A 57671-nucleotide genomic window follows, 5' to 3' on the forward strand; every position below is an offset into this window, starting at 1 on the left:
AACAATTTTTTAAAAGTGTAAATCAGGGGTTTCAATCCCTCATAGGTAGGCTGGAAACGGTAACATCCGGCGTTCCAGCCGCTTTTCTTTTCTAGTTTCAATCCCTCATAGGTAGGCTGGAAACGCAGTCACCGCCTTTGCCTTTTCAACAAAAAATCCCGGGTTTCAATCCCTCATAGGTAGGCTGGAAACGCAAGAGGCACAAAACAGGATTGAATCATTTCAAAACGTTTCAATCCCTCATAGGTAGGCTGGAAACCCGTTCTTGGCGCATAAATTAAGAGTTATCCTTCGTACCGCCCACTACTTTATGCTTACACCCGGCTGGGCCGAAAACCGTCTACGCCGCGCCGCGCGCCAATTTCCGCTCTTCGGCAGGTTGTCGTCGTTCCCCGGTGCTTTTTGCATTATTGGACATCGACGACAAAAATCCTGCTAAAAGATCCACTCCTCCCCACCTTTCTTTATCCCTATCAGCTCTCTTTTAGCATATTTCTGGTTTCCCAGGACATAAAAGAGGAGCGAATCCTCTTCCGGATCGATAATTCGCTCCATGTCGGCCTTCAACGCACGAAAGGTTGCTTCGGTCAGCTCGCCCTCCAGGACCGAGTTTTGAACCCAGTTCAGGTATTTCCGCGCAATTTTCAGCACCTTGCCCACACGGGCAACATTTACATCGTATACAAGGATGACGTACATTCCGACACCTCCCGGGCCAGGAGCCTACTAATGAGCTCCTGAAGTACGTATACATGTCCATTGAAGAGATCACGGGCCAGGGCCTGCCAAGGAGATAGCAGCTCCCCGGTGATATGAAGAAGAACACCTCATTACCAGCGGCTTACAAAGGGCTCATAGGTTTCCTCCCCGATCAGGTGTTTCTCCAGCTTGTACAATTCCAGCCGTATCAGGGTTTGGTAACTGACATTGCGCTTGAGGCGCCGGTGATAGAAGGTGGTCTGAAGCTTATCCTCCAGTTCTTTCACGTAAAGGCGGCGGCCTGACTCCTTGAGCAGGACAGCCGTACCGTGGCGTTCAAAATCACCCGATCCGATCATCTTTTTGCCCACCAGGGTAAAAAGCACGCGGTCGGCAAAAATGGGCTTGAAGATTTCCGCCACATCCAGGTTCAAGGTAAAACGGCGGAAGTTCGTGGCGTGCAGATAGCCGATGCGCGGGTCCAGGTGAGTCTTGTAGATTTCGGTGAGAACCTTGGTATAAATCAGCGAATTACCGAAACTGATAAGCGCATTGAGGGGATCTGCAGGGGGCCGTTTGCTGCGCCCTTTGATGACAAACGGAGCCCCTTCCAGAATAATGTTAAAACTGTCGTAATAATAGGCCCGGGCGTTGCCTTCAATGGCCATGAGCTCTTCAATATTGCCGCAGAGGGGCAATCTGTCCCCGGCCAGGCAGGCAATGGGTTCGATGTATGGAGCCAGATCCTTCCCCCTGTTCTGGTAGTAGCGCAGCACCTGCAGGATGTTGGCCAGCGCACCCTCCACGAACTTTCGTGCCAGGTTAAGACGACGGCCGGGATCCAGGTAGTGTTCGGCCTGGCGGAGGATCACATACCCGGAATTATAATGTTCCCGGGGATAAAAGCTCCCTACATAATTCCCATAGTGGCCGAAAAAGTGCAATATAACTTCATTCTCCTGCATGAACTCCAGCAGCTTTTTGTTCAGATCCACCTCGCCAAAAACGACAATGTCCCGCAGGCTGGTTACAGGGAAATATTTCGTCCCCTCCTCGCTTTCCACGCAGACGGTATTATCCTTGCGCTTCAGCCGGCCACTGGCAAATAGATACAGGGTTTTTTGCATGGGACCACCTCTTATGCACCAGTACCATTTCAGCGGTATAACCCTGGAAGGCGATTATTTCACCAGGGAAAGGCGAAAAATGTGCGGGCGGGCGCTTCTATGCCCAGCATAACTCAGCGTAAGCACATTTGGAGCAAAATGATATTTTCTGTGGCGGCGGGGGTTTATCCCGGTAAATAACGGCAATAATGCGCCTTTTCAAATCCTCCACCTGTTGCGTCAACCCCACATCCAGCACCACCCGCTCCCGCCGGCGCTCCTCGGGAAACAGCAGTTCCCCCTCGGCCTCAATTCCCATTTCCCGCAGTTCGTAAAGATAAAAGGCCAGCTGCATCCGGGCCGCTTCCCGGGCCCGGGAGGACTTCTTGACCTCACCCACCACAAATTCACGCCCACCGCGGCGCACCAGGTCCAGGCACAGGTGCCCCAGGTGTACCTCCTTGCGCTCGCGTCCATAGGCGTGAGATCCTATCAGGCGCCCCAGTTCCAGGAACACGTTGTCCTCATCGGGGCAGATCTGCCGCGACATAAGCCAGACCTGCCGCGGGCAGATCATCATGGCCTGAACGAAACTTCCGATCACCCGGATATCCGTTGCCACAGCCTTTTCACCACCTTGACCGGCTCCAGAACTACCGGCCTTTGCCGGACATTCCACCACTCCCGGCTCAATAGATCAGCGCACCCTCATCTTTAACCCGCTTGAAACCGGTCTGCGCATCGTAGAACTCCTCGAGCAGGTGGGGAGGTATCACCGGTGGTCGTGATTCGCTGCCCAGCCGGTGCAGCAGGAGAGCTGCCGGCACGGAAACCAGGTAGCGCAGGAAATCCCGTTTGAGGATGAGGAAGGCCTCCCTCCGGCGCTTCAGGTCCCGCTCCCCGGCCACGGTAGCTTGATAGCGGTTCCATACGTCTTCCGCAGCAGCGTCCGTACAGACGAAAACCTGCACATAGTGCGGCAGGTCCCGGATCAGGGCGAAGTCCTGTACAGCCGGGCCCTCCTCGCCCACCGTCTCCATGGTAAAGCGCAACTTTGCCATGGCCTCCAGCAGCCCCTCGCTTTCGGCCATGGATTTGCCCTGGCGCACGGTGCGGAAGTAATCGTCCACGGCATCAAAAAAGTCCGGTTCCTCAAGGTACGGCCGGGCCGCAAAGAGCCGGCGGGCGGCCAGGGTATGAATTTTGCCGTAGACAAAGGAAGCCAGGGACCGGCCCCCATCACCTGCCTGATCAACCAGGTGCAGCAGGCGGACATTCCCCTGCGGCCGCTGAAAGTGACGGTTGCAGCGCCCGGCCACCTGAACCACTGAATCCACCGGTCCCAGGTCCCGCCATACTTCGTCAAAATCCAGGTCCACACCGGCCTCCACCACCTGGGTGGACACCAGGACCGGCTTCTCCCCCCGCTCCAGCCGGGCGCGTATTTCCTTCAGGCGCCGCTCCCGCTCGGCCGGAATGATATTCGTGGAAAGGTAGTAAAGGGGCGGCCCTTTCCCGCCCCATTCCTCCCGCAGCGCCGCGTAAAAGGCTATGGAGCTTTTGATGGTGTTCAATACCACCAGGTAAGAGCGGCCGGGACGGTAGCAGCGCAGAAAATCTGCCGCCGCTAAGTCCACCGTCAGCGGGGTAATATCCGTGGAAACAATGACCCGGTTCACCGCCTGGAACTGCTGCCGAACGGTATCCGGATCCCCGGCCAGTTCCATGATTTCATGATCACTGAACCATTCCGGGCGGGTGGCAGTCATGAGAATGACCCGCAGGTCCAGCTGCCCGCATGCCCGGCGCAGGGTCTCTTCCACCAGGGGCCAGTATTCCACCGGAATGTTCTGCACCTCATCCAGGATGAGGATAGCGCCCCCCAGCCGGCAGAACTTCTTCAGCATCCTGTTTTCATAACCAATTAAAGTATGAAAAAGCTGAACGAAGGTGGTAATCACCATCTCGCTCTGCCAGCTTTCGATAAGCATGAGCGCCTCGTCAAGAGACCTCCCGTCGTCGTCACCCCTTTCCTGGTAGCGAATTTCTGCCAGGTGGTGGTGTTTTAAAAGCCAGGAGGTTGGAACGCAGGCACCGGGAGCAGCAAGGGCCGCCCGCAATACATCTTCCCCCACGCCAAATGTCTGATCAATGATACTGGTAAAGGGAAGGGCGTAAATAATGCGGGGCGGCAGGCCACTGGCGGCGGTTAACCGGCCGCGCAGGTAAAGGGCGGCTTGCATTCCGGCCAGTGTCTTCCCGGAGCCGGTAGGGGCAGTGATGGTAAAAATTCTCTGCCCCGGTGGGGCCTCCTTTATCCGGGCAGTGACATTCCGGTAGAGATTTTCCCGCAGCATTTCCATGGTAGTCCGGGGCGTACTGAACCGGACGGCACGGTACCGTTCCACCAGTTCTCCTTCTGCGGGAAAGATGGCCCGCTTTCCTTCTTCCACACCCGCGGCATGAATTTTATCCGCATCGATAAGGGCGGAAAAAAGACTTAATGTATCGAAATAGTTTTTCAGGTCCTTTTCGGCCCGGCGCTTCAGCCTTCGCCATTGACCGTACAGCTCTCCATAGGCAGCCGTCCACTGGTCCAGAAACTCCTGCAGAATCCGGGACCAGTTCAGCCCCAGCCAGTCCGGTACTGCCAGGCCCTGCCCGTCCAGGAACAGCGCGGCCCGCCTGGCGGCCCAAAAGAGGGATCTGGCCACCGTACCGGCCTGATTGCGCAGGTCGGCCACCTGGTCTTTTACCACGCGCAACCGCCCGCTGACCGTCGGGTCGAGAGTATCCCAGGAAGGCAGGGATAGATCCCGCTCAGGTACCAGGAACTCATCCGGGGTGGCCAGTCCTTGATGATGCCGGATCACGGCCAGGAAAACCGCCAGCCGCAGCGAAACGGGAAGATCAAGCCGGGCGGCCAGGTGGGCCGCCCAGAGGCCCGAAATGAAGGCGTGCTGTTTGGCCGACCCACCCCGGCCCTGCCGCAGGTAGCGCTGAAAGTAAGTGGTGTACTTGCCGAAATCATGGGCCAGGCCGGCCAGCACTGCTGCCGGGATAAGTTCCCGGCGGCCCGGCAGGGACTGCAGCCGGGCGGCGGCCCCTGCCGCCACCCGGGCCAGGTGAATGCTTAAAAGATGATACCGCCGTCCATCCTTATGGGCGTAGTAAAGCACTTCTACCCCTCCAGAAAAGCCACCGTTTCTTCCTCTCCATTGGGAAAAAGGAAGCGGTAGGCCGACACATGCAAACGGGCCGTAAAAGGTTGGCCCCGGTCTTCGTAAATAATGGACACCGGTGGACGCAGGGTGCGCCCCGAACCGAAGCTGTGGGGCGCCTTTTCCCGGATCAGCCGACAGGCACCTTTGTTTTTTGCCAGCAGCACTTCCTGCAGCAGGGCGGCATTCAAAACGGAGTTCAGGCTAACCTGGCTCCCCGGCGGAACGACCTGGTAATCACCCCGGCCGGCCAGCAGCACATACTCCCCCCGGGCAATGCACTCGGTCAACCCCAGGTAAAGGGGGTAGTAAGACCGGTTTTCCCTCAACCGGTAGACGGCCTCCTCCACCAGGCCGGTATCGGGGTGGGTGAAAAAAATACGGAAGCATAAATTGTGGTTTCCGCGGGCCGGCAACAAAAACTCCAGGGGTACCTGGGTGCCCCGCGCCCGGCCCAGGCGCCTTAACTCGGTCAGGTCTTCCTTTTTGGTCCGCACGTAGTTCACGGTCTGGATCAGGCGGCGCCCCGGCACCTTGATCACCACCGAAAACCGCCCCCGGTCCAGTTCCTCATAGTACGAATCCCGCTCATATCCCAGGACAGCGGCCACCACACCCATCAATACGGTGCGCGGCGGAAAACCGTAGGTCAGGGAGGAGGAGTTGGTATAGTACTTGCGGAAGTGGGCCATGGGCCCCAGCAGGTCGAAAATCAGCACCTGTTTCAAAATATCAAGTCCTTCCCAGGGTTTTCACTCTATCGGGACCCAGTATATAGCCCAGCCACCCGGCCATGCTGACCTCCTGCCCGTCCACCACCGTACGCAGCTCGGCGTCCTGCCAGATGTATACCCGGTCCAGGCGCTCCCGCACCCGTGACAGCCGCCTGGCCAAGCCCTTTAATTCCAGGGTGAAATCCTGCACGGCCCTGAGGCCTTTCGCCGGATTCAGCTGAAGGTCTTCCCGGGGATCGCCCATGAAGGTTTCGGCATCAGTAAAAACAAAGCGGGCATACAGGCGTGGGTACTGGCCGATTTTGGAGCGGGTGGCCAGCAGGGGAATGGCTTTCAGCATGGCTTCATCCAGGAGGGCCACATCGGCCTCGCTCGTGGCAGCATTCACGTCTCCCCCGGCCCGGGCCAGCATGGCCGCCGCCCGCCGGGCGCTGATTACCCCGTGGAAACCAATGAGGGCGTAATACAGCCGGTAGTCCTTGCCAAAGGTCCCCTGCCGCGCCGTTGCGCGGGTGGAAAATTGCGAGGATATGGTCACCGAATCCACCAGCTGCACCTTGTTCAGGGAATATCCCCAGGTAAACTGCACCGGCCCGGTGAGGTTGACGGCCTCCCCCGCCCCCCGCCGCTCACCCCTAATGGGCATGGTGGCGCCAAAGAGACGCACATCCACCAGTTTGGTCAGCAGAACGGGCAGGTCGGCACCGGTGGGTTCATGCCCCAGAACCTGCTTTAAGCGGTCAGCGGCTTCCCCCAGGCCTTCCGACTTGGTGACGTAAATGGTATGGTTCATCTCTTCCAGATAGTCCCGGATATAGCGTTTAAGCCTGACATCGGATACCAGGCAGCGCTCCCGGTCGGTATCCATGCGCGGGCGGTTCTCATCGTCTGGATCGCCGTTGGGGTTGCACATTTTGGCGTCGTACAGGAACAAAATCTCACTGTTTTGCCGGATCACTTCATTCACTGGCCGGTTCCTCCTCCTTCGTTACTATTTTCCCGGTCGGCTTTGGCCTTCATGGCCGCCCGGGTGGCGTAGGCATAGCCGGATAAGATATAAAACACGTTTTCCTCCGGTGAAAAAGGCCATTGTTCCCGGTGGGCGTCAAACAACTTTTTCATAATGGCAAAGAGTCCTTCGTTGTAACGCAGGATGTCGTACTGGCGCAGCTGGTCAAAAACCATATTGGACAGCCGCATCACCTTTGACCAGAGCATGCCCGCGTAATTTAACTTCTCCAGCACAGGTTTTTGTTTGTACCCGGCTTCGGCCTGTTCCCGGCCCACCTGGTTCATCAAGTAACCCAGCAGGAACAGGGCGGTGGCCGGCCCGTTGTAATCCATTTCCCGCAGGTAATCCTGCATGGCCCCGTTCAGGCCCTCCAGTTCGCAAACGCCAGGCAAAGGCCATCCTCCCTCCAAAAGATTTTCTTCCCGCAAAAGCTTCAGCAGCAGGTTGGCCTGCAATACCCGCCGCCCCATCTCCAGTTCCTCGTATCCCGCCTGGGGTGGCAGGATGTTGGTGCCGGCAAAGCGGCCGGTCTGGAAAATGGCGGCCAGGGCCACGAACTGCCGGATGAGAAAATGATAATTAACCGGTTGTTCCCCGAGCAAGGCTTCGTATGTGTAGAGAAGCTTTTTATGCTCGGCCCCCCGCTGGCCTTCGCTGATGGGAATCAAGCGATAGATGCAGGTCAGATCCAGCCACCAGGATCGGTGGTCAGCCCCTAAAAGGGCCTCCCCCTTTACCGCCAGCCGGTAACTGTGACGTAAAAGGTGAGATATCCGGCCGGGGGCCACATCCTTCACCAGCCCCAGCACCCGGAACTCGCTCTGGTTCTCCTGGTACTGGTAGAAAAGAAAGTTCAGCAGCGCCAGGTTGTCCTGGGGCTGTTCCTCCAGGAAATACGCCAGTTCGGTTTCCAGCCCGCCCCTGCCGGCAATCTTCTCCAGCCAGACCGCCGCACTGGACAGGGTGCCCACCCGCGCCCGCAGTCTTCCCGCCCATGCCTCCAGATCTTCCCGGCCCATGTCCGGTTCAATAAGAAAGACGGGCAGGACCAGGAACTTGATCTGCTGCCCGATGCGCAGGCCCAGATGCTGGCGGATGTACTCTTCGGCCAGGAGCAGGGACCGGAAGCAAGCGGAGCAGACCAGGAAAGTTTTCTTGAAACCCTCATCGCTCACTCCCGAGGCAAAACCTTTTTTGTCATTGATGTAATATTTCAGGAAAACTAGCTGCGAAAGGTCATAGGTCACCGGCCGGTTCTCCCCGCCACAGACGGAACATATTCCCCGCAGGCTCTTCTGACCGCCCTCGGCCACGGCACCCTCCCTGCTCCGGACCACCACTGCCGCATAGGCGGGATCCGTAGCCAGGGGCTCCCCATTAAAAAGGACCGTCCAGAGGGCCGCTTCGGAGGATTTAATACCCAGCTCGGCCAGCGCAAACTTTTTGACCTGGTCCGCCACCTTCCCGATTACACCCCGTGCCCTTTCCCGGGGCTTGCCCGTCGTTCCCTCCCAGGCAATGGCCAGAAAATCCTCCCCGGCAAGGCCGGGTTTCTCTGGGTCCAGCACCGGGCTGCCGTCGGGCAGTTTTTGAAAGAAATGTTCCGTAATCTGGAGCAGCCCCTGATAAAGGCGGGTATCCTGCCGGCCCATTTCTTCCATGGCCGCCCGCAGGTTGGGCAATGCCTGTCCCACCAGATAATCCAGATTATCCGTGGTCAGGTACAACTGGGGTCGGCTGCCCTTTCTATTGCCAACCCAGCGGTAGCGGTACAGCACGGACGAATCGATCTCCTCCATATCCGCATCCAGGCGCGGGCCATTTTCGCTAATCTGAAAGTTCAGCTTCACCAGGTAGATTCTTTCCACCCGGGGCGGTTTGGCCACCGGTCTGATCAAATCAGCGATGGGATCCTCACCGCCCAGGGCCAGGGTTCTTCCCACCAGGGATACAGCTTCTAACAGAATTAATCACCCCCTTGAAAATTTTTGCGGCCCCTGTTGGTTTATTCTAACATAGCAGTCCGTCAAATTTTTGGCAGTCCAATTTAGCAGCAAGGAGATTTTTTTCCCGTTCCGCCACAAACCTGGACTACCCCAACAGAAAACCCAACTGGACCACAATCCATAAATTATCAGATCTTTACCCCGACGACCAGAGAACCGGCTACTGTTATATTTGGTAGCCCAATACCATACAGCGGTCATCTGGATGGTCAACACCTGCTGTCAAGGTGCTGGAGAAAGGTTTACCCATCCAGGAGCATACAGCAGCCGTAACCCTGGGAGTTTTTCGCTCCCAGGCCGGCATCCAGGGCCACTTGGAGAAGATGCGGATCCCCCTGCAACAGGTAGTCGCCCATCCAGCCCTTAATAATGATATCTTTGTAGCGGGTGATTTTCAGATCCCTCTCCTCCAGGGCCGCCGGCAGGATGCTGAAGCCATCCAGGAGGGCCGGACGCCCATGAATGAGCAAATGCTTTTTGACCAGGTTGGCGCCTACCAGTTCGGTAAAGCGGGGTTCAAAAGGTGCGTAGTAATAGGTGTAGGAGCGCCCGTCCTGCGACTCCATGGTGCTGTAAACCACCACCGGAGAAAGCATCCGCACCCGTACCGGTTGTGTTTGTACCCGGGGGCTGGCGGCGGACATTTCCTTCACTTCCAGCCGGACATCACCCAGGCGGACCTGACCTTGCCGCAAAAAACCGGTGCCCAACTCCTGCAGGATAAAAGGAATGGGTGAACAGATGACCAGCTTGAGCGGCGGCGTATAAATCAAACGCCCGCTATCCCGGTCATACCTCACTGCCCGGCCCATCAGCCGGGAAAAGGTAAAAAGCTTGAAGCGGCGCTTTTCCAGGACAAAGCCCTGCTCATGCAGGTAGGTGCGCAAAACCGGGTTTTGCATCTGGTGATAGATGAGCCCCTGGAGCAGGGTGCCGTAGTGCACCGGAATGGCCAACGGGCCGGGGGCATGGAAATAGATGGTCAGCTGCATATTTCTACCTTCCTCTCTGACAACTGCCTGTATAACCGGGGGCAGGAAAGGCCGGAATCCACCGGCCATAGGGCTTTATTTATGGATTGTCATTAACATCATGTGGACCGACATGGCGCAAACGCAGGATATTACCTTCAGGACGGCAGGAAACCCGCCAGTCCTGGTTAAGACGGAAATGCCCGATGTTTCCCGGCCTGCCCTTATAAGTTTCGTAAAGCAGACCACTATCCTTACGCAAACCCGCAAGGCCCTGCTCGCGAAAAAGCAGGGACACTTTAGCCAGGGTTGTCTGGATATCCGCCCGCCTGGCTTTGTCCGTGATGTCCATGAAATCTTTCTCGAAGCTTCGCTCATAAGCCAGGGCCGGGAACGGTAAAAGATGATCGCTGCCCAGAATCTTTTGCTTATGCCGTTCCCACATCAACAGTCCCCAGGTACTCAGGGTATAGCTTCCCTCTCCGTCGGAGTCCAGGTAAATCTCCGGGATACCTTTTACCTCTTCCTCCCGCGCAAAGTAACCGTTCTCCATAAGGGCGAAAAGAACCGCTTTTTCCTGTAAAACCGGTATTTCGTCCAAAACCACCGGCAGGCGGGGAATGCGAATGAGATCCGCCGATGGCGCTTCGAAAATATAAATTATTTCATCGGCGTAAAACATCCCCAGGGTATTCATATACCCCTGCAAACTTTTAAAACCGCCCACCAGATTAAAAACAATATGATAACGGTGCTGCCGGTAACCGGCCAGAGTCTGCTCGCACCACCTGACAACCTCATTTACCCCGGCGGTAAAACTTCTGCAGTCCCTGGTGCTTAGTCCCGGTGGTACCAGAATCTCAACTGAATTAAATCCCAGCCTTTTTAAATGCTCCTCAAGTAAACGGGCCGCTTCACGGCCCTGATAGGTATCGGTGGCCACAAGGACATGGTGATCCATGCCGGTGTTTCGGGAATGAAATTCGCGACCATAATAACCCAGGAGCCCCCTTAACTCGGCACTCAACCGTGGCAATTCTTTAAAAGCGGCGTTCCGCAGTTCGGCATCCACTTTCTGAATAATTTCATCGATCATATCCCTCTGGTGGGATGTTAGCTCTTTTTCTACAGCATTGGCCGTGTCTCTGAAGATCAGGCTTAAATCCTGGTCTTTTTGCCTGTTGACATAATTAGTTAACAGGCTGGTACCCACTGTAGAAACAATCAGGTAAGGCATTTTATTTCTCCTCTCTGGGGAAAGAATCAGTTTATTGCCGCCAGTACATAACCTGGATTGCCGTCTTTTATAATCGTCGGGTCTTTTAGCACTGTTTTGAAGTATACCGGTAAGACATTTATATATCCATCGTTCTCTTGATCGCTTCGATCTTGGCGGTGTTCTTCTTATTGGGTTTTTTCCACTGGTCGGGTTTTTACCAGCAAAATTCTTTCCACAATGAAATTAGAAACCAAATCTATATCAAAAAGCTTTATCAGAAACCCTAGCCCTCGTTTTTTGTATCTTTAAAGCCGGTCCAGTTTTTAAGCACGGCCAGCCTCGGGTCGATATCATCAGCATCACTCCGGCGGTTCCTTTCTCCCGAGGACGTTCTGCCGGAGACTTTGCCGGATTTTCCGGTGCTGCCAGTTTCCGGCCGGCTTTGCCTGCCGGCAGGCACGTCTTTCCACGGGTCACGCTCCGGCGTCACACCTTCCGGTAGATCTGTAACCGGACCGGCAAATGCCCGGTGCAACCGGGCGACCCACCCGATCACGTAGGCCAGTTCTTCAAAAGAAAGGTCCTTGAGTACCGGATGCTTGACCTGACCATTATGCACGCCGAGGGCTTGAACAATCCCACGGTATTGATCACGCATACTGTGGCGCGCCAGCGGGCATTCCGGCAGTTTTTCGATAATAGACAGCGCCTGGCGCAGGCGGTCTTCCTTCGCCGGCCTGCGGCTAAATTCTCGAAAGATCTCAGCCACCGTTCCAATGGCACTGCCGCCTGGTTTCTGGTCACCGCCCGGCCAACCCGGCTCCCTGACGAGCTGGTAAGCCAGCTCCAAAAGACGTTCTTTATCCAGAGCCATTTGGGGACGAACCTCCTTTTGCCCTTCTGCTAATACCCCTCCATACCCCACGCCGGACCGCGGCGCTTGCCGGAGAGAATCTCCCGCAACAGGGCGACGTTCCTGGCAACGTCCGGGTCGTTGCGGCCGTAGTTGCGCGCCAGTTCTACGGGGTCCAACTCCACCGCTTTCGCCGGGAGATATTCCCGTGTATACCAGCGCACCTCTCGTAAGCCGAGCCGAACCGTCCCGAAGTAAGCAGGTTTGCCGTAGCCGAGGCCCAGGCGGATCTCACCGTCCAGGCCGAGGGCAAAGCAAAGAAGAGCCAGCTCTTCCCGGTCGAGGTTATGAAAGGTTACCTCGCCCTGAAAGCGGCCGCCGGGCGGGACAAACTCGTGGGGCTGGTTTCCCTGGCGGGGATCCCCTTGAAGGTAAAACTTGCGCCCGCGAAAAGCCGGGGCTGGCAACCGGCCTTTTAAACCGTTCCGCCAGCGCAGCCACTCCTCCTTGGTACAATCGGGACAGTGCGCCGGTCCGCCGCAGCCGACGACCCTGTAAAACTGGCAGTAGTAGAGGCGTTCGTTGCCACAACCCCGGTTTTCCCGCGTGCGGGGGTAGTCTTTAAACGGTTGTTCCAGTGGAGGCAGCTCTGCAACAACCCATTTCGTCTCGTCGCAGGGCGTGAATTCACCGAAAACCACCCGTCCCCGGTAACCCTTTTTCCCTTGTACAAAACCGAAAAGACGGCAGGTGATGCAGGCGGCCTTTTCGCTGCACGGCTGGCGGTTTCCCGGCGGGGTGGCGGCATGCAATCTCTGGCAGGGCTTGCCAGGAGGTTGAGCCAGGCAGCTCCGAGATGCTGCCTCGGCCAGGCTCCTTACCACACCTTTCAAAGAAGAACCTGGAATGACCGGGACCTGGTCTCGACGCATAAAGGCACGTACTATCTGTCCTTCATTGAGCCGGTAGGATCCGCTGCCAATATGCAACGGGGTGACAACCTCCAGCTCCAGAACCAGCCGTCCGGTCAGCCGGTAGATGTCGATCCGGTTGTGGGGCACAACTTCCCGCCGGTCTTCCGGGCGTACCGGCAGGAGGGGTACAAAAGCGTAAGGCTTGTCTCGCAACATGGTTCCGGTTCCTTTAGCCACCGTGATTCACCCACTTTTGTTGCACTTCCATTTGTTTACGGTGCAATCTCTCTAAGGTTTCTGCCAAGTCAACTTTAAGGGTCAGGAGCCACTCAAAACCTTCGCGGGCAGCCTCCCAGCAGTAGCCTTTGTTGGTGTAACGGCAACCGGCTACCGGTACAGTATCGTCGTGCTCATACCCGCGCAGTACTTCCGCGGGTGGATCGCGGCGGTAATCCCGCACCAGCACCTGCGCGTTTTCTACACGCACCCGGCCGTAACCCCGGGTGGTGCTGCCCCCGAGCAGGAGGAAACCATCGTCCAGGTCCTGCAGCAGTACGCCCAACAGCTTAAGCTGCCAAACCGCAAAATTGGTCAGGCTGATCTCGGCGGCAAAGGTTCCCTCTTCGACCACCTCCGGGTTGAAGAGTGCCTTTCCCTGCGTAGCGCCGGTGATCCGGTTGATAGCCACGTGGTTCCGTTCGTTCAAAACTAGAGGCCTGTCCTCTACCGGAAAGGCGTCGGCACAGCGCAGGCGTCCCGCCAGATAGGTCTGCCCGAAAAGCTGGGTTACAGGGTCCGAAGCATAGTAGCGGTAATCGCCCGGTTTATCCTTCATTTCGTCATCGCGCCCTCGCTGGAAGGGGTCGGGAATAGCCATTCTGTCTGGTGCCAGCGCCCGGATGATCTGTTCCGCCCGGCTGCGCAGAACACCCTTGAGGCTGGAACCAGGGATGTAGGGCACTTCCCTGCCGTTCCGCCAGGCCCGGACAAAACTCATATCAGGCTGCAGGGGATCAAGTCCCGGCTGATCCGGCCCTTTGATTAAAAGCGGCCCGGCGGTATGTAACCAGAAAAAGATGCGCGCCTCGTTACGAAAGTTCTTAAACACCCGCCGCACCCCCCATAGCCAACCCCGCTTCGCGACAGGCGCTTCCCAGGTCCTGAGGAGAAAGCCCGTTCCAGCCGCGGGCCAGGAATTCGCGCAGGTTGGCTGCGGTGACCGAAGCCACCTGCGTACTCTCCAGGCGCACCCGGCCCAGGCCGCGCCCGGTGCAACCACCCAGGGGAAGTTCCCCCCGGGTAAAGGGCAGCAGCGTCAGAAGTATATCCCGCCATTCTTCATCGCTGGCGTTTTCTACAACGGCTTCGAAAGTAAAAGCCGTTCCGGCCGGTACTGCCTCAATCTCGTACTTGCGTTTCGTGTGAGCGGTACGCGTATCCCGGTCAATGGCGACGCCGGGGCGGACCTCGCAAAAGCCCGGCCAGGTGGACTCATCCAGGAGCAAATCCCTGACCCGTAACCGGCCGGCAAAGTGGGGGCTGCCGAAGATGCGACACGCCGGGCATAGCCTGGTGTAAATTTCGCCGGCCAGCCGCCGGAGGTCATTATGCTCTCTCTTGAGTTTTTTCACCTCTTCTGCAGGCAGGCACGGGGCGCTCAGCGGATCGCAGCACCCGCGGTCGCCGTTATCGCGTTGCCCCAAAACCTGCTCGGCAAAGCTCCGCCACACCCCCTTGAAAGATGACCCCGGGATGAAAGGACGCCCGTAAGCATCGCGGATGACCGGGTTGTCGATGGCAGTGGGGTCGGGCACGGCCTCCCCGCTCCCGATGCGCAACGGGGTTAAGGTCACCAAACGCCCGGTAATGCGCCGCCGGTTATAGAAGGTGTCGTAGAGGAATCTAACGGCTGCCGCCATCACGATCACCTCCAGGATGCCGCTTTTTGCTTTGCGCTTTTTCTTTTTTGAGGTAATCCAGATACTTGACCCGCCAGCTTAAATACCCGAAGAAATGAGCCAGGCAGAGGAGGACAAAACGCTTGTCGTTGGTACGGTTACTATCTTTTAGTTTGTCTGTTGCTAATTTCTCTATTTCTTCAATCTCCTTAAGAAGTGCCCTGCCAAAAGGCTCTCCGTTGATCTCTGCCGTCCAGCCCTGCCCGCCGGAGTCACGTCCCATCTGGTATTCGATAAAGGCTTTGATTTCCAGGGGTATGGCGGCCATTTGGGCCATTACGACCAGGTTTTTGATCTGCTTGTCCCCGATGCCTTCGGGTTTGGGCCTACCTTCCCTCAAAAAGTCTGCTGCCCTTCTCGCCAGTTCTTCCTTCAGTTCATCGAGATCTTTCTTCCTGGCCCGCTCGAGCTCAAAATCCGATACCTGCGTTTCACTAACCTTCATCGCTCACCCCTCCATTATTCAGGTGAAATTCATCGCAGACGCACAGCGCACCGTAGCCGTCTTCGGTCTTCAAACCCACGCCCTGATTTTCGAGATGGAAAAGGGCCTGCAGGAGCCCATCATTTAACTCGCCGCGCACCCGGCAAAGGAAAACACTTCCGGCGGCAATGTACAGTCTCGCCTCTTGCCGTCCATCACCTTTTACCTCTGTGCAGTACCCGCCGTAAATTTTAAAGTCGGCAACGGCTTTGGTAATTTCCACCGCGGGGCCGGCCGACCGCAGCGGGGGCGGAAGAACGGCCTGCGCCACTTCCTGCCGCAGCTCCGGTGTGGAAACCCATCCGGTTTTCGGCGTCAGCTCCGTATCCGGCAGAGCGTCGGAAAGCAGGGTGAGGGAAAAATAGGTGTATTCCGGTTGAGTTTCGGTTAATTGCTTGATTGCTTCTTGGAACCGTTCGATACGTTGTTTCGTGGCTTCCGGGCCGGGCCCGGCCTTCCGTTCAAAGCGGACGGCAGCCCGCCCCAGTCCCACGGTTGTTTTCGCCCCCAGGCGGAGTTCGACTGTTTCAGGAATTGTATCAGCATCGGGAACATCCAGCCAGCCAAGGAAGGTTTGGCCTGCGTCCAAAACGCGGAGGGCGTAAAGCTGACGGTCCTGGGCCACGCCACGGTAAGGATCGACGGCTAGGCGCATTATCAGGCGCCGGTTTACCGCTACATCACGGTATTCGTCATCCAGATAGCCCGAAACGCGCTCGACGCGCTCCTTGCACTCAGGGCAGCGGAGCCGCCCGGGCGCGAGCAGGGTGTCGAAGGTGGAATGGCTGGAATCAAATTTGCAGTGGTAAGCCGTGAGCGGTGCCACCCGTGCACCGTCCTTGTATAAATGGCTGAACCGCACGCGTTCAAATGAAGCACAAAGACCGCACCACATGCAGTCGGCGCATTCTGACCCGGCGGCAAAGCGCACCCAGTGGTATCCCCTTGCCTCCGAATAATAGGGACAGCCCTCGGTAATTACCCGTGCCAGGGCAGCCCGCAGCACCCCGCCGGGAATGAAGTCGCGGGAAGGGAGGAAATAAGCCGAAGGCTCACGCCGGTCACCGACCAGGGCGGGCGACTTCAGCTCCAGGGTTACGGCGTACCGCATTTTCCGCTTCCCTCCTCCACGACCTGGACCCGGAACCAGCCCAAGCCCCTGCTCTTACCGAATCCCAGGGCATAGTTAAAAGCAAAGGCATCTTTGAGTGCCGCCACGACTGTTTGCCGTTTTTCCTCCGGAACCCATCCCCATATCTGGCCCTGAAAAACCACGTTTTTACCTCCAACTGTTTCCACGGTATAAAGGGCGTTGTCACGGGCCACCCGCCGGTAGCGGTCCATGGCGATGCCGGGACGTACACCGACCAACCGGTCGATATCGTTATAGGTGGGCCGGGCGTCCTCAAAGTAGAGGTGCCCCCGGCGATTACCCTTTTGACCGAAAATCAGACAAACCAGACAGGGGCAGTCCTCGGTTTCCCGGCAAGCTTCCTCCGGACCGTAGACCTGGGCCCGGGCCAGAGCGGTGACCGCGGCCCGGAGGCGTCCCTTGATGGTCGATCCGGGAATGATTGGATAATCCTTCTTCTGGTGATAATCCCGTTCACGGTAAAGATATTTGTCCAGGAAGCCGCGACCGCCCGTTCCTGCTCCCACATGCACCGGTGTAAAGAACTCGAGCCGGTAGGTAATGCATACTTTAGCCAGGCTCACCGGTCATCACCTTCCGTGCCGACATAGTTCCAGAGTTCCACCACGTCCAGCCATGGGCAGTAGTACCGCTCTTCTCCGCGTTCTTTGCTGGGAAAAAACATCTCGGGTTCATAAGTTGCCCCTGTTATAATCTCCCAGGATTTTTTCAGTGTCTCGCGCTGGGCTTCGGTTAGGCGGGCGTATTGATAGCGGAAAAAGAGCTCCGCCACCTGCCTGCCGTACTGCTCTGCCGCCACCCGCAACCCGTAAAACCAGCTCCGGCCCGGTGCCCGGGAAGCTGGAGTCGCTTGAAGCTGGTTGACCGCCTCCATAAAGCGCCGTGCTTCAGTGAAGGTATAAGGACGCAGTGTCAGTATGGTTTTAACCGCCCCTGCCTTCGCGTTTTGCTTACGGTTATCCGGCTCAAAACGCATGCCGTCTTTCCTCACCAGGGTGCTTTGGCGGTAAGAAACGATATGGTCCTGATAGGAGGCGTAGGAGGCCAGCACGGCTATGTCCAGGGTACCCTCCCGGGCCTCTTTTCCGGCCTTGTAGATACGCTTTTTCGCTTCTTTGAGAAGCGCCTGAGCCATCTCGAAAAGGTACCGCACCGGCGTCTTGGCCCCGGCAATAACCACTCCCAAAGAAAGGGTGGGGCCGGCCTCGCAGGTCGAGAGATTTTTGAACAAACGGTCAAAATATTCTCCGGCGGTAACGGCCAGGGGTAGTGCCGCCCGGGCCGGAACGAGCAGAAAGATATCATCTCCACCCAGGGCAATGATTTCCACTGCCCGTCCTTCCAGAAGCGCCTGGTTTTCCTTAAGGGCCGTAAAAACAGCCGTATAGGCCGCGTTTTCACTGAACTGGCTCAACAGGCGCAGTCCCGCCAGGGATTCGCACCGGCCAAAAAGGGACCCGAAGTTGTTGCCATCTGCATAAATTACAGCAATTTCGTTGTTGTTGTCGGCAATATCAGCAATCTCGCCAGCAACCTTTAGAGAAACATTTTCTCCCCGTGCTTGCCAGAATTGCCGGTATTCTTCAACGAAAACAGACTTTTTGGCATCCTGTCCCACAAGGTGTTTCCGCAAACAAGAGGCGCAGAGATTGCGGCTTTCATCTTCGTACCGCCACTGCTTGAAGGCTGGACGAATGCCGCACGAGTCGCACAAATCTTTTGTTTTCTCCGGCAGCAGGTGTGGCTCCGCTGCCAGGTGGAATTCTTTCTCGTAGAGGTCGATTGCCCCTTCGGTTGTTTCCCATGCCGGCACCAGTACGCTGCGACGATCGGCCATTTCTTCAACCAAACGGCCCCGCAAGTCGCTAAATTTTTGAGCGAGATCTGAAACCGTTGCCGCGTGCGATACCCCGACGGCGCGGGCCGTAAGACACACCTCCCGGTGCAGGCGCTCAATCTCCTCCGCTACGGTTTTACCTTTTCCTGCCCGCACTACCGCCATCAAGCGCCCGCCGCCGGCGTAGATGATTGACTCCGTGGTTCGCCCGGGCAGTTCGCGAAACATCTGGATATAACGGCGGCGGTTGATGCCATCGAGGAGCACACTGGCGCCGCGGATTTCGCTGATGCGGTTTGTTTCCAGATAATATTCCTTAATTTTGAAGGCCCCGCCCTCAACTACGTCTACTTTCAATTGCCCCAGTTCTCGCCCTATCTCAACCTCATCTGAATACCCGGCCAGCCATGATGCTGTTTCATAGATTGACCGGAGGGTGTCCGGAATCGACTTTAAATTAATCAACTCGTTTTCCGGTGCAAAAACATTGCTTCCCTCCAGGAGGCTGGTCAGGCGAAGAACCCGCCATTCTTCCGGGGAAATCCGGTCAGCCGACATGGCATAAAACAAGCCCGTTCTTAATAACAAAAAATCAGCCAGGCGCACGCACGGTTTTCCTTCACCACGCAGCCAACCGGTCGGCGGTCTGTTCCTGTCTGACCTTGCAGCGATTCGGCCGGGGAAGGGTAACTCGGGCCAGAGGGCCGCCAGTGGGACGTGGTTTATAGCCGCATCATCCTTATCTTTCGGCTCAGTGTTTAGAAAGCCATTTTCCTTAAGCCACCGTTTCCTTTCAAAAATATCGCGCTGGGCGAAAAAGTCCGACAGTTTTTCGGCGGCATAGTCAGACCCTTTCTCTTTCAGCAGAACCATTACCAGGGCCAACCCCTGGCGGGTGATCTCGCTAGCCCGGCTGGCTTCAAGATAATACTGCGTACCCGTCACCGGGTGCTTCCAGAGAATCGCCTTCGAGGGTATGTCCTCTTCTTGTAGCGGTCTACCTAAGGGTTCACAAACATCTTTTAGCCAGTTGATAAACGACAAACTCCTACCACCTCCGTCTCTTAAGTTTTTCAACCACAACATCGCTTTTCACCGCTTCCCCCGGGCCCGCTCGCGGATGGCCTGGAGGTTTAAAATTTCCATCACTTTAAAACGGGTTACCACACTCCCGGTCTCCGGCACCAGGCGCAAAACGGGCGGAAAGTGGCCCATGCGACCGTGTACCAGAGCCAGGACCACAGCGGCACTGTAGTTCAAAGATGGCAGGTTGATTAATAATGGTTCGGTTTGCCATTCCCGGGAACTAAGGCCCAAATCATCCAGCCGGGAGGCGATCTGGGGTTCCAGGGGGCTTTGCAGATCGATCTGGCTGGGCACTTCGATTACCTCTGAAACTGCACACCCGGCCAGGGTTTCAATTTCCCGCAAGTTCTGTTCTGTCAAAGGACGAGAAAAATTAATAATCCTCACCTTGTTTCACTTCCTCCACCAGAGCAAAGTATGGAGCAAACTCGGCGATCAGTTTACTGCGATCCACATTGCCGGCAGGATAACCCAGCCAGTCCCGCAGTTTCTCGTAAACCCCCCGGAGCTGGTTGGCCACCGTCTGCTCCTGCTTGAAAAGGGCAGCAGCAATGGCAGCGTTATCCAGCCCCCGGCAGGCCAGGCGGACCACCTCTCTTTCGGCGCGGGTCAACCAGCGTTCAATGAACTCCCGCTGTCGTTTTATCCGGGTAGCACGGCTGATCTTTTCATGCCAGGCCACCACTTCGGCGGGGTCATTCATCTCGGCTACGGTCTGCATCAGTACCCCGGCTTCACTCCAGCGCAGGACGGGCACAGGTACCAGCCAGACCTTTTCCCCGGGAGGAAGGTGCAGCCGGCGGCCGGCACCAGGCTGCCATCCTTCGGTAATCAGGTGCCAGACACGATCCTCCGGCCCGAAAAGGAGCTGGGCAACCACCATGCCCAGTATCCCCATGACCTTGCGACCGCCCGATATACAAAGATGCACAATGTCTCCCGCCTGGCGGGCACGGCGAATTTCCACATACAGGGTGCGCAGAAGAGCCCGCAGGTCCTTATCGGTACAGAAATCCCCCACTGGTCCATCCGTAGAAGTAACGGGAACGGTCCGCAGTTGAATACCCGGGTAGACCGCCCCTTGAAACTCCCCCTCAATGATTCTCAAGGCTTCCTGCACCCTGGGGGTTTCCGTGTAGATTACCACTACCTCACTGATTGCTTCACCACCGGATAACAAATGGTCCAGCGTGATGGTCACCACCTGGGGTTCCACACCCAGGGTGGCGATCAATATACCGGCACGGCGGTTGCTCTTACCCGGAGGACCGGAGGGAGGGCTCATATAATCACCTTCCCGCTCTAAAAATCCGATTCCCGGCCGTTACGGGTATTCACAGAATTCCGGGGACCCGCCCCCAGCACCCAACACCCATCGTAACACTCAGTTTTCTGAGTATTAACTTAACCTCGGTGTTGAATGCAGGGTTCTATCTTTCACCCTACTCCGAAACGGCCGGTACAGCTAGAGCTGCGGACTACTAATTTAGATGGTAATCTTCTACCATATATGCCTGTCATCTCTGGTGCATGTTACCAGAATTTATCACCTGTTATTCGACATATGCCCGTATAGTCCTGCCAGAAAAATGAAAAATACCCCATCAATTTGCACAACCTGGTACTTTTTACCATTAAAGGGCACCAAAAAAACCCGTAACAGTTTAAGCCGCTACGGGTTCTCGATACAAGTGCTATGGCATGTTCTTCCAGAAAGCCGAAATTCTTTGATTAATCCGTACTATAAAAGTCCTTTTTAGCTAAATTTCCCGGCCAATCTGCTAGCCTTCCACCACAAGCCCCACCGCTTCAGCGGCTTCCCGGGGGTTGAGGGGACGGGGGTAGTTGTAGGGGGTCTTCCCGGGCCGCTCGTTGTAGTAGGGCCGGTTGCAGTCCGGGCAGCCGGTGGTGCGGAAGGCTTCACCGTCCGCCAGGTATAGGACCAGTTCCTCCCGGGAGATGCCCCAGTCCACGAGCCTGCCGTCCTTAAATTTCATCCCGTCCGGCTGCATCAGGCCCCGCTTCAAAAGGTAATGGGCCGCCTGGACCCGCCGGTAGGTCCTCAGGTCGGGAGGCCGGTGGTGCTCCAGCCTGGTGCCGGGCAGCGGGGTAAAGGCAAAGAGGGCCACCCCTATCCCGCAGGCCGCCAGTTCTCCGATTAACCGTATGGCCTCCTCCTCGCTCTCGCCCAGGCCGATGATTAAGTGGGTTCCCACCCGGCCCGGAAACTGTGCCGCCGCTTCCTGCAACAAACGAAGGTGCCGCTCCCAACTGCCTCCCTTTACGTCCCGGTAGAGCTGCGGGGTAACCGCGTCCAGGGGCAGGCCCACCACATCCACCCCCGCTTCCAGCAGCTCCCGTACCTGCTCCACCGTACGCAGGCCGATGGAAACGCACAGGGGGATGTCCACCTCCCGGCGCACTTCTGCAATGACCTGCCGGACCCGCTGGAGGTAATCCCCCGAGTGCACCACCTGAAAGCAGGCCCGGCGTATCCGCCCGGCGCGGCAGGCATCACCCAGGCGGGGCAGGACCTCCCCGGCGGGAAAGGGGGGCCAGATCACCCGGGAAAGGCGGTGGGCCCGCCCCCGGCTGGAGCGGGCCTGGGCACAGAAGGCGCAGTCCCGGGCGCAATGTTCCCCGGTCATCAGATAGGCGGTGGTGGGTGCCGCGTCCAGCCGCACGGGGAGAAGGCCCAGCACCGCCGCCGTTCCTTCGGAAACATACCAGTGCAAACTTCATCACCCCAAAGCAAGGAGGGGCCGGCCGGCCCCGTAGATCACAAAACGCAGCATTCCCGGCGCCAGGCCACCTCCAGGCCCAGTTCCCGGGCCAGTTCCCGGGCCGGCGGGGCGGGCAGCACCAGCCGGTTCACCCCCGCCTTCACCGCCAGGGCATCCAGCCGGGCCCGGTAGCTCCCCGCCGGGCGCATGCATCCCAGGTATATGGGCATCCGGGGGAGCATGATCCGGGCGGTAGCCAGAAGGCGTGCCACCTCCTCCAGGGCGAGAGGGCGACATTCACCGTAGGCGGTGCCGGGCACCGGGAAAAACACAATCACCACCAGGGCCTCCGCCCCCAGTTCACCCAGCGCTTCCAGCACCCGGTACTCCCCGGAGAGCCGGCCGCCCCTTAGCCCCACCACCAGGTGGGGAAAAACCCGGTTATAACGCCTGAGGTGGCGGTAGACCCGCAGGTAGTCCCTGGGGCCGCAGGAGAGCCCCAGTACCTCTGCAATGGTATCCTCGTCCAGGATTAAATCGAAAGAAACCGCGCTGGCCACCTGGCCGATGAGCCGGGCCGTTTCCCCGTTCACCAGGCCCGGGTGCAGGTTCAGTTTAAAGCGGGCCGCCAGTTCCCGCAGCTGGTCCAGGTGGCAGGCCACGGGTACCACCCCTTCAGGGTCGCAGCCGCCCGAAATGAGCAAACTGCTCCAGGGCAGCTCTTCGCCATTTTGCCAGCGCTCCATGAGCCGGGGGAGGGGCAGCATCCCCTGTAAAAAGTGGCCCCCGCAATGGGCGCAATTCAGGGCACAGGCGGTGCCGGTAACACTCACCGGCCGGGTGGCGGTGGGCCGCACGAACTCCACCCGGTGGGCAAAGTTCCGGCGGCGCACCTGCCAGGCCTCTTCCAGCAAACGCTCCAGGGGAAGACCGCCGCCCCCGGTCACGAACATCACCCCGGCTTTCCTTCTAATCCTCCTGTACTATTCTTGCATATTCTGCCGCGTCCAGCAACTGTTCAATCTCCGCACTGCTGGACATCTGGACCAGGATCAACCATCCCTCGCCATAAGGGTCCTGGTTGACCAGGTCCGGGCGATCCACCACGCGCTCGTTAACCTCCAGCACTGTACCGCTCACCGGGGCAATGACATCGGAAACCGATTTTACCGATTCCAGCCGGCCGAAAGACTCCCCGGCAACAATCTCGTCGCCCTTTTGCGGCAGATCGGCGAACAAAATGTCCCCCAGCTGTTCCTGGGCGTAGTGCGTCACGCCAATGCGTGCTTTTTCACCTTCCACCCTTACCCAGGCGTGCTCCCGGTGGTACTTTAATTCCTGCGGATACATGTCAGGCCCCCTTTTGTACTTCTTGTACTTCCCGGGCGGGATATTCATACCTGGTGCCGTTTAACTCGAAGGCATAGGATATGGCAGCCGCCCTTGCCACCATATTGGACACGGAGCAGTATTTTTCATCGGTAAGCTTCAGGGCGTGGGACACCTTTTCCGGCGGCAGGTCGGGTCCGGTGAACTTGTAAACCATGCGGATGGTTTTGAAAACTTTAGGGTGATCTTCCGCCCGCTCCCCTTCCACTTCTATGATCAGGCTGTCAAACTGCACCCGCATTTTCTTCAAAATGTGGGCCAGTTCAATTCCGGAACAGCCGCCCAGGGCCATCAGCAATAATTCCATGGGCCTTACACCCTGATTCATGCCGCCGTAAATCTGGCTGGCATCCATGGCCACCTGCCGCCCGGCTTCGTCCATACCAACGAACTTCATGTTTCCTTCCCATTTCACGGTCACTTCCGGCATATTCCATGTCTCCTTCCTAAAAATGTTGGTATATTACTTCAAGGTCAAGGAATTACGCCGTGGCGGGATCCGTCTCCATCCTGGCCACCATTTCCTCCCTAGGCACCACCACGGACAGGATCAGGACGTAGAGACCAACGACCACCAGGAAGAAGGACAGGCCAAACAACCCCATCTTATACAGCCAGCCGAAGTTGGTCAGGATCAGAAGCAGGACCGCTACGGTAGCGGTACCGGAAAACAGGGCCAGGGACCGGCGCACAGCTGTCAGATTGGGACCGCCTATGCGCCATTTTCCGGCCTGCTCCACCAGGGTTACCAGAACCATACCCAGGATGTTGGCCGACATGCCCACGAATACCGGGTGGATATTCAGGTAGAATTTGCTGGGGTGCCAGCCACCCAGGTAATACCAGGCCAGGCCGGACAGGAAACCGCAGAGCATGGCGGTAACCGCCGCCCGCCGGGTGGCCAGGGGCCAGAACAGGGCCGCCACTACCGGGGCAAAGGTGGCCCCGTTGCGCAGGGTCCAGGCCAGCACATTCCACCAGGCGGCCTGGTCGCTGCGCAGGAAGCTGAGCAGGATCATCACGCCGGTTAAAAACACCAGGGAAATCTTTGTATAGCGAACCTTTTGCTCGTCGGTAAACCGGAGGTTTACCGCACCCATGAAGTCCCTGCCCAGGCTGGTGGAACCGGAAAACTGGCAGGGTGCCCCCCAACCCAGAGCGCAGGCCCAAACGCCCAGGAAAAACACTCCCACCAGGGGGGCGGGAAGCACCTGCGCCAGGTACAGGGGCACCTGGATCATTCCCCTGGCGCCGCCGGGAGTCACCGCCGCGGCAGCCAGGCCGAAAAGAACGCCGAAGAAAATGAAGAAGATGTTGGCACCAAAAGCCATGAGTAACCCCCTGCGTCCTTCTTCCACCGTGCGGCAGGACAGGGCCATCTGTAAGGCGGCCTGGGCCAGCAGCACGTTGATGAGGAAGGTGGCGAACCAGGCAATAATCACCTGCAGACCCACTCCGGTGGGGTCAAACATCTCGGGTCTGCTCACCGCCAGCTGGGCCAAACCGCCGATCCCCGGCTTGATGAAGAAGGCGATGGCCCCCACGATAAACATGAGGGCGAACATAATGGTGTTGGCGGTTTGGGTCATGACCACCGACCACATACCCCCGGCCTGAAGGTAAATCAGCAGCAACAGGGCGCTGATGATCACGGACACCGTAATGGGCAGGTTGGTGAAGGCGGAAACCGCCGAGGCAAAGGAGAGGGCGGTGGCCACCGACCACATAGGGAAGGTGAAGGCGGTAATCAGACCCGCCACCCCCAGGGCAACCCGCCCGAAGTGGTCGCCAATCAGGCCGAAAATGGTAACCATCAACTTCCGGCGGAAGATCCCCAGAAGCACAATTGCGATAATGAGCACATGCACCATTTCCGCTACACCATACCACGCGGCGGATATTCCTTTAAGGTAAGCCAGCTCCATAACGGCAATGAAGGTAGAACCCGAAAAGAGGCCGGTAATGCACGCAAATACCATCCAGGGCCTGAAAGACCGGCCGCCCACCCAGAACCCCTCGGCGGAGGAGGCCCTGCGGCGGACAATATTGCCCAGGACTATAAGCACCGCCGTGTAAAGCACGGCCAGCCCCAGGATCCAGTAGCCATAAGAGTTCATACTTTACCCCCGTTCCTTTCATGATTTGTTGCGGATATCCTTGCGCCGGCGCTATTACTTTTACTTATGGCAGCAAAAAGCATGCCATGCCACCATCATATAAAGCCAGCCGTGTCATCCAGGCGACAAAGGTCAGATGCAATCTCCCGGCCTCATCAATACTGGTTCATTTATGCACCACCACCGGCCTGTCCGTTCAGGGCAGGCCGGTTCGCTTTTGCACCATGCCGGTACAAATCCGTACCCCACCACATACAGCGTACTTTTCTGCAAACACAGCTCAGGCGTGAATGGCCAACCCGTGGATACCTTCTGCCGCCTCCAGAACCGCCTCCGCCAGGGTGGGATGGGCGTGGATCACCTGCGCCAGCCGGGCGGCCGTCATATCCATCTCCAGAGCCAGGGCTGCTTCGGCCACCAGGTCAGAGGCGTGGGGTCCCACTATGTGTACTCCAAGAATGCGGTCGGTTTGGGCATCGGCCACCACCTTGACAAAGCCCTCGGTTTCCCCCATGGCCTGTGCCTTCCCGCAGGCCATCATGGGGAACTTGGCCGTTTTTACCTCATAGCCCTGGGCCCGGGCCTCTTCGGCGGTTAGACCCACGACCCCCACCTCGGGGCGGGTAAAAATGCAGGCCGGTACTACCCGGTAGTTCATTTCCCTGTTATGACCCAAAATGTTGTGCACGGCCACCAGCCCCTGGGCCGAAGCCACATGGGCCAGCTGGATCTTACCGGTAATGTCTCCTGCGGCGTAGATGCCCGGAACCGAGGTTTCCATGCGCTCATTTACCAGCACCTCACCCCGTTCACCCAGGGTTACGCCCACTTCCGCCAACCCCAATCCGCCGGTATTTAAAACACGGCCCACGGAGATGAGGACCAGGTCGGCAGCAATTTCCTCACCACTTTCCAGCTCGGCCACCACGCCACCGGCATCCTTCCGAACGGCCTTGATGGCGGCCCTGGTCTTGATGGTAATACCCTGCCGTTTGAAAATCCCCTGAACGTACCGGGATACTTCCTTGTCCACGGTGGGCAGGATGGTGGGCATCATCTCCACCACGGTAACCGTGCTGCCCAGCGCGGCAAATATGGAAGCAAATTCGCATCCCACCACACCTCCGCCGATAATGAGCAACCTACCCGGAACCGACGTCAGGTTTAAAGCCTCGTCCGAGGTAATCACCTGCCGGCCGTCATACCCCAGGCTCTTGATGAGCGCCGGGCTGGAGCCGGTAGCCAGGACAATGTTCTCTGCCTCCAGCTCCTGTTCAGTCCCGCCGGGCAGGCTTACTTTAACTGTACGCGGCGATGTCAGCATGGCCGTCCCGCGTACCAGCTCCACCTTGTTCTTTTGCAGCAGAAACTGGATTCCAGAAGCAAGCCGCTTGACAACCTGGCGCTTGCGCTCTATCAGGGCGGCCATGTCCACCTCCACCGTCCCGGTGGAGATGCCAAACTCGCCGGCCTTCCTTATGCCGGCCAGGACCTCGGCAGCCGCAGCCAGCACCTTGGTGGGAATGCAGCCCCGGTTCAGGCAGGTTCCCCCCAGTTCCTCCTTTTCCACCAGCGCCACCCGGGCACCCAGCTGGGCCGCCCGGATGGCCGCCACATAACCTCCGGGACCTCCACCGATCACCACAATCTTGTAATGCATATCCCTCACCTCGTTTTGCTTGTAGTATGGTAAACTTTCAAATCCCTTCACGGCACTTTTTGTACGCAAACTCCGTGCGAAGGGCCAAAGAAAAAGGCCCTGTTGATTACGGCGGCAAAAAACAGCCCAGGGACCTGTACTCCAAGTAACTTGTGCTCATCCGGAAAATGCCGGGAGCATAGTATGGTTCAATTTTGCACCGTACCGGTGCAGTTCTATACCACCAGGCCATACTGGCGGGCCTTGCGCAGAAGGGTGGAGTGGGAAATTCCCAAAACCTGTCCGGCCCGGCGCAGGCTGTGGTATTTTTCCAGGGCCATCCTGATTAATTCTTTTTCCGTGGCCTCCCTGGCTTCTTGCAGGGGCACAATTTCCGAAATCTGGGGCCGCCACCCCTCCCTACCCAGGGCTTCCATGAATTCGCCGGGCAGGTGGTGAGGCTCAATAACCTCCTCCTCGCACATGATCACCAGGCGCTCAACGAGGTTGATCAGCTCCCTGACGTTGCCCGGCCAGGAATAGCCCTCCAGCAGGCGGCAAGTCTCCATGCCCAGGCGCTTTTTGGTGCCGTGCCTGGCATTAAAGCGGTTAAGAAAATGGGTGACCAGGGGCAGAATATCTTCCCGGCGTTCTTTCAGGGGCGGGATGCTGATGGGCACCACATTCAGCCGGTAGTACAGGTCCTCCCGAAACTTTTTCTCGGCAATGAGGCGTTTTAAATCCTTATTGGTGGCGGCGATTATGCGAATGTCCAGCTTGATGGGCCTGCGTCCCCCCACCCGGTAGATGACCTGTTCTTGAAGCACCCGCAGCAACTTCACCTGCAGGTTTAAGGGCATGTCCCCAATTTCGTCCAGGAACACCGTGCCCCCGTTGGCAATCTCCAAAAGGCCCAGTTTTCCCTCCCGCTGGGCTCCGGTGAAGGCCCCCTTTTCGTAGCCGAACAGCTCGGACTCCAGAAGGGATTCCGGAATGGCTCCGCAGTTGATTTCGATGAAGGGTTTGTCCGCCCTGGAACTGTGGCGGTGAATGAGCTTGGCAAGCCTCTCCTTGCCCACCCCCGAAGGGCCGGTGATAAGCACCGTAGAGTCCACGGTAGCCACCCGCAAGGCCTGTTCCACTGCCCGGCGCATCAGGGGACTTTCGGCGATAATTTCCCCATCGGCCAGCCGCCTGGCCCGCAATTCCTTCAGCTCCGCCGAAGCCCGGGCAGCCTCTTCCTTAAACCGATTGAGCTCGGTTATATCCCGCAGGTTAACCACAATCCGGCCCACCTGTCCCCCTTCCCCGACCACCGCACTGCCGGAGAAAATGAGCTCCTCTCCATCCTCCGTATGCACCGCCATGTTAACCAGGGACTTGCCGGACATAATCTCATTGTAGATTTGTAGAAGGTGTTTATGCTGCCCCGAAGCTAGCTCGGTCACGTTTTTCCCCTGGATCTCTCCCAGTGAATCCATGCCGGTGATCCGGCCGTAGCTGGCGTTAACCCGCTCTATATTCCCCTGCCGGTCGATTACCACAATGCCGTCGTAACAGGACTGGATAACCCCGACCAGCTCCTTGTTCAAATTGCGTACCGAATCCAGCTGGCTGGATATATCCTCCAGCTCCGAGATATCCTGCAACACCAGCGCAAAACCCTGCACCTGCTCTTCGTCCTTTTGAATGGGGCTCTGGCGGATGATCAGCACCCTGTCCCCCACCTTAAAACGCCCCAGGAAGGCGTCTACCCCGGGGTTCACCTGGCCAAGCCCCAGTTGCTTCAAAAGAGGTCCTGCAGGCCGTCCCAGCACCTTGACGGCCGGGATGCCGGTCAATTTTTCTGCAGCGGCGTTGAAGTGACAAACATCGCCCCGGGCATCCACGGCAATGATGCCGTTGTGGACCGACTGGAGAATCACCGCCAGTTTATACTCGGTGGCCTCCAGGGCGTTGTGCACTTTGTTGATCAGGTCTATGCGGGTCAGCACCCCGGCCAGCCGGCCCTGCCGGTTGAGAATGACCAGGCGGTCTATGGGCAGGTTGCTTACCTCGTTAAAATGCATGTCCTCGTCTATGGTCATAATGTCCCGCTCCATTACCTGCCCCACAGAAGTATCAAAAGAAGCCCCCCGCTGCAGGGCCTGGAGAACCTGAAAAACGGTAAGGATGCCAACAACCCTGCCGTCACTGTCAAGAACCGGGGCGCAGTTCACCCCCTGCCGCCGGTAGACCTCACAGGCGTCCGCCAGGGTCTGCCATGGATAAAGAGTCTGGGGATTTTCCAGCATCACCTGTTTAACCAGCAAAGCAAATCCCCCCTGCCACTCCTTTGTGTGAAAGTGAGGTGGAACATATGAAGTTTTCCCAGCTCAAGAGGGAACATGTAGCTAAGATGGTTGACTCCCGGGCCGTCTTCAAGTGCGGTGAAGACTGCCTCCAGAACGGTATGGTATCAAATCTGAAGTTTACCGGCAACCGGTTGCCGGCTAGGGAACCGGTACCAATATTTACCCTGTAGATTTCAAGCTATACATAGGCCAGATTCGAAAACAAACGCCAATCGCCCGGTGCTTCTGAAGGAATTCAGGAGGTTGTAACAGGGCAGGGAGAGCGCCGGGCGAAGATCCGAAGAAGGGCCGCCGGCGAAATGCCTGCGGCCCTTCTTGTCACTTCACCACGATGTTCACCAGTTTCCCCGGCACGGGGATGACCTTCACTATTTGCTTGCCCTCCACCAGTTTCTGCACCCGGGGCTGGGCCAGCACTACTTCCTGCATTTGAGCCGGGGTGATGCCGGCCGGCACCAGCACCCGCTCCCGCACCCGGCCGTTGATCTGCACCACAATGGTAATCTCGTCTTCCACAATGGCCTCGGGGTCGTAGGCAGGCCAGGGCTGCTTGTGGATGCTCTCCCGGTGGCCGGTGGCCTCCCACAGCTCCTCGGTTATATGGGGTGCAAAGGGAGCCAGCAGAATCAGCAGGTGCTCGATCCCCTCCCGCAAAACCGCCGGGTCCCGGTCGGTTTCCGGCACCTCTTTGTACTGGTATAGGGCGTTCACCAGCTCCATGATGGCGCTAACGGCGGTGTTGAAGTTAAACCGATTACCGATATCCTCGGTCACCTTTTTAATGGTCAGGTGGATCAGGCGGTGCATTTGCCGGTTGACCCCCACCAGCTTACCTGCCGGTTTTGGCGGTGCTTCCAGCAGCCCGCCGGCTACGGAGGCAACCAGGCGCCAGACCCGGTTGAGGAACCGGTAGCAGCCCTCAACCCCCTGGTCGCTCCATTCCAGATCCCGCTCGGGGGGTGCGGCAAAGAGGATGAAAAGCCGGGCGGTATCGGCCCCGTATTTGGCCACAATCTCCTCCGGGCTGACCACGTTCCCCCTGGACTTGGACATCTTGGCGCCGTCTTTCAACACCATGCCCTGGGTTAACAGGTTGGTAAAGGGTTCCTGGATGCCCACCAGCCCCAGGTCGTAGAGCACCTTGGTGAAGAAGCGGGAATACAGCAGGTGCAAAATGGCGTGTTCCACGCCGCCAATGTACTGGTCCACGGGCAGCCAGTAATCCACCCTGGCCCGGTCCCAGGGATGCTTGTCTTCCCTGGGACTGGTGTAGCGGTAGTAGTACCAGGAGGAACACATGAAGGTGTCCATGGTATCGGTTTCCCGCCGGGCCAGCCCGCCGCACCGGGGGCAGGTGGTGTTGACGAACTCCGGGCAGTCGGCCAGGGGTGATTGTCCGGTGGGTTTAAACTCCACGTCCCGGGGCAAGAGCACCGGCAGGTCCTCCTCCGGCACAGGGACGATGCCGCACTTATCGCAATATATAATCGGAATGGGGGCGCCCCAGTAACGCTGCCGGGAAATCAGCCAGTCCCGCAGGCGGTAGTTCACCTGGCCCCGGCCCAGACCCTTTTCCTCCAGGTAGGCGATTACCGCCCGGATCCCCTCGTCTTTGGACAGGCCGTTGAACTGGCCGGAGTTTACCATCACCCCGTCGCCGGCATAAGCTTCCGTCATGGTCTGTGGATCCAGTTCCTCCCCGGGCGGCTGGATGACCACCCGGATGGGCAAGTTGTACTTGCGGGCAAATTCAAAGTCCCGCTGGTCATGGGCCGGCACGCCCATCACTGCCCCGGTACCATACTCCAAAAGGACGTAATTGGCCACCAGTATGGGCACCCGTTCACCGTTCAAGGGGTTGATGCAGTAAGCTCCGGTAAACAGCCCTTCCTTTTCCACGTCGGTGGCGGTGCGGGCAATTTCGTTTAAATTGCGCACCCGCCGCACGAAGTCCCGCACCGCTTCGGACTGGGGCTTGCCTTCAACGAGCTTCTCCACCAGGGGATGTTCCGGAGCCAGCACCATATAGGTCACCCCGAACACCGTGTCGGGGCGGGTGGTAAAGACCACAATCTCCTCATCCATATCGGCCACTTTAAAGCGGATTTCCGCCCCCTCGCTGCGGCCGATCCAGTTTTCCTGCATAATTTTAACCTTCTCCGGCCAGCCCTTCAGCAGCTCCAGATCCTTGAGCAGGCGCTCGGCGTAGGCGGTAATTTTAAAGAACCACTGTTCCAGTTCCCGCTTTTCCACGGGAGTCTTGCAGCGCTCGCAGGCACCCTCCTTGACCTGCTCGTTGGCCAGCACCGTGGCGCAGGAGGGGCACCAGTTAACCGCCGCCTTTTTCTTATAGGCCAGCCCTTTATGATAAAGCTGCAGGAACAACCACTGGGTCCACTTGTAGTAGCCGGGATGGCAGGTGGCCACTTCCCGGTCCCAGTCGTAGCTGATGCCCAGTTGCTTGAGCTGGGCACGCATGGTCCTGATGTTATCCATGGTCCAGTCGGCCGGATGGACGTTGCCGTGCTTGATGGCTGCGTTTTCCGCCGGCAGGCCGAAGGCGTCCCACCCCATGGGGTGCAGGACGTGGTAACCCTGCATGGTTTTAAAGCGGGCCACCACATCGCCAATGGAGTAGTTCCTTACGTGGCCCATGTGGAGCTTGCCGGAAGGGTAGGGAAACATCTCCAAGCAATAGTATTTCGGGCGGTCTGAGAAATCCGGGGTCTTATATAAATTTTCTGCGGCCCAGCGGGCCTGCCACTTCGCTTCAATTTCCTTGAAGTCGTAGCGTTCGTTCACCAAAGCATCCCCCTTGCCGTATACCGTAAACTGCTGTCCCTTGTTTCGACGGCATTTCATCATAAGTGTCATTTTATCATAAATGTTGCGCTTAAGACAAGAATCGGCACCCCGGGGAAAAGAGAAAACGGGGTGGTGGACAAGCAAATGTCTTCACCACCCCGGGGGCAACAGGCAACTTCAGGCTGTTTCTACCCGGGCTGCCTGGAACAAATTCAACTCACGGATGGCCTGCTCCCGCAGCTTGAACTTTTGCACCTTGCCGTTGGCCGTGGTGGGGTAGCTCGATACAAACTGGATATACTGCGGTATTTTATACCGGGCAATCTTGCCGTTACAAAACTCCCTGATTTCCTCAGCCGTGGCTGTACAGCCTTCTTTCAATTGTATGAAGGCCATTACCTCTTCGCCGTACTTGCTGCTGGGCACCCCCACCACCTGCACATCCTTGATCTTGGGGTGGGTATGCAGGAATTCCTCAATCTCCCGGGGGTAGATGTTCTCACCGCCCCGGATGATCATATCCTTGATCCGTCCCGTAATACGGACGTAGCCCTGTTCATCCATAATCCCCAGGTCGCCGGTGTGCAGCCAGCCTTCCCGATCGATGGTGCTGGCCGTAGCCTCCGGCATTTTATAGTAACCCTTCATAACGTTGTATCCCCGAGCGCAAATCTCGCCCTGGTACCCCCGGGGTACTTCTTCCCCGGTGGCCGGGTCCACCACCTTCACCTCCACGCCCGGCAAGGCCCGGCCCACGGTGGATACCCTGATCTCCAGGGGGTCGTCGGTCCTGGTCATGGTAATTCCCGGGGAGGCTTCAGTCTGGCCGTATGTAATGACTATTTCCTTCATCCCCATGCGGTCTACCACCGCTTTCATCACTTCCATGGGGCAGGGAGCCCCGGCCATGATGCCGGTGCGCAGGGAAGATGTGTCGAAAGGTTGCTTTTCCAGCACCTCCAGCTCGGTGATGAACATGGTGGGTACGCCGTGCAGGGCGGTGCACCTTTCCTTCTCCACTGTTTCCAGAACCCGCACCGGATTGAAGGACTCCAGGGGCACCATGGTGGCTCCCGAAACCACACAGGTCAAAGTCCCCAGCACACAGCCAAAGCAGTGGAAGAAAGGCACCGGGATGCACAAGCGGTCCCGGGAGCTGAAATTCAGGCACTCGGCTATACTTTTGGCATTCATGACTAAATTTCTGTGGGTAAGCATAACTCCCTTGGGGAAACCGGTGGTCCCGGAGGTATACTGCATGTTTATCACGTCATCGGGGTCAAGGGAGGCCTGGCGGGCTGCCAGTTCCTGTTCGGAAATGGCCTCAGCCATCCCCAGCACCTGCTCCCAGGTGTACATCCCCGGGTGCTCCTCGTCGCCGATAAAAACCACATTGCGCAACAGGGGGAATTTTTTCGCATTCAGCCGCCCGGGCAGGCAGTGGTTCAATTCCGGGCAAAGCTCGTGGAGCATTTCTATGTAATTGGATTCCTTTGTTCCGTTGATGAGTAAGAGGGTGGTGGCATCGGACTGCCGCAACAGGTACTCCAGTTCACGCACTTTATAATTGGTGTTTACCGTGACCAGCACGGCGCCGATTTTGGCCGAGGCAAACTGGAGGACGACCCACTGGGGTACGTTGGTGGCCCACAGGGCAATGTGCTCGCCCCGTTTTATGCCCAGGGCCATCAATCCCCTGGCCGCCCGGTTGCATAGATCCCGAAACTGCCGGTAGGTATAGCGCACCTCACGGTCCGCATAAACAAGGGCCTCGTTATCGGGATACAGGGCAGCTGTCCTATCGAGCAAATCCCCAATAGTAATCTGGTCAAACCGGTCCATCCCACCGACCTCCTGCAGAATATTAAAACTTTAAAATGTTAACTTAATGAAGATAAAAGAATATACCAAATGTGCCTCCACGCCCGGCTTTCCGGGGAGTGCATAAAATGAAAACCCCCCGCCCCTCTAGGGACGGGAGGCTTATCCCGCGGTACCACCCTAATTGGTAAATGGTGGAGCTGGCGGGAATCGAACCCGCGGCCTCTTCCATGCCAAGGAAGCGCGCTCCCTCTGCGCCACAGCCCCATACTTACCCTCTCGATGTGCTTTAACGGCCACACACCGGCCCGGAGTACTTCACCTTTCCCCCGAGCAACTCCGGGGCGAGTTCAGCAACCCGGTTCACCGCCTCGCACCCGCCGGCGGCTCTCTGCGGATACCGCTGCTGCTTACTGCTCCCCATCACAGTCATTTGCCCTTATTAACAGACACCTACAATTGTACGACATACCCGCCAGTTTGTCAACAGCCTGGTCGCAAAAAATTTTGAAGTAATCAGCGTCCAAAACCTCCGGGCTTGTCCCGGAGGAGGCTTACAAATTCACGGGCATACCCACCACCCGGGCATCTCCCCACAGACGCTCCAGGTTATAAAATTGCCGTTCAGACTCCTGGAAGACGTGAACCACCACGTCGCCGTAGTCCAGCAGCACCCAGTGTCCCTCCCGCATTCCTTCCTGCCGGGGAACGAGCCCGGCCTTTTCATTCACTACCTTGATAATCTCCTCAGCGATGGCCTGGACCTGGGTGGTTGAGCGACCGCTCAAGATCACAAAGTAATCGGCGATGATGGATATCCTGCTGATATCCAGTACGGTGATATCATAGGCTTTTTTATCTTCCGCCGCCTCAACGACAACTTTAACCAGCGCCTGCGGATCAATGGTCAAAAGGCATGCCTCCTTAACAGTTTTTAGGTACATTATATTCGCCCTCGAGGGGAAAGTTCCTGCCGGTAAAAAGAAAACCTCCCGGTCCGGAGGATCTGGAGGTTTTTACTTTTTCAAGCTCGTTCTTCCCTGGGCCTGGCTTCATTGACCGTAATTACCCGACCGTTGAATTCGGTTCCGTTCAAGGCGGCAATGATGGCATCGGCGTCTTTATCGGCCACCTCAACAAAACCAAATCCCCTCGACCGCCCGGTCTGGCGGTCGGTAATCACCCGGGCGCTGATGATTTCTCCATAACGGGAGAAAGCCTCTTCTAAATCCTCAGCCCTGGTAGCCCAGGGCAAATTACCCACATAAAGGGTGCGAACCACCTGTTTCACCTCTTTCCCTGCAGCATGTCTAAGCTGTGTGCGCTTATTATTTGCTAAAGATTTATCCCTCATACTGCGCATAAACCCGAAAGACATGCCATTTTCTTACTCAATGGCCCTTTATTGTTAGGGAAATTGTTTAGGAATACGCTATCAAAAAGAATGGATTTTCCAAAGATTAAAATTATAATTTTTAGAACCTATCACTGCTTATAAATTTTATAAGGAATAATTATACCTGAAAGGTCAAGTTTTTTCACGTCTTGGTCTCATAAACCTTCTTTAGCCACAGTAGACGACGGGCTGAAAATTTGGCACAAAAATTGCGGGAATATTTTGTCGCCGCGGCAAAAAGACAAGTGATGCCAAATTGCCAAAGAAAGGAGAATCCCATGACCACGCAAGAAAAGCTGCTCACTCGCAACCCCCGGGCCGATCTGCTGGTGGATCTGGCCGAGCTGGTCAGCGGTCTTTTACTGGTGGGGTTTCTGTGGACCCACATGATATTCGTAGCCACCATATTGCTCGGCGGCAGGACCTTTGACCGTTTGTCCATCCTCCTGGACGAATATTTCCTGTCCTACATCGGCATTCCTTTTATTATCATCGTGGCCATGGTGCACATGGTGGTGGCCGGGCGGCGAATCCCCAACAAATGGCACGAGCAGCGTATTATCCTGCGCCACAGCAAAATGCTGGGCCACACCGACACATGGATATGGGTCTTCCAAACCATCACCGGTATGGCCATTCTGGTTCTGGCCGGCATTCACGTCTGGATGGTCCTGTCCGGCTGGCCCATTCGGGCCGTTACCAGCGCCGAACGGGTACAGTCCTTCCTCTGGTTTTACATCGTCCTGCTCCTGGTGGGTGAATACCACGCCGGTTTCGGCCTATACCGCCAGTTCGTGAAATGGGGCTGGATTAACCGGCATACCATCGGGGCGGTACTGAAAACCATCACGGTAATCATCGTGGCCCTGGGAGCGGTCACCCTGTGGGCTTTCATGCGGCTAGGAGGTGCACAATGAGCGTCTACCAAACCCACACCACGGATGTGTTAGTTATCGGTGCCGGCCTAGCCGGAGAACGCACGGCCATTGAAGCGGCAGCCCACGGGCTGGATGTGATTATCTTAAGCCTGGTTCCCCCCCGGCGTTCCCACAGCACCGCGGCCCAGGGAGGCATGCAGGCTTCTTTGGGAAACTGCGCCATGGGCTACGGGGACAACCCGGACATTCATTTTGAAGATACGGTGAAGGGCTCTGACTGGGGCTGTGATCAGGATGTGGCCCGCCTCTTCGCCAACACCGCCCCCATAGCCGTACGGCAGATGGCCTACTGGGGGGTGCCCTGGAACCGGGTTGTAGCCGGTAAGAAGACCCTCCCAGACGGCCGGGAAATAGAGGATTTAAAGGAGTACGAGGGTCTGATCACCGCCCGGGATTTCGGGGGTACGGCCAAGTGGCGCACCTGCTACACCTCCGACGGCACGGGGCATACCCTGCAGTACACCATGGACAGTATCGTCATCAAAATGGGTATCACCGTCCACGACCGCATGGAGGCCATCGCCCTGATTCATGACGGCGAGAACTGTTACGGGGCGGTAGCCCGCTGCCTGCGCACTGGACAGCTCCACGTCTATCTGGCCCGGTCCACGGTCATTGCCACGGGCGGCTACGGCCGGCTGTACGGGGTCTCCACCAATGCCGTAATCAACGAAGGTAGCGGCATGTTCCTGGCCCTGGAAACGGGCGTGGTGCCCCTGGGCAACATGGAGGCGGTCCAGTTTCACCCCACGGGGATGGTGCCGGTGGGGATACTCATCACGGAAGGCGCCCGGGGCGACGGCGGGTACTTGCTGGATAAAAACCTGCACCGCTTCATGCCCGACTACGAACCAAAGAAAAAGGAACTGGCTTCCCGGGATGTGGTCTCCAGGCGCATGATCCAGCATATCCGCAAAGGTTACGGCGTGGAAAGCAAGTGGGGCCCCCACCTGTGGCTGGATATCCGCCACCTGGGACGAAAACATATTTATACCAATCTGCGGGAAATTGCCAACATATGCAAGAACTTTGCCGGCATCGACCCGGCCAAAGACCTGATTCCCGTACGTCCCACCCAGCATTACAGCATGGGGGGAGTCAGAACCAATATCGACGGGCATGCCTACGGCTTAAAAGGTTTATTTGCCGTGGGGGAATCCGCCTGCTGGGACCTGCACGGCTTCAACCGCCTGGGGGGCAATTCCCTGGCCGAAACCATTGTGGCCGGCATGGTGGTGGGCAAGAAGGTGGCCGAATACACCCTGGGAGCCGCCCTGGATTGCCCCCTCAAGCTGGTGGATGAGCATGTCAAACGCCAGGAAAACAGGATCAGCGACCTCATCTCCGGCCGGCTGGGCAACGAAAATGTTTACGAGCTCCGCAAGCAAATGGAAGAAACCCTGATGGAATACGTGGGCATCTTCCGCAACGGTCCCGATTTGCAAAAGGCCGTGGACAAGCTCCAGGAGCTTTACCGGCGCTCCTTAAAGCTCGGGCTGCGGTCCAGCGGGAAATACGCCAGCCCGGAACTGGCCTCCGCCTTAAGGCTGCCCGGTATGATCCGCCTAGCCCTGTGCATAGCCTACGGTGCTCTGAACCGCACCGAAAGCCGGGGCAGCCACGCCCGGGAAGACTACCCCTACCGGGACGACGTGAACTGGCTCAAGCGCACCCTGGCCTACTGGCCGCCGGGAGCTGAACTGCCGGTCCTGAAATATGAACCGGTTAAAATCACCGAACTCCCGCCGGGAGACCGGGGCTACGGCGAATCGTCGGCGGCAAACACCGCCAGGACGGAAACCACACCATAGAGAACAAAAAATGCTTGCCGTTTGCACAAAGTGAGCGACTTGAGCGAGCAGAGACCAAACTTAGCGAGGGCGAAAGCGGAGGCGGGGTCGAGCGCGGGATGCGCTCGACCGGCCCCCTGAGGCAGGAAGCCGAATGGGCCGGGAACCCCGCCGGAGCTTGAAGCCCGAGCGCTAGTTTGGCCTGCGAGGCGAACCGGAGTGAACGTGGGTGCAAACGGCAAGCAAGGCAAGCTTTTGAGCCCGGCCCGTAGCACGGAGCGACCAGGGGCGACCGCTATCCAGGCGAATTTTAGTCTACGCACAGGATAAGGAGGAGAATCATGGCTGATCGCCTGCTGACTTTCAGCATCTTCCGCTACAACCCCAACACGCCGGAAATAAAGCCCTACATGCAGGAGTACAAGCTCGAGGAAATGCCGGGCATGACCCTGTTTGTGGCCTTAAATAAAATCCGGGAGGAACAGGACCCCTCCCTGATGTTTGACTTCGTGTGCCGGGCGGCCATCTGCGGCTCCTGCGCCATGCTGGTGAACGGGAAGCCCCGCCTGGCCTGCAAAACCCTGACCAAAGACCTCCCGTCCCGGATTACTCTCTTCCCCCTGCCGGTATTCAAGCTCGTGGGGGACCTCTCGGTGGACACGGGCACCTGGTTCAGGCACATGTCCCTGAAGACGGAGGCCTGGATCCACACAACCAAAGAATTCGATCCCCAGGCCCGAGAAGAGCGCATGGACAACGAAACGGCCCTGAAAATTTACGAGGCGGAGCGCTGCATTGAATGCGGGTGCTGCATTGCCGGCTGCGCCACGGCCAACATCCGGGAAGATTTCATCGGAGCGGCAGGCATAAACCGGGTGGCTCGGTTTATGGTCGACCCCCGGGATGAACGCAGCCCGCAGGAATACTTCGAAGTGGTGGGCACGGAAGAGGGCACCTTTGGCTGCGTCGGCCTCATGGCCTGCGAAGACAACTGCCCCATGGAGCTGCCCCTGCAAATGCAACTGGCCTACGTGCGCCGCAAGCTGGCCGCGGCGGGTCTTACGGCAAGGCCGCAAACCAAGGTCGGTTAGTTTACGAAACTTTCCGTCAAAACCATAGACAGGGGCGGCCCGCATGCAAACAGGGGGGCCAGTTGTCCAGCCATATATGGTAAAGGGGAAAAGGAGTCGATTGTCCCTTTTCCCCTTTGTGCTGATCAAGGCTATTATTATCGAGTAAGAGGCGAGCACAGTCTGACCAATGACGGGGTAACCAAACCCAGCAAGCCCGCGGAGTCTTATTTACCGGCATTTTATATAAAGTAAAGACCAGCCGTGATTTGTTTAATGCAAAGACTCAACTATTTTTAGAGCTTCTTCTTTACTAACATTTCCTTCCAGTTGATAAACTATCCCTAGATTTATCCACCTAATCTTTAGGCTCTTGTCTTTAAATACGATCATCTTGCCGCTGGTATTCCCAATTTTAATATCCTGAAAACAGCATCTTCGATATCGTATCCGTACCCCTGGACATAACCTACGGGGGCGTTTTTTCTGTGATCTCGAAATATCTCGAACCGGAAGCAGTATATTTTAGCTGAACCTGAGCTGCATTTTTTTCTAACAGCTTTGCCGCTTTTGCTTGCAAGCTTAAACAGTAAAACCTGTAAACAACTTAACGTAAAAGATGGCCCCACGGCAGGGCGGCACCTGCTTTCCGGGTTTACTCCGGACAGGTGCCGCTCCTGCCGCGCGGGCCATTTCATTTATACAGCCCCCGGTTCAAGATGTACGCCTCCACCGGCTCGGGCAGGAGATACTTGATGGGGCGCCCTTCCTGCACGCGAGCCCTGATTTCCGTGGAAGAAATGGCCAGGGCCGGCACTTCCATCGGGATAATGCGCTTTACGTACTCCGGACTTATCCCCGCCAGCCGGCGCTTTAAATTTCCCAGGGGGTAGCCGGGACGGGTGGCGGCAATAAACCAGCACATTTCCAGCAGCTCATTTACATTTTTCCAGTTCAATATTTCCAGTACCGCATCCGCACCGGTAATAAAAAAAATTTCCGCCCCGGGGTAAAGATTTCGGACTTCCCGTACCGTGTCGATGGTGTAGGAATAACCGGGCCGCTCCACTTCGATGCTGGAGGTGTCGAAATAAGGATTGCTGGCCACGGCCAGTTCTGTCATGATCCAGCGGTGGTGCGGGTCGGAAATCTTCCGGCCCGTTTTGTGGGGGGGACGGCCGGCAGGAATGAAAATAACCTTTTCCAGTTGAAAGGCATGCCGGGCTCCCTCGGCAGCCACCAGGTGTCCGTAGTGGATGGGGTCGAAGGTGCCGCCCATAATGCCCAATCTTTTCAGCGTCTGTGCCATAAGCCAAAACCTCAGCATCATTTTAATGGTCCTGGTGACAAAAAGCAACCCCTTGTTGACACGATTGACGGGTGCGTATAGAATTAGTAAGTGTTATTTAAGGTATATAATAATTCACATTTTTCAATGGAGTTCACCCAATATTTACAGCGTTTAAAAATGCCAGCCGAAAGGTTGTCACAAATATACGCAACTGGAGGTAGAAAAAGAAAGTGCTTGATCACCAATTGAGGGTTTTTGTAACTGTAGCGGAAAAGAAAAATTTTTCCCGGGCCGCCGAGGTACTCAACCTCACCCAGCCGGCCATCAGCCAGCACATCCACGCCCTGGAAGAACACTACCGGGCACGGCTCTTTGACCGTTCAAACAAAAAGGTGGAACTGACCCAGGCCGGCGCCATCCTTTACTCCTACGCCAAAAAAATCTTAAACCTGCACCAGGAGGCCGAACGGGCGGTAACCGATCTCATCGAACTGGTTACGGGCAAGATTGCGGTGGGAGCCAGCATGACCATCGGGGAGTACGTGCTGCCCCGGCTGCTGGGCGCCTTTGCCCAGAAGTACCCCGATGTGGAGCTGGCCATGACCATCGGCAACACGGCCATGGTCTTTGAACAAACCCTGGAAGGAAGTATTGACATCGGCCTGGTGGAGGGGCCGGTAGAACATGCCCACCTGCAGGTGGAACCTTTTCTCACCGATGAAATGGTGCTCATCGTCTCCCCGGGACATCCACTGGCCGGCAAATCCCATGCTACGGGGGAGGATCTGGAACCCTGCACCGTCATCCTGCGGGAGGAAGGCTCCGGCACCCGTGTGGCTGCGGAAAACGCCCTGCGCCAGCTGGAGGTTATACCGTCCAGGATAATTGTCATGGGCAGCACCCAGGCCATCAAGCAGGCCGTGGAAGCGGGGCTGGGCATCTCCTTCCTTTCCAAGTGGACAATCCGCAAGGAGCTGGCCCTGGGCACCATCAAACCGGTTCGGCTGAAGGACATAAACATAACCAGGGAATTCAAAATCATCCGCAACCGCACCAGGTTCCAGTCCCGGGCCTGCGATGAATTCGCCCGGTTTATCACGTCGGAGGAAGTAATCGCCGCCCTGCAGGCCAGGGCTTAAACGCAAAAATGCCGAAAAAAGGACAGACCTTTTACCCAAAGCCTGTCCTTTGCTTTTAAACCCACAATAAGGCATCAACTCCGGATTTGACCCTCGCCGAAAACAATATACTTGTAAGTGGTCAGTTCCTTCAATCCCATGGGTCCCCGGGCATGGAGCTTCTGGGTGGAAATGCCGATCTCGGCCCCCAAACCGTACTGGTAACCGTCGGTAAAGCGGGTGGAGGCGTTCACGTATACCGCCGCCGCATCCACCTCCCGCAAAAACCGCCTGGCCCGAGCATAATCCCGGGTGACGATGGCCTCGGAATGCCTGGTGCCGTAGCGGTAGATGTGCTCCATGGCCTCCTCCATGGATTCCACCACCTTCACGGCCAGGATCAGGTCCAGGTACTCCGTCGCCCAATCCTCCTCTGTGGCCGGTACCACCCAGGGCACCAGCTCACGCGTGTTCTCGCATCCCCGCACTTCTACCCCGGCCGCCCTTAAATCCTCCAAAAGCCCCGGCAGCAGCTCCCGGGCCACCTGCTGGTGCACCAGGAGTGTTTCCATGGCATTGCATACCCCGGGACGCTGGCATTTCGCGTTGATCACAATGGAACGAGCCATTTCCAGGTCGGCCCCCTCGTCCACATAAACGTGGCAGTTGCCCACGCCCGTTTCAATCACCGGCACGGTGGCATTCTCGACCACCGTCCTGATTAATCCGGCCCCGCCCCGGGGGATAAGTACATCCAGAAGGCCGTTTAACTTGAGCATGATATTCACTGCCGCCCGGTCGGTATTCTCAATGAGCTGGACGGCACTGGCGGGGATGCCTGCGCCCTCGGCGGCTGCGGCAATGACGGCCACAATGGCGCGGTTGGAATTGATGGCCTCAGAGCCACCCCGCAGCACTACGGCGTTGCCCGCCTTCAAACACAAGCCCGCGGCATCCACAGTAACATTGGGCCGGGCCTCATAAATCATCCCTACTACCCCCAGGGGAACCCGCATCCGCCCCACCTGCAGGCCGTTGGGCCGCAGCCACATGGATTCCACTTCCCCCACCGGATCGGGCAGGGAAGCCACAGCCCTTAACCCTTCAGCCATATCCTCGATGCGCCCGGGGGTAAGCAGCAGGCGGTCGATCAGGGCCCGGGATAAACCCTTCTCCCGTCCGGCCTGCACGTCAATTTCGTTGGCCGCCAGAATGCGCTCCCGGTTGTTAAGCAGGCTTTCGGCCATGGCCAGAAGAGCCCGGTTCTTTACTTCCGTAGAAAGGTAGGCCAGATGCCGGGCTGCCTCCCTGGCCCTGCGGGCTTTTTCCCTTACCTCTTGCTCAATTTGTTCCATCATCTTTCCTACCCCCTATTAATTGCCGGCACGGCATGTTTAAATATCCAGCACCAGGTTGTTGCGGTGGACCACCTCGTCGTAGTCCTTATGCCCCAATACCCTGGCAATCTCCCTGGTCTGTAAGCCCTTGATGCGTTCCACTTCGGCGGAGGAGTAGTTCACTATACCACGGGCAATTTCTTTACCTGCAGGATCGCAGATGCTCACGGTGTTGCCCATCTCAAAGGAACCTTCCACCCGGATGATCCCCGAAGGCAAAAGGCTCTTGCCGTTTTCCAGCAGCGCCCGTGCCGCTCCTTCATCCACGTAGATGCGGCCGTGCACGGTGGAGCTATAGGCAATCCAGCACTTTTTTTTCTCCAGCCGGCTGCAGGGCCAGAATACCGTACCCAGGGGTTCGCCGGCCACCACCCGCCTGACCACATCCTTTTCGGAAGAACTGGCCAGCACGGTAACGATCCCCGCGTGCATGGCAATGCGCGCCGCCTGGAGCTTGGTAACAATGCCGCCGGTACCCACCGGCGTCCCCGCCCCTCCGGAAAGGGCTTCCAGTTCCGGCGTGATTTCGTGCACTTCCGCGATTAGCCTGGCCCCGCTGTCTTTGCGGGGATCGGCATCGTAAAGGCCTGCTATATCCGATAAAAGAACCAGCAACTCGGCATCCACCAGGGTGGCCACTAGGGCCGCCAGGTTGTCGTTATCCCCCAGCTTTATTTCCTCCACCGCCACCGTATCGTTTTCATTAATCACGGGTACCACGCCCTGGCGCAAAAGGGTATACATGGTGTTGCGGGCGTTTAAAAAGCGCCTGCGGTCACTGAAATCCTCCCTGGTCAGGAGGATTTGGCCCACGGCAATACCGTATTCGCCAAAGAACTTATCATACATATGCATAAGCATACCCTGGCCCACCGCCGCGGCGGCCTGCTTTTCCGGAATGGTCCTGGGTCGGCGGGTGTAACCCAACCGGTGCTGTCCCACCCCAATGGCTCCCGAAGTGACCAGGAGCACTTCTTTGCCCTGGTTATGTAAATCCGCCAGTTGACGCGCCAGTTGTTCCATCTGGGAAAGGTTGGGCCGCCCGGTGGGATAGATGATGGAACTGGAACCCACCTTGACCACAACCCGTTTGATATGGTGGAAATCCCTTTCCCCGGCCATGAAAATCACCACCGGCAACAGTATACCATAAACCATTGACCGGTGCCAAAAGATACTATTGCGTAACTGCCGGACGGCAGCCGGTAAAAAAATTTTCAGCTTATGAAACCAAAATCCGCCTGGAAACGTCTATATAGTAGGCCATGGTTTAAAAAGTGCAGGAAGGAGGTGATCAGCACTGGCACGGGTGCACATAACTACCGGCCAAGCACATGATTTTTTTATGCTTATAGACTTTAGATTGGCAGCTTTTTAGTTAGAGGTGCTATCTATGAAAGCAATTTTCCAGAAGATCCTGATGGTTCTACCGGTCCTTTGCCTTTTTGCCTTTCCTTTACAAACCCCGGTGTATGCATCGGCCGGCATAATTATTTTGAAGCTGTCCTCCAACCAGGCAGTGGTTGACGGAACGGTTTACCCTCTCCCGGCGGCACCGGCAATTAAGGACGGCATTACGCTTGTGCCTTTGCGCTTTCTGGCGGAAACGCTGGGCATGGAAGTACACTGGGACAACCAGTCCCGGGAGATAACCATTAAAGGACGGGAGGGCCAGATCCATCTCAAACCGGAAAGCAAAGAGGCAGTGGTTGAAGGCCGGATCCAGCAACTGCCCTGCGCGCCCACCATCAGCGGCAGCACTACCCTGGTACCCCTGCGTTTCGTGGCCGAAACCTTAAAATACCAGGTTTCCTACGATGCTCCCAGCCGGGAAATCAGGATTACCCTACCCCCGCCACCGCCCCCACCAAACCGACCCCCGGTGGCCCGCTTCGAGATCGAAAAGACCACCGTGGCCCAGGGGGAGACAGTCATTTACCGGGATGAGAGTTATGACCCCGATGGGGACGGGCTGGTGGAAGTGAAATGGACGGGCAAACAGCGGGCCTTTTTCAAACCGGGGGAATATACCGTCGCCCTGCAGGTTAAGGACAGCCGCGGTGCGTGGAGCGAAACGGCCAGCAAAACCATTACCGTCACCGAAGAAGTGCTCATGGATGAGATAACCTATAACCTGCACCACCCCATCCCGGGAGAACCCCTGGATTTATCGGCGGTGGAGGTGCTGCAGCTGCCCGCGGTAGATCCCGCCACCACCATGAGCCGGGAAATGTTGATGGTCAGCAACAGCCCGGAGGTATTTACCCGGGAAGGCATCCTTTATGCCGATACCCTGCGGGGAACGGCCCGGCTTTACTACCACCACATCAACGGAAGCACCGTCAACCAGCACGTTTATATCCTGGCCACCAACCAGGGCCTGGACACGGCCACGGTTACTATCAAGAAGAAGGCCCTTGCCGGCCCCGGGGACCCCATGGCTGCAGGCCGGGCGGCCACTTACCGCTACCTGGCAATCGGGACGGAACAGGCCCGCACCATTTACCTGGAACCGGGGGAAACGAGAATCTTAAATGAAGAGCAGAGGTCCATTCCCCCGGGACTGTGTGTACACGGCATTTTTGATATACATACCGACCGGGAGGTACTCTTTTCCGTGGTGGCCACGGAAAACAGGGATCCCATAACCGCATACAGTGATCTGTCCACGCTTCCACCGGACGGCAAGCACATCCGGGGCACTTATCCCCTGGCCAACCGGTTCCTGTCGGTACACCTGTATGAAAACAAACCGGCCCGGCTGATTATTGCCGACGGTGGGGATGACTCTTTCCTTTACGGCAGGGACGGAGCCACCAACCTGCTGGGGTACAACAAGGGCAATTACGGTGTGTCTTACGAAATAACCATTGAGTCGAAGCACCGCATGGGCGTGTTTTTCTCGCCCCGGGGCGGGCCCTTTGCCGGCGCGGCCACCTGGGACGACCAGCCCTTCTACCTGCCCAACCGGGGCGTGCTGAACCCACCCGGCCAGGGGGCCCTGGTGGGCATTATCGAACCCGGGCAGCAAAAAACCCTGCGTTTTATGCCCCCGGCTGCGTCCTACCTGCCCATCAACCTGATTTTTATACCTTTTTAGAGGGCTTGTCCCGGGGGAGGTTCACACCTTTTTAAAAGGCCTTCCCCTTAAAGTGGGGAAGACCTTACTTCATTCCATATAAGTAAACTCAAATTTCCCGATGCGCACCGTGTCCCCTTCCCGAATACCCGCTTCCCTCAAAGCATCCTCCAGCCCCATCCGGGAAATGATCCGCTGCAGTCTTTCCACCGCCTCTTCGTTTTCCAGGTCGGTCATGGCCACGTGGCGCTCGATCTCCCGTCCTTCCACTACAAACACTCCATTCCGGCGGGATACGGTAAACCGGGGCTCCTCCACCCTGGTTACGCGCACCCTTTCCTCAACCACCGGCTCCGGGACCGGGAGCCGGTCCAGCAAATCAGCCAGGCGATAAATCAGGGGAGCTGTGCCTTCCCCGTTCAAGGCACTGATGGGGAAAATTTCGTACCTGTCACCCAGGGCCTCACGCAAACGGTCCAGGTTCTCCGCAGCCCCGGGCAAATCCATTTTATTGGCCGCCACCACCATGGGGCGCGCCGCCAGGTCCGGGTCGTACAGGGCCAGCTCCCGGTTGACGATCTCAAAATCCTGCAGGGGGTCCCGTCCCTCGCTCCCGGCAATATCCAGGACGTGCACCAAAAGGCGCGTCCGTTCCGTATGGCGCAGAAACTGGTGGCCTAACCCGGCACCGGCGTGGGCCCCTTCAATGAGGCCGGGTATGTCGGCCATGACAAAACTGCGCCCCTCGTCCACCCGTACCACGCCCAGATTGGGCACCAGGGTGGTGAAGGGGTAGTCGGCAATTTTGGGGCGGGCGGCCGACACCCGGGCGATCAGGGTGGATTTGCCGGCGTTGGGAAAGCCCACCAGGCCCACATCGGCCAGCAGCTTGAGTTCCAGTTCCAACCAGCGTTCCTCTCCCGGCTCGCCTTTTTCGGCCATGCGGGGAGCCCTGTTCACCGCACTGGCAAAACGGGCATTCCCCCGTCCTCCCCGTCCTCCCCGAGCTGCCACCACTTCCTGCCCCGGGTATACCAGGTCGGCAATCACTTCCCCGGTAGCGACATCCCGCACCAGGGTACCCGGGGGGACCCTGAGGATCAGGTCCTCTCCCTGCCTGCCGTGCATATTCTTACCCATGCCGTGCTGGCCCCGCCCGGCCTTGTAATGACGCTGGTAGCGGAAATCCACCAGGGTGCGCAGGCCCGGGTCCACTTTCAGGATCACATTCCCGCCCCGGCCGCCGTCACCCCCCGCCGGACCGCCTTCGGGAACGTACTTTTCCCGGCGAAAGGCCACGCACCCGTTTCCGCCGTCTCCTCCCCGGACATAAATCTTTGCAGTATCAAAAAACATACTCTTTTCACCTTTGGTTATTATGTACCCCATTGAAATGGTTCAGGACTCCCGGCGGGGAAAAACAAGTAAAATTTCAAAGGAACTTTCGCCATCCTTCTGAACTTCAACCATCTCCGCCCGGCCATCATGACCGGCCAGAAGCCTGTTGACGGCGGATATTTTCTCCTTGAGCGGTTCGCAAGGGGTCACCGCCGGAAAAACCAAACGGCAGGTGTAGCAGTCTTCCGACTCCCGCAGGGTAATCTCCAGGCGGCGGTTTGCAACCTCTGGTGACGACAGACAGGATATGGCCTGGGAAAAGGCCGTTTCCAGGGCGGCACCCACCTGTTCCCCGGCAACGGAGCAATCAGCCAGATTGCATTGAATGTCGTAGTCTACTTCAACCTGTAAATCGGTACCTTGAGCGAGAGCCGCCAGAAATGCCGCGGTGGCCTCGGGCACCTGCAAATGGATGATTTTCGCCAGGCGCTCCAGTTCCCGGGCCACTTCCAGGAGATATTCCCGCGCCTTTTCCCCCTTATTCATTTGAATAAACCCGGAGATTACCTGTAGGTGGTTGAGAAAGTCGTGCCTTTGCAGGCGGATAAACTCCAGCAGGGATTTTAACTCCATGAAACCTTCCTCCAGCATTATACTCGACAGGTTAACTTTTTCTATTCAGAAAAAGAGAATCCCTGCCGGCAAAAAAAGTCTGGCGAGAAAAATCAAGGCCAGCCTAAAGCTGGCCCGTGTCAAATCTTCTAAGCTTGCAGTGCCGCCACCGGAATCACGCTAACCTGCTTTTTATCGCGCCCTTTGCGGTGGAAGGAAACCACACCGTCTACCAGGGCAAACAGAGTATCGTCGCCGCCTTTACCTACATTACGCCCCGGGTGAATGCGGGTTCCCCGCTGCCGTACCAGAATGCTTCCGGCGGTGACAAACTGACCGTCCTGACGCTTTACGCCGAGAAACTTGGGATTGGAATCCCGGCCGTTACGTGAACTACCAACACCTTTTTTATGCGCCATAATTCTCACCTCCTGCTAAGACCGGCCCCAAAAGCACGGTTTCTTCAGGCTTCAATTTTTTCAACGATAACCTCGGTAAAAGGCTGCCTGTGCCCTTTTTTACGGCGGTAGTTTTTCTTGGGCTTATACTTAAAGACGATAATCTTGGGACCCCGGCCGTGGCGTACGGCTTTTAAGATTACCCTGGCTCCTTCCACCACCGGGCTGCCCACGCGGAGCTCCCCGTCCTTTTCCACAGCCAGCACCTGGTCGATTTCCACCACTTCACCGGGTTCCACCGCCAGCTTTTCCACCAGCAGGGTGTCCCCCTCACAAACCCGGTACTGTTTGCCACCTGTGGCAATTATGGCGTACAAAGATAAAACCTCCCCTTTTTCAGGTCTCGCCGAAAGCAGGTAGGGACTTTTGCCCTTTTATAAAACCCCTTTCGTGCGGTTGCGGCAGCGCGAAAACTGCCTACGGTATAACATTTTAACACAACCGCTAGTTTTGTCAAGCAAAACGGGAATTTAAGTAAATGTTCAGTAACCCGCCTATGGTGCCGCGTTGTCCACGCTCGCTCCGGTGCTCCGCGCTGACAGCACCGCGGCTCGCTTCGGACCGGACTAGCGGCGCTGCAAAGGCGGCATGGCATTTGTACCTTACTGTCATCTTTTTGTCATTTCAGTAAGTAACCTTTTCTAAAGCTACATTTCGGTGCCGCTGGTTTCGCGCCGCAGTCCGGTTACCCTCGCTTTGCCGGGTGCTGTTACCAGCGCTCCGCAAGTCGCTCGCTTTGGACAACGCGGCACCGTGCCGATGGTAGCGGTTTTATTGAACAATTACGGAATTACTTCACCAGCCGGGCCCGGGCGTAGGTGCGGTAGACCTTGCTTACCTCCACGGGCACCGTTTCGCCCACCAGGGAGCCAGCCCCCTCAATGTCCAGGATAAAACCGTCAATACGTGCAATACCGTCGTTGGTGTTGGAGATATGCGGTTCTTCCACCTTCACCTCCAGCACCTGGCCGGGCTTGACTGGTAAAGTGTGGGCAATGACTTCTTCTTTGCTGTAGAGAGGACGGATGCTCACTGATTCGATATGCTGCCCTTGGGAACCGCGAATGTAAAGGTTTTTGCCCGTTTTCTGCTCCAGCTCCCGCAGGTTAACGCCCCCGCTGCCAATTAGCCGGGCAGCCACCAGGGGGTGGGCCTCCACCAAAATGGTGTCGGCGCTGGTACGCCGGGCCAGTTCAATGATGCGGTTCTTGAAATGAATGCCCACCGTTTCCTCCGAGAGCACCTTACCCCGCCCCTCACAATAAGGGCAGGGGCGCTGCAATACCTCGGACAGGCTGGGACGGACCTTCTTTCTGGTCATTTCCACCAGCCCCAGCTGGGTGATGCCCAGAATATTGGTCCTGGTCTTGTCCTTTTTGATCTCTTCTTCCAGAACTTTTAGAACCTGGCGCCGGTGCCCTTCCTGCTGCATGTCAATGAAGTCGATAATGATGATCCCGCCTATATTGCGCAGACGCAGCTGGCGGGCTATTTCCACTGCCGCATCCAGGTTGGTTTTCAGCACCGTGTCCTCCAGGTTGGTGCTGCCCACATACTTGCCAGTATTAACATCTATCACGGTGAGGGCCTCGGCCTGATCGATCACCAGGTAACCGCCGCATTTGAGCCAGACTTTACGTTTAAGCGCCCGTTCAATTTCCTGTTCAATGCCGTAATCCTGGAAGATATTTTCCCTTTCTTCTAAAAACACCTTGTATTTCAGCTTCGGCGAAGTGATGTCCAAAAGCTCCATAATTTTTTCATACTCGGAGCGGGAATCCACCGTCAGGCGGTCCACATCTTCAGTAAAAACGTCCCGCAGGATGCGCTGGATCAGTTCCAGATCCCGGTGGATCAGGTTGGGCACCGGTCCCTGACCGGCCCGGTGGAGGATCTTGCGCCAGAGCCTGGTAAGCATATGCACATCCTGGGCAAAGTCTTCCTCTTCAACCCCCTCGGCCACCGTGCGTACGATTAAACCCATGCCTTCAGGTTTCAAGCGGGCGGCCAGCTCTTTTAACCTTTCCCGTTCCCGCTCCTGTTCAATGCGCCGGGAAATGCCGATGTAATCCATGGTGGGCATCAAAACCACATAACGCCCGGGCAGGGTAACGTGGGTGGTCACCCGCGGCCCCTTTGTGCCGATTGGTTCCTTAACAATCTGGACAATCACATCCTGGCCCTTTTTTAATATATCGGTAATGCTGGTCCCCAGTCCGTGATGATGAAAACCGTCGCCTCCACGGGGCGGCAGGGCGTCCTCCACATATAAAAAGGCGTTCTTGTCTAAACCGATGTCTACAAAGGCCGCCTGCATGCCGGGTAGAACATTTTCCACCCGGCCGCGGAAAATATTGCCCACCAGGCGCTGCTGGAAAGAACGTTCAATATACATTTCCACCAGCACCCGGTCTTCCAGCACCGCTACCCGGGTTTCCTCTTCTCCCGCATTAATCACGATTTCCTTAAACAAAACCAAAACCTTCTTTCAAATTTAACCTCCATAGGATTTTTCTGGTTCCGCCGGGTATAGGCCCGTCCGGATCACATCGGGCTGCTCATCTTTAACCGGAAGCCCGAACCGCTCCGCCAGTACCAGCACCACTTCTTCCGGGCGCACGGTTCCACGGTTACCCACGGCAAGGCTCATCTCCAGCCTGGCACGGCCATCTTCCAGCCGGCCGGACAGGGCATAAATGCCCGGGCGGATATCCAGGACCTTTTCCTTGTCCTCCCCGGCCCGGCGGGTAATGATGACTTCCGGGGTCTCAAGCAGCCCGTCAATGCTCCTCTGCAGGTCTTCCTGAGTAATTTCCCGCGCCAGGGATACGTCCACCCGGTAGGTGGCTTTTTCAAGGGTGGCCATCAGTGCCGGCGCGTCATCGGGAATGCGCCATACCCTGGTCACCTTAAGTCCCCGGGGAAGCTGATCGTTTAAGCGTTTAAGCATTTCATCCACCGGGAGCGCAGCCACCAGTTCCAGGTCTAAATACTCTTTTTCCCCCTTCACCCCCACAGGTAAAGGCGCCCCCAGGCTGAAGCGGGGGTGGGGGTTAAACCCCTGGGAGAAGGCCAGGGGCAGCCCGGCCCGGCGCATGGCCCGTTCAAGGGTGCGCACCAGGTCCAGGTGGGAGATGAAACGGGCCGGGCCTTCTTTGCGAAACTCAATCCGGTAACGGGGCAAAATGGGTACCTCCTGTATTATATTTACATGAGACATTATCCGGATACACCCTCTGCCCGGTCCAGCAATTCCGGTTCGATCTCCAGGGTGGGGCAGAGGCCGCAGCCGGGGCACTTGCCGGTACGGCAGTCGGGCGTAACCTTCCCCTCCATGGCCCTCTTGTGTTCCAGGACCAGGTACTTCCTGCTCACACCGGCATCAATGTGATCCCACGGCAAAAGATCATCGTAGGCATAACGCCGGTAGGCATACCAGGTAGGGTCCAAACCGGCGACACGAAATGCTTCCTGCCACCTGGCAAAGTCAAAGCATTCGGACCAACCGTCAAACCGGCAGCCCAGCCGCCAGGCCTCTTCCAGCACCCGGCCCAGGCGCCGGTCTCCCCGGGCCAGAACTGCCTCCAGGAAGCTGGCTTCCACCTCATGCCAGTGGAAGACCAGCCCCTTTTCCTTTAACAGTCCCCGCAAAAGTGCTTGCCGGCGGTACAGCTCCTCCATTTCCACCTGGGGCTCCCACTGGAAGGGCGTATGGGACTTGGGCACAAAGGAAGAGGCACTGACCGTAACCCTGAGCCTGTTCCTGGGTACACCCAGTTCCCTTCCCCGGGCCAGCACCCGCCGGGCCAGTTCGGCGATGCCCCGCAGGTCCTCTTCGGTTTCCGCAGGCAAGCCGATCATGAAGTAAAGCTTGATGGCCTGCCAGCCGGCAGCAAAGGCGGCCGAAACCGCCTCCATGAGGTTTTCTTCTGTCACGCCCTTATTGATCACATCCCGCAGGCGCTGGGTGCCGGCCTCGGGGGCAAAGGTAAGGCTGGCCCGGCGTACCCGCTGTACTTCCCGGGCCAGGGCTACCGAAAAGGCATCCACCCGTAGTGAGGGCAGGGATACACTTACCCCCATATCCCCCAATTGATCAAGCAAAGAGCGTACTACTTCCTGAACCCGGGAGTAGTCGGCCGTGCTCAGGGATACCAGGGAGATCTCGTCGTACCCCGTGTGTTTGACAATTTTACTGGCCTGGCGCAACAGGGTAGCCGGGCTTTTTTCCCGTACGGGCCGGTAAATTACCCCGGCCTGGCAAAAGCGACAACCCCGGGTACACCCTCTCTGCACCTCCAGCATACCCCGGTCATGGACCACACCCAGGTAAGGAACCAGCGGTTTCACAGGAAAGGAAACCTGGTCAAAGTTGCGGATGACCCGTTTGGTTACCTTTGGCGGCACGCCGCCGGCAATGGGCTCTATGGCGGAAATTGTTCCGTCGGGATGATACTCCACCCGGTACAGGGAAGGAACGTAAATGCCGGGTATTTCCGCCGCCCGGCGCAAAAAATGCCGGCGGCCGGCCCGGTGCCCACCCAGCTCCAGGTACAGGTCCAGCAGTTCGTGAAAAACTTCTTCCCCCTCACCAATGACGAAAAGGTCAATAAAACTGGCCAGGGGCTCGGGATTAAAGGCACATGGCCCCCCGGCAATCACCAGGGGATGTTCCGGACCCCGCTGGTCGCTGCACAAAGGAATACCCGCAAGGTCCAGCATATTCAAGATATTGGTAAAAGTCATTTCATATTGCAGGGTAAAGGCCAGGATATCAAAATCCCTTACGGGCCGGTGGGACTCCAGGGTAAAGAGAGGTATGCCCCGGCGGCGCATCTCCCGCTCCATATCCACCCAGGGAGCGAAGGTGCGCTCCATGAGCGCGTCCTCCCGGCTGTTCACCACATGATAAAGGATCTGCAGGCCCAGGTGGGACATGCCCACCTCGTAAACATCGGGAAAGGCAAAGGCCACCTTTACGGCAGTTTTGCCCCAGTCCTTGTATATGGTATTCCATTCACCGCCCACATAGCGCGCCGGTTTTTGTACCCGGTGCAGCACCTGTTCCAGCTCGAACATAAGCTCCTCCTGTTAATATTATTGCCCGGGAAGGCACACCTTAAAATTATTTTACCTGCTTAACCAAAAGTTGTAAACATTAAAGCGGGTGCAAAGGTAGGCGGCCCACGGGCAAGTCCACCCCGTGGCTCAACAAACCATCAATAATTTGAGCTTCGGTAAGAAAACCTTTATACTGCCACTGACGGTCAAGAACCAGCACCAGGTGAAACTTCTGGGGTAGAAAGGGTTTGACAATCTTGCCCAGGGGGACGTCTTCCAGGGCAATCAGCGATTGCACGGGAAGCACCCCGGCCCTCAGGATCTCCCCCTTTTTACCGGCCAGTTGACCCATGAACAGGTAGGGGGCCATACCCCGCTCCCGGGTGGCGGCAAAAAACAAAAACAGCCCCGTAAACAAAATATCTAAACCCGTAAAGCCAAGGAACAACCCGAAGGATCCCAGCAGGACCACAGCCACAGCAAAGACCTGCCCCAGGGTGGCCGCCCGGTAAGTGGCCTCCTTTATGCTCATCCGGCCGGCCAGGCTGGCCCGGTAAACCCGGCCGCCGTCAAGGGGCAGGGCGGGCAGGAGATTGAAGGCGGCGATGAGCAAGTTGCACTGGAGAAAAAAAGGCCCCAGTTCGTCATGCCATAAACCGTAGTTCTTCATGGCCAGGCCCAGAAGGAGCATAATCACATTGCATAACGGTCCGGCCGCGGCCACATAAACTTCTTTGACGGGATCCAGAACCAGTTCGCTGCCCATGCGGGTGACCCCGCCGAAGGGCAACAGTTCCACTTCGTTTACCGGCACGCCCAGATACCGGGCGCAGGCCACATGGGCAAGCTCATGAAGTAGCACTACGGCAAAAGCCACCAGCCCCTTGCCCAGGATGCCGGCCACAAAGAAGAGGCCCAAAAGGGCCAGGAAAAAGGTATTCAGGTATAAATCCACCCCCATGATTCGCCCCAGGCGCATGGAAACCACCTCAAAACTGCAACTTCATCAGGGGATCGATCAACCTTCCCTTTTCCCGCACTTCAAAATGCAAACCACCGCCGGCCACATCGCCTTTATCCCCCACTTCAGCCAGTTTTTGGCCCGCGGCCACCTGCTGCCCGGAGGTCACGGCGATCCCGGTCAACCCGGCGTATAAAGTATAATCCCCCTCCCCGTGATCCAGGAGCACAAACCGGCCCAGGGAAGGATCCTCTCCCACCCTGGCCACCCGGCCATCCCGGGCCGCTTTCACGGGCGTACCCGCTGGGACTGCAATATCAATACCTGCATGGAAACGTTCCAGATCGTCCAGGGGATCCCGCACCCACCCAAAACCCCGTACCACCTTGCCCGACACGGGGATTTGGAAACGCCCATCTTCACCGGCGGGACCCAGGGTCTGGCGGGTGCCCGGAGGTATATCTTCGGGGAAAGGTTGGTCCACGTTAACCATTTGCAGGGCCAGCTGTACCACCTTTTGTACCGCGGGCTGGTAGTTCCACTCGGTGGTCAAAAGGTAGCGCAGGCCTTCCCGCACCTGTTCCCCTCCCGGATAGGGAAGTTCCCGGACCAGGAGCAAAATGGCAAAGATAATCATGGCCACCATACCCCGCCAGAACCAGCTGTTACCCCGGCTGCCCCTGGAAGGGGAATACCGGTATGGCCAGTCTTCGGTGCGTGGATATTCAGAGATGGGGTATTTTCTTTTACGCCTGTTCCAAAGCAAGATTCATCCCCCCCGCTAGAAAAAAATATATTGGAGAGGGGGGACAAATATGACAAGCCCTGGTCTTAATTTGCCACGACATCCTTCTGGTCCACCCGGCGGTGAAGCACAAAATTTACCGTATCCTGGAGCATCAGGACGGCGATTTCTTCCCGGGGCTCATAATGGGACGCCTGAACCCGCACCCGGTAGGTACCGGCATCAATTCCTTCAAAGGCATAACTGCCGTCGGCAGCGGTAGTGGTTTCGTAAAGCACCTCTTCCTGCTCCATGTCCAGCACCTGGACCTTTGCCCCAGCTACAGGCTGTCCCGTGGCAAAGGCCGTCACCCTCCCATTTAAGCTGACCGGGGAAAGATATTCAACCTCAATGTCCAGCCGGCCAATGACACTGATGCGTCCCGGACGCATGGTAGTTTTCTCTATCCCCACTTCATGGCGAATGGAAAGGATGTCCCGGGAATGGGCCAGCGGCCTCAACCGGATAAAGGTGGTGGTGTCGACCAGACTGCTGAAACAATGGAGGCCCTGGCCATTTTGACCAGGGAGATCAGTAGCGGGAGGAGCTACGGCAAAAAGTTTGATAGTCGCCTGCACCTGCAGGACGTTGTTTTCCAACACACGGTGGGTTAATGATTCCACCCGGGGGAATATCCTCACCCCGGCTATGGCAGGGTGAACCGTAACCGAGCCGTACCAGTTTATGCGTTTTTTTGTTATTTGACGCACGGCGCTGCCCTTGACCAACAGCATAACCTCCCGCAAAGCAAATTGTTACTTGTATTTTTCCCCGCAGGACACCACCCTAAAAAAGGATTTTCTTGCGTCTCATGTAGACGTTCAGCAAAAGCCCAAGCGCCGCCAGGTTCATGATCATGTTGCTGCCGCCGTAACTGAAAAGGGGCAACGGGATACCCGTCACCGGCATAATCCCGGCCGTCATGCCAATATTGACAAAGATATGAAAAGCAAACATACAAACCACTCCCCCGGCCAGCAGCGTCCCCTGCAGATCTCTGGCCTGGGAAGCAATTTTTAACCCCCGGTATAAGAGGACCAGGTACAGGCCCAGGAGCACCACCGCTCCCATGAACCCGAACTCCTCGCCTACAACCGAGAAAATAAAGTCGGTATGGCGGATGGGCAGAAAGGTGAGGTGACTCTGGGTACCGCCCAGCAACCCCTTGCCCAGGAACCCTCCGGAGCCAATGGCAATGAGCGACTGCCACACGTGGTAACCCGCCCCCAGCAAATCGCTCTGGGGGTCCAGAAAAACGGTCAGCCGGGTCACCTGGTATTCTTTGAGGGTGTGCCGGTGGAAGGACTCATGCCGGCGGTGGGCTTCCCGGTAATCCCTCTCCACCTGTTGATATTTCCTTTGCAGCTCCTGCCTGGCCGTTTCGGAAACGGCCGCCTTTTTCTGCTGTTCCAGGACCAGCAGCTGTTTTTCCAGGTCAACGTCGGCGTTATGCAGGTACATATGCAGGACAAACAGGCCAACCATCAGGGCCAGGCCAGCGCCGATCAGGGCCAGGAGCAACCCCGGCCTGGCCCCGGCCAAAAAGAGCATGCCGAACATGATGGCCACAAACACCAGGGAAGTACCCAGGTCCGGCTGCTTCAGAATTAAAAGGGTGGGTATCCCCACGTACACAAAACAGGGCAGGAGGTCCCGCAGGCGGTTCAAGCGGCCTTCCCGGGCGGACAGGAAACTGGCGAAGGTGATGATCATGATCAGCTTGGAAAACTCGGAAGGCTGAAAATTAAAGGGGCCAATATAAATCCAGCGCTGCGCACCCAGAGCTTCCCGTCCCAAAAAGATTACCGCAATTAGCATGACCAGGTTGAGTATATAAAGCTCCCGGGCGTGCTTGCAAAGATCTTCGTAAGGTATATACATGATTGCCGCCATGACCCACAAACCGACAAAAATCCAGGCCAGCTGCCTGACAACGTAGGCATAGTCCAGATGCAGGAGTTTTACGGCAAAAAAAAGATTCTTTAACCGGCTGAATGATTCATCGGTAAATTCCAGGGTGGCGCTGCCGATGGCCACTAAACTAAAGAGAACCACCATGCCGGCGGCCAGGAGGAGGACATGATCAAGGCTGCGTGTAAACCGCTTACCAACCAAGGAAAATCACCGCTTCTAGTTGATTTCCTGCGAATGTTTAGCAAAACCGCACTCAACCGGGTTCGCTGAACATTTACGATGTTCTAAAACCACAGGTTTAATTATATACCACCTCCAGGGACAAAAAAAGCCCCGGGGTAATACCAAATTACCACAGGGTCA

General features: G+C 57.2%; 51 protein-coding genes, 1 tRNA gene and 1 other annotated feature. Of the genes, 6 read left to right on the forward strand and 46 right to left on the reverse strand.

Annotation, left to right across the window (positions count from 1 at the left end; translation table 11 throughout):
• Positions 1-435 precede the first annotated feature (435 nt).
• The 26 genes from cas2 to BUA65_RS07175 form a co-directional block, all read right to left on the reverse strand.
• Complete coding sequence (cas2, locus tag BUA65_RS07050; RefSeq protein WP_072868396.1) at positions 436-699, reverse strand: CRISPR-associated endonuclease Cas2; 264 nt, start codon at positions 697-699, stop codon at positions 436-438.
• A gap of 131 nt (positions 700-830) precedes the next feature.
• Positions 831-1826, reverse strand: a complete 996-nt coding sequence (gene cas1b / locus BUA65_RS07055; RefSeq protein ID WP_072868398.1) for a type I-B CRISPR-associated endonuclease Cas1b — start codon at positions 1824-1826, stop codon at positions 831-833.
• A 97-nt stretch (positions 1827-1923) separates the two neighbouring features.
• Positions 1924-2427, reverse strand: coding sequence for a CRISPR-associated protein Cas4 (gene cas4 / locus BUA65_RS07060; protein WP_072868399.1), 504 nt, complete (start codon positions 2425-2427; stop codon positions 1924-1926).
• 67 nt (positions 2428-2494) lie between these two features.
• The gene (locus BUA65_RS07065; RefSeq protein ID WP_072868401.1) at positions 2495-4984 is read right to left on the reverse strand and encodes a CRISPR-associated helicase/endonuclease Cas3; all 2490 of its coding nucleotides are present in this window, start codon (positions 4982-4984) and stop codon (positions 2495-2497) included.
• Between the two features lie 2 nt (positions 4985-4986).
• Positions 4987-5745 carry a CRISPR-associated protein Cas5 gene (gene cas5, locus BUA65_RS07070; protein ID WP_242656257.1) on the reverse strand — a complete coding sequence of 253 codons (759 nt, stop codon included), beginning with the start codon at positions 5743-5745 and terminating at the stop codon, positions 4987-4989.
• A gap of 13 nt (positions 5746-5758) precedes the next feature.
• Complete coding sequence (cas7b, locus tag BUA65_RS07075; RefSeq protein ID WP_072868405.1) at positions 5759-6727, reverse strand: type I-B CRISPR-associated protein Cas7/Csh2; 969 nt, start codon at positions 6725-6727, stop codon at positions 5759-5761.
• A complete protein-coding gene (locus tag BUA65_RS07080) occupies positions 6724-8739 on the reverse strand; it encodes a TIGR02556 family CRISPR-associated protein (RefSeq protein WP_084062132.1) in 2016 nt (671 codons plus the stop codon). Before BUA65_RS07080 ends, cas7b begins: the two co-directional genes overlap by 4 nt.
• 281 nt (positions 8740-9020) lie before the next feature.
• Positions 9021-9770 carry a CRISPR-associated endoribonuclease Cas6 gene (gene cas6 / locus BUA65_RS07085; protein WP_072868408.1) on the reverse strand — a complete coding sequence of 250 codons (750 nt, stop codon included), beginning with the start codon at positions 9768-9770 and terminating at the stop codon, positions 9021-9023.
• 79 nt (positions 9771-9849) lie between these two features.
• Complete coding sequence (locus BUA65_RS07090) at positions 9850-10986, reverse strand: putative CRISPR-associated protein (protein ID WP_072868410.1); 1137 nt, start codon at positions 10984-10986, stop codon at positions 9850-9852.
• Between the two features lie 265 nt (positions 10987-11251).
• The gene (locus BUA65_RS07095) at positions 11252-11842 is read right to left on the reverse strand and encodes a hypothetical protein (RefSeq protein ID WP_072868412.1); all 591 of its coding nucleotides are present in this window, start codon (positions 11840-11842) and stop codon (positions 11252-11254) included.
• A gap of 29 nt (positions 11843-11871) precedes the next feature.
• Positions 11872-12972, reverse strand: coding sequence for an RAMP superfamily CRISPR-associated protein (locus tag BUA65_RS07100; protein WP_072868414.1), 1101 nt, complete (start codon positions 12970-12972; stop codon positions 11872-11874).
• Positions 12965-13843, reverse strand: a complete 879-nt coding sequence (locus BUA65_RS07105) for an RAMP superfamily CRISPR-associated protein (protein ID WP_072868416.1) — start codon at positions 13841-13843, stop codon at positions 12965-12967. The genes BUA65_RS07100 and BUA65_RS07105 overlap by 8 nt, the downstream gene beginning before the upstream one ends.
• Positions 13836-14654 (reverse strand): type III CRISPR-associated RAMP protein Csx7, encoded by an 819-nt coding sequence (gene csx7, locus BUA65_RS07110; RefSeq protein WP_072868418.1) that lies wholly within the window; start codon positions 14652-14654, stop codon positions 13836-13838. The genes BUA65_RS07105 and csx7 overlap by 8 nt, the downstream gene beginning before the upstream one ends.
• Complete coding sequence (locus BUA65_RS07115) at positions 14638-15138, reverse strand: hypothetical protein (RefSeq protein WP_072868420.1); 501 nt, start codon at positions 15136-15138, stop codon at positions 14638-14640. The genes csx7 and BUA65_RS07115 overlap by 17 nt, the downstream gene beginning before the upstream one ends.
• Positions 15128-16288 (reverse strand): type III-B CRISPR module-associated Cmr3 family protein, encoded by a 1161-nt coding sequence (locus BUA65_RS07120; RefSeq protein WP_072868422.1) that lies wholly within the window; start codon positions 16286-16288, stop codon positions 15128-15130. The genes BUA65_RS07115 and BUA65_RS07120 overlap by 11 nt, the downstream gene beginning before the upstream one ends.
• A complete protein-coding gene (locus BUA65_RS07125; RefSeq protein WP_072868423.1) occupies positions 16273-16893 on the reverse strand; it encodes an RAMP superfamily CRISPR-associated protein in 621 nt (206 codons plus the stop codon). Before BUA65_RS07125 ends, BUA65_RS07120 begins: the two co-directional genes overlap by 16 nt.
• Positions 16890-19211 (reverse strand): Cas10/Cmr2 second palm domain-containing protein, encoded by a 2322-nt coding sequence (locus BUA65_RS07130; protein WP_131821472.1) that lies wholly within the window; start codon positions 19209-19211, stop codon positions 16890-16892. The genes BUA65_RS07125 and BUA65_RS07130 overlap by 4 nt, the downstream gene beginning before the upstream one ends.
• A gap of 48 nt (positions 19212-19259) precedes the next feature.
• Positions 19260-19640 carry a CRISPR-associated protein Csx15 gene (gene csx15, locus BUA65_RS07135; RefSeq protein ID WP_072868427.1) on the reverse strand — a complete coding sequence of 127 codons (381 nt, stop codon included), beginning with the start codon at positions 19638-19640 and terminating at the stop codon, positions 19260-19262.
• Positions 19627-20538, reverse strand: a complete 912-nt coding sequence (locus tag BUA65_RS07140) for a CRISPR-associated protein Csx14 (RefSeq protein WP_072868428.1) — start codon at positions 20536-20538, stop codon at positions 19627-19629. Before BUA65_RS07140 ends, csx15 begins: the two co-directional genes overlap by 14 nt.
• A 496-nt stretch (positions 20539-21034) precedes the next feature.
• Complete coding sequence (lipS2, locus tag BUA65_RS07145) at positions 21035-21988, reverse strand: LipS2 family lipoyl synthase (protein WP_072868430.1); 954 nt, start codon at positions 21986-21988, stop codon at positions 21035-21037.
• Between the two features lie 44 nt (positions 21989-22032).
• Positions 22033-22929, reverse strand: a complete 897-nt coding sequence (gene lipS1 / locus BUA65_RS07150; RefSeq protein ID WP_072868432.1) for a LipS1 family lipoyl synthase — start codon at positions 22927-22929, stop codon at positions 22033-22035.
• Positions 22930-22945: 16 nt separating this feature from the next.
• Positions 22946-23326, reverse strand: coding sequence for a glycine cleavage system protein GcvH (gene gcvH, locus BUA65_RS07155; protein WP_072868434.1), 381 nt, complete (start codon positions 23324-23326; stop codon positions 22946-22948).
• Between the two features lies 1 nt (position 23327).
• The gene (locus BUA65_RS07160) at positions 23328-23795 is read right to left on the reverse strand and encodes an OsmC family protein (RefSeq protein ID WP_072868436.1); all 468 of its coding nucleotides are present in this window, start codon (positions 23793-23795) and stop codon (positions 23328-23330) included.
• A gap of 52 nt (positions 23796-23847) precedes the next feature.
• The gene (locus BUA65_RS07165; protein ID WP_072868438.1) at positions 23848-25482 is read right to left on the reverse strand and encodes a sodium:solute symporter family protein; all 1635 of its coding nucleotides are present in this window, start codon (positions 25480-25482) and stop codon (positions 23848-23850) included.
• Between the two features lie 280 nt (positions 25483-25762).
• Entirely contained in the window at positions 25763-27142 is a 1380-nt protein-coding gene (gene lpdA, locus BUA65_RS07170) for a dihydrolipoyl dehydrogenase (RefSeq protein WP_072868440.1), read from the reverse strand.
• A gap of 215 nt (positions 27143-27357) precedes the next feature.
• On the reverse strand, positions 27358-29433 hold the full coding sequence (locus tag BUA65_RS07175) for a sigma-54-dependent Fis family transcriptional regulator (RefSeq protein WP_072868442.1): 2076 nt from the start codon (positions 29431-29433) through the stop codon (positions 27358-27360).
• A 47-nt stretch (positions 29434-29480) separates the two neighbouring features.
• On the opposite strand from BUA65_RS07175, the gene BUA65_RS18225 reads away from it, so the two are divergent.
• Positions 29481-29645, forward strand: a complete 165-nt coding sequence (locus BUA65_RS18225; protein ID WP_165613211.1) for a hypothetical protein — start codon at positions 29481-29483, stop codon at positions 29643-29645.
• Positions 29646-29793: 148 nt separating this feature from the next.
• On the opposite strand, the gene leuS is transcribed toward BUA65_RS18225, so the two are convergent.
• The 5 genes from leuS to rbp form a co-directional block, all read right to left on the reverse strand.
• Complete coding sequence (leuS, locus tag BUA65_RS07180) at positions 29794-32277, reverse strand: leucine--tRNA ligase (RefSeq protein WP_072868513.1); 2484 nt, start codon at positions 32275-32277, stop codon at positions 29794-29796.
• Positions 32278-32457: 180 nt separating this feature from the next.
• Positions 32458-34122 (reverse strand): AMP-binding protein, encoded by a 1665-nt coding sequence (locus tag BUA65_RS07185; protein ID WP_072868443.1) that lies wholly within the window; start codon positions 34120-34122, stop codon positions 32458-32460.
• A 171-nt stretch (positions 34123-34293) separates the two neighbouring features.
• A tRNA-Ala gene (locus BUA65_RS07190) sits at positions 34294-34368 on the reverse strand.
• Between the two features lie 287 nt (positions 34369-34655).
• The gene (rsfS, locus tag BUA65_RS07195; protein WP_072868445.1) at positions 34656-35012 is read right to left on the reverse strand and encodes a ribosome silencing factor; all 357 of its coding nucleotides are present in this window, start codon (positions 35010-35012) and stop codon (positions 34656-34658) included.
• Between the two features lie 113 nt (positions 35013-35125).
• Positions 35126-35383, reverse strand: a complete 258-nt coding sequence (gene rbp / locus BUA65_RS07200; RefSeq protein WP_013821576.1) for an RNA-binding regulator — start codon at positions 35381-35383, stop codon at positions 35126-35128.
• A 392-nt stretch (positions 35384-35775) separates the two neighbouring features.
• On the opposite strand from rbp, the gene BUA65_RS07205 reads away from it, so the two are divergent.
• From BUA65_RS07205 to BUA65_RS07215, 3 genes are all read left to right on the forward strand, one after another.
• On the forward strand, positions 35776-36414 hold the full coding sequence (locus BUA65_RS07205; protein ID WP_072868447.1) for a succinate dehydrogenase/fumarate reductase transmembrane subunit: 639 nt from the start codon (positions 35776-35778) through the stop codon (positions 36412-36414).
• On the forward strand, positions 36411-38246 hold the full coding sequence (locus tag BUA65_RS07210) for a fumarate reductase flavoprotein subunit (RefSeq protein WP_072868449.1): 1836 nt from the start codon (positions 36411-36413) through the stop codon (positions 38244-38246). Before BUA65_RS07205 ends, BUA65_RS07210 begins: the two co-directional genes overlap by 4 nt.
• Before the next feature lie 320 nt (positions 38247-38566).
• Positions 38567-39316 carry a fumarate reductase iron-sulfur subunit gene (locus tag BUA65_RS07215; protein WP_072868451.1) on the forward strand — a complete coding sequence of 250 codons (750 nt, stop codon included), beginning with the start codon at positions 38567-38569 and terminating at the stop codon, positions 39314-39316.
• 252 nt (positions 39317-39568) lie between these two features.
• Here BUA65_RS07215 and BUA65_RS19190 read toward each other — a convergent pair whose 3' ends face one another.
• Both BUA65_RS19190 and nadD read right to left on the reverse strand, forming a co-directional pair.
• Complete coding sequence (locus BUA65_RS19190) at positions 39569-39817, reverse strand: DUF4367 domain-containing protein (protein WP_369332851.1); 249 nt, start codon at positions 39815-39817, stop codon at positions 39569-39571.
• Between the two features lie 172 nt (positions 39818-39989).
• Positions 39990-40604 carry a nicotinate-nucleotide adenylyltransferase gene (gene nadD, locus BUA65_RS07230; RefSeq protein WP_072868515.1) on the reverse strand — a complete coding sequence of 205 codons (615 nt, stop codon included), beginning with the start codon at positions 40602-40604 and terminating at the stop codon, positions 39990-39992.
• A 212-nt stretch (positions 40605-40816) separates the two neighbouring features.
• Between nadD and BUA65_RS07235 the strand changes: the two genes are divergently transcribed.
• On the forward strand, positions 40817-41725 hold the full coding sequence (locus BUA65_RS07235) for a selenium metabolism-associated LysR family transcriptional regulator (protein WP_072868455.1): 909 nt from the start codon (positions 40817-40819) through the stop codon (positions 41723-41725).
• 74 nt (positions 41726-41799) lie between these two features.
• On the opposite strand, the gene BUA65_RS07240 is transcribed toward BUA65_RS07235, so the two are convergent.
• Both BUA65_RS07240 and proB read right to left on the reverse strand, forming a co-directional pair.
• A complete protein-coding gene (locus BUA65_RS07240) occupies positions 41800-43062 on the reverse strand; it encodes a glutamate-5-semialdehyde dehydrogenase (RefSeq protein ID WP_072868456.1) in 1263 nt (420 codons plus the stop codon).
• Between the two features lie 36 nt (positions 43063-43098).
• Entirely contained in the window at positions 43099-44223 is a 1125-nt protein-coding gene (gene proB, locus BUA65_RS07245) for a glutamate 5-kinase (RefSeq protein ID WP_072868517.1), read from the reverse strand.
• 271 nt (positions 44224-44494) lie between these two features.
• Here proB and BUA65_RS07250 point away from each other — a divergent pair, with 271 nt between their 5' ends.
• Positions 44495-46201 (forward strand): stalk domain-containing protein, encoded by a 1707-nt coding sequence (locus tag BUA65_RS07250; protein WP_072868458.1) that lies wholly within the window; start codon positions 44495-44497, stop codon positions 46199-46201.
• A 69-nt stretch (positions 46202-46270) separates the two neighbouring features.
• Here the strand turns inward: BUA65_RS07250 and obgE are convergent, their stop codons facing one another.
• The 11 genes from obgE to rodA all read right to left on the reverse strand — a co-directional run bounded on the left by obgE (position 46271) and on the right by rodA (position 57509).
• Positions 46271-47536 (reverse strand): GTPase ObgE, encoded by a 1266-nt coding sequence (gene obgE / locus BUA65_RS07255; protein ID WP_072868519.1) that lies wholly within the window; start codon positions 47534-47536, stop codon positions 46271-46273.
• Positions 47537-47578: 42 nt separating this feature from the next.
• Positions 47579-48169, reverse strand: a complete 591-nt coding sequence (locus BUA65_RS07260) for a Spo0B domain-containing protein (protein ID WP_072868460.1) — start codon at positions 48167-48169, stop codon at positions 47579-47581.
• Between the two features lie 110 nt (positions 48170-48279).
• Entirely contained in the window at positions 48280-48549 is a 270-nt protein-coding gene (gene rpmA, locus BUA65_RS07265) for a 50S ribosomal protein L27 (RefSeq protein WP_072868462.1), read from the reverse strand.
• Between the two features lie 44 nt (positions 48550-48593).
• Positions 48594-48905: a 50S ribosomal protein L21 gene (gene rplU, locus BUA65_RS07270; protein ID WP_072868463.1), complete on the reverse strand. Its 312-nt coding sequence runs from the start codon at positions 48903-48905 to the stop codon at positions 48594-48596.
• 12 nt (positions 48906-48917) lie between these two features.
• Positions 48918-48996: a sequence feature (ribosomal protein L21 leader region), on the reverse strand.
• A 382-nt stretch (positions 48997-49378) separates the two neighbouring features.
• Positions 49379-51061, reverse strand: a complete 1683-nt coding sequence (locus tag BUA65_RS07275) for an Rne/Rng family ribonuclease (RefSeq protein WP_072868465.1) — start codon at positions 51059-51061, stop codon at positions 49379-49381.
• Positions 51062-51082: 21 nt separating this feature from the next.
• Positions 51083-51772, reverse strand: coding sequence for a TIGR03936 family radical SAM-associated protein (locus BUA65_RS07280; RefSeq protein ID WP_165613213.1), 690 nt, complete (start codon positions 51770-51772; stop codon positions 51083-51085).
• Between the two features lie 35 nt (positions 51773-51807).
• Entirely contained in the window at positions 51808-53667 is a 1860-nt protein-coding gene (locus tag BUA65_RS07285) for a TIGR03960 family B12-binding radical SAM protein (protein WP_072868469.1), read from the reverse strand.
• Between the two features lie 79 nt (positions 53668-53746).
• Entirely contained in the window at positions 53747-54628 is an 882-nt protein-coding gene (locus BUA65_RS07290; RefSeq protein WP_072868471.1) for a M50 family metallopeptidase, read from the reverse strand.
• A 10-nt stretch (positions 54629-54638) separates the two neighbouring features.
• Complete coding sequence (locus BUA65_RS07295) at positions 54639-55376, reverse strand: M23 family metallopeptidase (RefSeq protein ID WP_084062136.1); 738 nt, start codon at positions 55374-55376, stop codon at positions 54639-54641.
• Positions 55377-55441: 65 nt separating this feature from the next.
• Positions 55442-56128 carry a carboxypeptidase-like regulatory domain-containing protein gene (locus BUA65_RS07300; RefSeq protein ID WP_084062137.1) on the reverse strand — a complete coding sequence of 229 codons (687 nt, stop codon included), beginning with the start codon at positions 56126-56128 and terminating at the stop codon, positions 55442-55444.
• Positions 56129-56180: 52 nt separating this feature from the next.
• Entirely contained in the window at positions 56181-57509 is a 1329-nt protein-coding gene (gene rodA, locus BUA65_RS07305) for a rod shape-determining protein RodA (protein WP_072868476.1), read from the reverse strand.
• Positions 57510-57671 lie beyond the last annotated feature (162 nt).

This window comes from Desulfofundulus thermosubterraneus DSM 16057, from assembly GCF_900142025.1.
Taxonomy (GTDB): Bacteria; Bacillota; Desulfotomaculia; order Desulfotomaculales; family Desulfovirgulaceae; genus Desulfofundulus; species Desulfofundulus thermosubterraneus.

What these genes read in the sequence shown, in the direction of transcription:
- lpdA (WP_072868440.1), bottom strand. Translation starts at nt 27,142, where the DNA reads ATGCATTACAAGATTGTGGTGATCGGTGGAGGTCCCGGAGGTTATGTG.
- BUA65_RS18225 (WP_165613211.1), top strand. Translation starts at nt 29,481, where the DNA reads ATGAAGTTTTCCCAGCTCAAGAGGGAACATGTAGCTAAGATGGTTGAC.
- BUA65_RS07120 (WP_072868422.1), bottom strand. Translation starts at nt 16,288, where the DNA reads ATGCGGTACGCCGTAACCCTGGAGCTGAAGTCGCCCGCCCTGGTCGGT.
- BUA65_RS07165 (WP_072868438.1), bottom strand. Translation starts at nt 25,482, where the DNA reads ATGAACTCTTATGGCTACTGGATCCTGGGGCTGGCCGTGCTTTACACG.
- proB (WP_072868517.1), bottom strand. Translation starts at nt 44,223, where the DNA reads ATGGCCGGGGAAAGGGATTTCCACCATATCAAACGGGTTGTGGTCAAG.
- BUA65_RS07300 (WP_084062137.1), bottom strand. Translation starts at nt 56,128, where the DNA reads ATGCTGTTGGTCAAGGGCAGCGCCGTGCGTCAAATAACAAAAAAACGC.
- BUA65_RS07185 (WP_072868443.1), bottom strand. Translation starts at nt 34,122, where the DNA reads ATGGACCGGTTTGACCAGATTACTATTGGGGATTTGCTCGATAGGACA.
- cas1b (WP_072868398.1), bottom strand. Translation starts at nt 1,826, where the DNA reads ATGCAAAAAACCCTGTATCTATTTGCCAGTGGCCGGCTGAAGCGCAAG.
- BUA65_RS07210 (WP_072868449.1), top strand. Translation starts at nt 36,411, where the DNA reads ATGAGCGTCTACCAAACCCACACCACGGATGTGTTAGTTATCGGTGCC.
- rpmA (WP_072868462.1), bottom strand. Translation starts at nt 48,549, where the DNA reads ATGGCGCATAAAAAAGGTGTTGGTAGTTCACGTAACGGCCGGGATTCC.
- BUA65_RS07250 (WP_072868458.1), top strand. Translation starts at nt 44,495, where the DNA reads ATGAAAGCAATTTTCCAGAAGATCCTGATGGTTCTACCGGTCCTTTGC.
- obgE (WP_072868519.1), bottom strand. Translation starts at nt 47,536, where the DNA reads ATGTTTTTTGATACTGCAAAGATTTATGTCCGGGGAGGAGACGGCGGA.
- BUA65_RS07290 (WP_072868471.1), bottom strand. Translation starts at nt 54,628, where the DNA reads ATGCGCCTGGGGCGAATCATGGGGGTGGATTTATACCTGAATACCTTT.
- cas6 (WP_072868408.1), bottom strand. Translation starts at nt 9,770, where the DNA reads ATGCAGCTGACCATCTATTTCCATGCCCCCGGCCCGTTGGCCATTCCG.
- BUA65_RS07160 (WP_072868436.1), bottom strand. Translation starts at nt 23,795, where the DNA reads ATGCCGGAAGTGACCGTGAAATGGGAAGGAAACATGAAGTTCGTTGGT.
- BUA65_RS07215 (WP_072868451.1), top strand. Translation starts at nt 38,567, where the DNA reads ATGGCTGATCGCCTGCTGACTTTCAGCATCTTCCGCTACAACCCCAAC.
- BUA65_RS07240 (WP_072868456.1), bottom strand. Translation starts at nt 43,062, where the DNA reads ATGATGGAACAAATTGAGCAAGAGGTAAGGGAAAAAGCCCGCAGGGCC.
- BUA65_RS07140 (WP_072868428.1), bottom strand. Translation starts at nt 20,538, where the DNA reads ATGAGCCCTCCCTCCGGTCCTCCGGGTAAGAGCAACCGCCGTGCCGGT.
- cas2 (WP_072868396.1), bottom strand. Translation starts at nt 699, where the DNA reads ATGTACGTCATCCTTGTATACGATGTAAATGTTGCCCGTGTGGGCAAG.
- BUA65_RS07095 (WP_072868412.1), bottom strand. Translation starts at nt 11,842, where the DNA reads ATGGCTCTGGATAAAGAACGTCTTTTGGAGCTGGCTTACCAGCTCGTC.
- BUA65_RS07115 (WP_072868420.1), bottom strand. Translation starts at nt 15,138, where the DNA reads ATGAAGGTTAGTGAAACGCAGGTATCGGATTTTGAGCTCGAGCGGGCC.
- csx7 (WP_072868418.1), bottom strand. Translation starts at nt 14,654, where the DNA reads ATGGCGGCAGCCGTTAGATTCCTCTACGACACCTTCTATAACCGGCGG.
- nadD (WP_072868515.1), bottom strand. Translation starts at nt 40,604, where the DNA reads ATGGCACAGACGCTGAAAAGATTGGGCATTATGGGCGGCACCTTCGAC.
- BUA65_RS07090 (WP_072868410.1), bottom strand. Translation starts at nt 10,986, where the DNA reads ATGCCTTACCTGATTGTTTCTACAGTGGGTACCAGCCTGTTAACTAAT.
- gcvH (WP_072868434.1), bottom strand. Translation starts at nt 23,326, where the DNA reads ATGTATCCGCAGGAATTAAAGTACCACCGGGAGCACGCCTGGGTAAGG.
- BUA65_RS07260 (WP_072868460.1), bottom strand. Translation starts at nt 48,169, where the DNA reads ATGCTGGAGGAAGGTTTCATGGAGTTAAAATCCCTGCTGGAGTTTATC.
- BUA65_RS07285 (WP_072868469.1), bottom strand. Translation starts at nt 53,667, where the DNA reads ATGTTCGAGCTGGAACAGGTGCTGCACCGGGTACAAAAACCGGCGCGC.
- lipS1 (WP_072868432.1), bottom strand. Translation starts at nt 22,929, where the DNA reads ATGTTCGTGACCGGGGGCGGCGGTCTTCCCCTGGAGCGTTTGCTGGAA.
- BUA65_RS07205 (WP_072868447.1), top strand. Translation starts at nt 35,776, where the DNA reads ATGACCACGCAAGAAAAGCTGCTCACTCGCAACCCCCGGGCCGATCTG.